This window comes from Levilactobacillus bambusae (assembly GCF_003124125.1).
GTDB lineage: Bacteria > Bacillota > Bacilli > Lactobacillales > Lactobacillaceae > Levilactobacillus > Levilactobacillus bambusae.
Genome location: NZ_QCXQ01000006.1, coordinates 1 through 57,230, shown reverse-complemented (window position 1 = coordinate 57,230; position 57,230 = coordinate 1). Strand labels below are relative to the sequence as shown.

Below are 57,230 nucleotides of genomic sequence, written 5' to 3'. Positions count from 1 at the left end.
GTTCATGTTCGTGATAATTTGTGAATGTTTCCAATATTGTTATTGTAGCATATTCCTACCTCTTGTGAAAGCCATTGCAAAAGCTTTTTATCAAAAATTCGGTAAACCGCCGAGATATGCTAGAATGGGAATCAAACAGTAAACTAGGAGGTCAAAACCGTGATTCTTTTACAAGTCCAACAGGTCACCCGCCGATTTGGCGCTGAAACCCTCTTTTCTGAGGTGAATCTTGATATTCCAGAACACGGCCGAGTTGCCCTTGTCGGCCGGAATGGCGCCGGTAAATCTACCCTACTTAAAATTATTAATGCCGAGGAAACCCCTGACGAGGGGGAAGTAACCACTAAACGGGGGCTAACCATTGGCTACCAGGCTCAGGATACCGGCTTAAACTCCGACAAAACCGTTTGGAATGAGATGCTGAGTGTATTTGATCGACTCCGGGTAATGGAGGGTCGGATTCACGATTTGGAAGCCGAAATGAGCCAGCCGGAGATCATCGCCGACTCGGAACGTTACGAACAAATTTTAACGACTTACGACCAGCTTCAGCATGACTTTGCGGCTCAAAACGGCTTTGGCTACCAAGCTGAAATCCGTTCGGTTCTTCATGGGTTCGGGTTTGATGATCATTTTTACGATCAGCCCATTAACACCCTCTCCGGCGGACAAAAGACCCAGCTGGCGCTCGCTAAGCTCCTGTTAGAACGACCCGACCTGTTAATCCTAGATGAACCCACTAACCACCTGGACGTTGAAACCCTGACGTGGTTAGAGGGCTACCTTCAAAACTATTCAGGCGCCCTCCTCATCGTTTCCCATGACCGGTACTTTCTTGACCACGTTGCCAACGAAATTTATGATCTATCTCACGGCACCCTCGACCACTATAAAGGGAATTATTCCGCCTTCATGGACGAAAAAGCGGCTAAACTTCGGCGTGAATGGAAGGAATACGATAAGCAGCAGGCCAAAATTTCTCAGCTTGAGGACTTCGTTAATAAAAACATCGTCCGGGCATCCACCACTAAACGGGCGCAATCCCGGCGTAAACAGCTCGAAAAAATGGATCGCATTGAAAAGCCAGATGGTGAAGATAAGGTGGCGCGATTCCGATTCTCGCCGACCCGCCAAAGCGGAAATAACGTCTTAGACGTCCAAGAGGTGGGGGTCGGCTATGATCAAACCCTTCTCAGCTACCCCATTAACTTTACCGTTAAAAAACGCCAGGCCATTGCCATCGTGGGTCCCAACGGCGTCGGTAAATCAACTCTGTTGAAGTCGATACTGGGCATGGTACCCCTCCTACGCGGCCGGGTATTATTTGGAACGGGCGTTGATACCGGGTACTACGACCAAGAGCAGGCCACCCTTCATCCCAAGAAAACCGTCTTAGATGAACTATGGGACGATCATCCCACAACGCCTGAGGGTGATATTCGATCCATTTTAGGCAGTTTTTTATTCACGGGTGATGACGTTCAAAAACCCGTTCATAATTTAAGCGGGGGTGAAAAGGCCCGCTTACTATTAACCAAACTGTCTATGCAGCACGATAATTTCTTATTACTGGATGAACCCACTAACCACTTAGACATTGATAGTCGAGAAGTTCTGGAGAATGCGTTAAACGAGTTTGACGGCACCCTGCTTTTCATTTCTCATGACCGGTACTTTATTAATCAGGTTGCGACCGCCGTCATTGAAATCAGTCCCGATGGCAGTACCCCCTACCTTGGTAATTACGACTACTACGTGGATAAAAAAGAGGAACAGGCCGAGTTAGCCGCCCAAGCTGAAGCCGATAACGAACAACCCGATTCAGCAAGTGCCGCCTCCTCTAGCTCACAACAAACCTACCAACAAACTAAGGATCTCCAACGGGCTAAACGCAAATTAGGCCGGGAAGTTGACGCACTCGAAACCCAATTAACCGATCTAGAAGCCCAGCGGACCGACTTAGAGACCCAAATGGCTCAACCGGCGATTTACAATGATCCCCAAAAGTCATTGGCCATGCAAACCCAACTCACCGAGATTAGTCATCAAATCGAAGTCACCGAAGAAGAGTGGACCACTAAGAGTTTAGCACTGGAAGACTTCGCCTAAGGTTAATGCTAACGTCAATCAATTATTCCACCACTAAAATAACGGTTCCCAAATCCNNGGATTTGGGAACCGTTATTTTTTCTGGGGGTCATTCGGAAAGTTGAGATCCTACTCAGCTGCATCTTCAGCCCAGTTAAACTCTAAGCTTGGTTCTGCGTTTAACGACGCATCCCCGAAATCACCGTGTTGGTAACGCACGTATCCCGCGGCACCAATCATTGCCCCGTTATCACCACACAACTTTAAGGGGGCCAACACAAGATCAGTCGATTGGAACTGAGCCATCATCTGTGTGAGTCGGTCACGCAACCCTCGGTTAGCCGCAACCCCCCCGGCTAAAATTAATTGCTTTACGGGATACTTCTTCAGGGCGCGGCTAGTCTTGTCGACCAAGACGTCAACCACAGCCGCCTGAAAACTGGCTGCTAAATCGGCCTGATTTAAGGATTCACCGATTTGATCGGCATGGTGGACCGTATTAATGAAGGCACTCTTCAACCCACTAAAACTAAAATCAAAGTTAGCCTCATTGTCCATGGCCCGCGGAAAATGGAATGTATCCTGTCCGGTGTGCGCTAACTGATCAACGGGTCCGCCAGCAGGATAAGAAATGCCCATTACCCGACCAATCTTGTCGTACGCTTCCCCAGCCGCATCATCCCGGGTTTCCCCAATAATTTCAAACTGGTTTTCCGCCGGCATGTAGACGAGTTCCGTATGACCACCCGAAACCAGCAGCGCCATGGCGGGAAATTCAATGGGCTGAACAAACCGGGCCGCGTAAATATGCCCCATCATATGGTTGACGGGAATCAACGGTAGGTGGTGAACGTACGCCAATGTTTTCGCAGCCGACACTCCCACTAAGAGGGCACCGACAAGTCCCGGTCCATAGGTTACCGCAACCGCATCTAAATCGTCATACGTCACGTTCGCTTCCGCCAAGGCCGCCTCAAAGCAGCGTGTAACGACCTCAATATGGTGCCGGCTAGCCACCTCGGGAACCACCCCGCCAAATCGCTGATGACTCTTAATTTGGGTGGCGACGACATTAGATAAAATGGTATCGCCGTTTTCAATGACCGCAACACTTGTTTCATCGCAGCTTGATTCAAAGGATAAAATTAAATTTCGTTTTTCTAACATGTTCTTCCCCTCAACTAGCGGGCAGCCTCAGAGGCAGGAGCATCAGGATTAGGCTCGTCGAGGGTCAGCACCATATCCACTGCGTCCTCGTGGTCACCAAAGTAATACCCCTTTTTAATGCCCACCTTTTCAAATCCCAGTGACTCATACAGATCTTGAGCCCGTTGATTGCTAACCCGAACCTCCAAGCTAACCGTCTTATAGTTTAATTGCCTAGCTTTTTTAATCATGACCCCCATCAGAAAGTGACCGAGCCCCCGATTTTGGTAGTCTGGTACCACCGCAATATTTGTAATGTGTGCATCGGTCGCATGCAGATCAAACGAGCACCCAATAAACGCCAGTAAGCGATCATGCCGGCGTAAAACCAAGTACAGTCGGTCATTTTCACGTCGAAGTTCACTGGCGAAGGCGCGCTCATTCCAAGGCGTTTGTCCCGCGTAAACGGCCCGTTCAATCCCTAGCATTTCGGGAATATCCGTAAACATTGCTTTCGCTAGGAAGTAATCAACGTCGCGAATTCGAACGTCATGGTTTTTAATATCAACTGCGTCTGCCCGGGCATTTTCCCGGGGGCTGCCGAATACTTTATGGTACCACTCGTTAAATTTTTTCCACATAGGTTCCTGTTTCCTCTTCTGGATGTTTTTCCCGCCATTCCGCTTCGGCTTGGGTTAGCCGCAAGTAACGCGGAACAAAGTTATCAACGTCCGTAATTGGTGTTCCTTGTGTTCCTAACAGTCCCAGTACTCCGGCGCGGGGCAAGTTTACTGCCGGGGTTCCAAAAACAACTTGGGACCAAGCAGCCTCTAGTTCGGTCTTAAAGTTCTCGGCATCGCCAATCGCGTAGATCGGTTCGTTATAGGCAGCCGCCAACTGAGCAAAATCGGCAATGGCGGTGTGGGCATCCTCCACCTCTGGGACCGGAATTCCATTATGAATCCGGTAGAGTCCCGCAAAAACGTTCTGGTTTCGCGCATCAAACATGGGAGCAACTAGCGCTCCCTCTAACGTCACGTTACCCGCTAAATTTGCTAGGCTCGAAATTCCCACTAACTCGGTGTTCATGGTTGCCGCCCACGTCTTAGCGGTGGTTGCACCAATGCGCAATCCCGTATAGGAACCTGGACCCGAGGCAACGACTACCCGATCAATCTGATCCGGAGTAAATCCAACTAGGTCCATTAATCGCTCAATCTCAGGCAGTAAATCCTGGGCATGTTTGCGTCTAGCCGTCAGCGTTGTTTCGGCCAAAATATGATGATCCTCTAAAATCGCCACGGAGAGTGGTCGATTGGATGTTTCAATCGCTAAAACTTTCATGATCTGGTGTGTAATCCCCTCGTTTAAAAATCTCTTTTATCATAACGCAAATTGATCAGTTTCGCTGAGAATTTCTAGTTAGCCGTTAACCGCCATTCGATATCGGCGATTGCACTTGTTTGGTCACCTAATTGGATGTCATGGACCGTCTTCAAATGATGATCAGCGTTGACGGGGGTTCCGACCCGACTCGTAATCACATGCCCGTACTGAACCTCATTTTCAAACCGAATATTAACGGTAACGGGTTCATGCGCCTTTAAAAATTCAGCCGGTAAAACATCCGTCATCCAATCAAAGTAGTGGGCATTGTTCACGTGTCCGTTATGATCAATGTCATTGTAACGAACCCGGTAGTCCTTTTGTTCAATGGATTCATCGGCCGTCAGTTTTTCTGGCCGGGGCAGCCGCGGAATTTGTCTGACTAGTTCTGAATGATAAGGCGCCAAAATATCAGCCGGGATGGGAACGATTTTGCGAGTCGCATAACTCATGGTGACCCAAATTGACGTTGCGTGGGCACACTCGTTGCCAGCCTCGTCCACCAGCCAAAACTCCCGTAACGCAAAGTATTTATTATAGGAAGTGCCCCGCGTCTTAATGGTCATCAGCTCTCCCACCCGGGGCATCCGTGGAATATCAATGTGGTACTGAGTAACTACCCAACCAACCCCATAAGAGGTAACAACGTCTTCACCCACACCAATATGGGCTGATTGATCCTCCGACGCTAAAATCATCATATTAATTAAGGATGTTAACGATGCGTGGCCCGTTACGTCCCCTTCGTAGTAAACAATTCGGTGTTGCTCACCGAAAGTATCTGCCATTAGTGTGATTCCTCCTCATCCAGTTGATGATAAATTCGATAAACGGTTTGCTTTTTTTCTCCCCGCTGGTTAGCAGCCTCTTTAATGGCGGCGTTGGGTTTCATTCCCGTGGCAATTAACCGATCAACCTGTTCTGGAATTGATTCGGCTAAGGTTTGGCTTAGCGCTTCCTCACGCTTTTGATCGGGGTCGGCGCCACTCACTAGGAGCACAAATTCACCGCGGACCCGATTTTCCTTTGCCCAGTCCGCTAACTCAGCTAGTGTTCCCCGCAAGAATTCTTCAAACTTCTTAGTAAGTTCCCGACAAAGAACCGCTTGTCTTTCCGGTCCGAGTTCACCCGCTAGATTGGCGAGGGTTTTCCCAAGTCGGTGGGGCGCTTCATAAAAAATCAGTGTTTCTTCCCGGTCGCTTAAGGCCGCAATTTCTGCTCGCTGATCCTTTGGTTTTCGGTCCAAAAAGCCGTAGAAGTAAAACGGTTGGGGACTCAGGCCTGAAGCAATTAGCGCGGTTAATCCAGCGTTTGCTCCGGGTAAGGGAACGACGGCAATATTAGCTTCAATACAAGCCACCACAAGCTCATGTCCGGGATCACTGATTGAGGGCATCCCTGCGTCACTGACCTGGGCAATTTGAGTGCCCTGCTTCAGGAGTTCCACCAGCTCCGGAATTCGTTCAGCCGTGTTGTGCTCATGAAAGCTGATCTGTTTCGTCTTAATTTCAAAATGGTTCAATAGTTTCTGGGTGTTCCGGGTATCTTCAGCCGCAATCAAATCAACGGCCTTCAACGTCTTAACGGCCCGAAAGGTCATGTCATCAAGATTTCCAATCGGGGTTGGTACCAAGTAGAGGGTCCCCAGATTTGATTGGTCAACGAAGCTTGAGGTTTGTCTCAATTTTGAACGTCCTCCTCTTCCTTCTTATTTGGGCCAAAAATGGCTTGAATACAAAATAGGCAGGAATCATCCTTGTCCCTGGGTTGACCAAAATAATCCTTGCAGACATGAAATCCCTCTGCGTATAACTTATCCAAATTTTGGCGGGACTTTGACAGCTTAGGTTCATCACCGGAAGCCGCTGCTTCGTCCTCCGATTCCTTTTGGCTGCGTAAAATATCCCGAAGATACTGATTTTGAACTTCGAGTTCAACGTTTTCCTGAAGTAATGCTGTCATTCCCTCTTCTAACGTTTGATAGGCGGCAAGCATCTGCTCCGTTTGTTCCCGCAGCTGATTAAACTGATCGTAAATTTCTCGCTTATCCAAGGTTGCACCCCATTCTTTAAGAAAACGTTCTTAAAATGTTTAACGTCAATGCTTCAAACACGTTTTGAAAGTTGAGGTTCATTCGAAGCTGATGTCGTGTTTGAAGGGTTAGTTCCGTTGCCTTAATCAATTCATTAGTGGATAATTTTTCCGCCGCCGACTGAATTGCCGAACCCAGTTCCGGAAAGCTTAATTCTTCCGGGGCAAGCTGCAATTCTTGGCTCCGTAAAGTATCATGCCAAATTTGCACGGCAATTTGCAAAAGCCACTGCTGCTGTAATTTGTTACCAGCTAACGGTAAAATGTCCATTTGCACCTGCGGAAACGCCCGCGGATCACGGTTAACTAAGGCAGAATACCACTTTTGAATTTGGTGCTGGGCCTGACCCAACCAATCGTCAACTAGCAGGGTCTGAGCCACATCTGGACTCGTAGTTAGCGTGGCGGCAAGCCGCTGCTGACTTTGCGGCACCCCCGCTTGGCCTAACCGATCCAATACTAGTTGAAGGGACTTAGCGGTAAATTCCACAATCTGAGTCCGTGACTGAATGGTCGGTAATATGAGATCCCGGTTTGTCGTTAGCAAAAGGGCTACGCTGTTGCCCACCGGTTCTTCAATAAACTTGAGCAGCGTATTAGCGGCACTCACCGTCATTTTTTCGGCGTCGTCAATAATAAAGACCTTTTGATCACCCTCGACCGCACTCTTGGAAAATTCGGCCTTTAAATACCGAACTTGATCAACCTTGATGCTATTTCCATCCGGGGCAATGTGGACCACGTCCGGGTGCGATCCACTTAGGATCCGCTGACATTCTGGGCAACGGCCACAGGGTAACTCATCCGGCTGAACATTTTCGCAAAACAGCCGCATCGCGATCGTAACCGCAACTTCGTCCCGTCCCGTACCAGTCTGCCCACTAAATAAGTACGCATGGGCAAGGTCCTTTTGCGTCACCAATTGCATAAAATGGGTGGTTAAAGTTGGTTGCAGCGCTTGTGCGATTTGAATTGGTGACTGTTCCATTAGGTCCTCCTAAAATTGCATAAACTGGTCCACCGGTAAGACAAAGACCGTTGCCCCACCCACTTGAACTTCAACGGGATAGCTGCTGCCATGTTCAGAGCCATCTAAGTTTAGGCTGGGGTTCATAAACTGCTGCCGGGCATGGGACGTTTCCTTAATGATCGTCATTGCCTCGTCAATTCGTTTCTCTTCAATCCCGATTAAAAAGGTCGTGTTTCCCGCCTTCAAGAAGCCCCCAGTCGTTGATAACCGGGTCGCATGGATATTAGCATCAATAAACTCATTACTTAACCGGTTGGCGTCTTTATCCTGCACAATCGCAATAATCATTTTCATTAGTTGGTTCCTCCATTACTTAAAGTAGCTTGAAGCACTGTTTTTAATTATCGTTAGCGTTTCCTGTTCGACCTGTTCCAGTGGAGCCGTCGCATCAATCACTTTAATTCTCTTAGGATCTCCCGCAACTAGCTTGAGGTAGGCATCATGGACCCGTTCGTGAAACGCAGCCTGCTCAAGGTCAAGGCGATCCTGAGCCTGACTCGGTCGATTCTTCGCAATTCGAGCCAGCCCAACTTCCACGGGTACTTCAAAGTAGAGGGTTAAATCTGGCATGAGGCCTTCCGTAGCAAATTGGTTCATGTCATAGACTGCCCGTTCACCAATTTCCCGTCCTGCGCCTTGATACACCACCGAACTATCAATGTAACGGTCACACAACACCAACTTATTAGCCGCTAAGGCGGGTAAAATGGTCTCGCTTAAATGCTGACGCCGAGCCGCTGCGTACAGCAAAGCCTCCGTTCGAACGTCCATTGCGGTGTTATTCTTGTCTAAGATAATCTGCCGAATGGCCTCAGAAATCGGGTTGCCGCCAGGCTCACGGGTCACAACCAACTGGTCACCCAGTTCGACCTGTAGCTGTTGTGAAACGGCCTTCATCACGGACGTTTTTCCCGCCCCATCCGGTCCCTCGAATGTTATAAATTTACCCGGCATATTTTAAAATCTCCCATATTTATTAATACGCTTATTGTACTTGATTAAAAATGGCTTGTCTATTTGCCTTCCACATTAAGATCGTCGCCGACACCGCTTAAAAACGGTAAAAGGCCCCCACAAATGGAGATTTCCACTTTGTGAAGGCCAATTCAGGTTAACTACTATAAACGGAGGATTGAATATGATCGCCGTGTGCGTGGCGTCGACGCGCCTCACGGTATAGGTAAAGATACTTATCCCGCTGCAACAACGTTTGGGCTAAAATTTGTGCATCGTGATCAGCAATTGCATTTTCGGTCTGCTTTGCTTGATCCCATTCCATTTTAACGTTATCAATTGCGTCGATTAACATATCGTCGTATTCTCGGCGCAGCTTTGCTTCTCGATTTCTGCCAAACATCATCCAACCCCCTTAATCTTAATTCACTAACTTAAATTTCCGTTCGACCTTCAACGGCCTTAAATAACGTCATTGAGTCCGCGTACTCAATATCGGCTCCCACTGAAAGCCCGTGGGCCAACCGAGTGACCCGAATTCCCGCTGGTTTAATCAGCCGTGAGAGATACATCGCCGTTGATTCACCCTCGGGAGTTGCGTTCGTCGCCACAATGACTTCCTTAACGGCTTCATTCGTTTGCAGCCGGGTGAGCAGACTCGAGATATTAATATCCTCCGGGCCCTTCCCCTCAATGGGCGATAGGACACCATGTAGAACGTGGTATAAACCGTGATACTCCCGCATTTTTTCCATGACCATCACATCTTTCGGCTGTTCAACCACCAAAATCTGCGTCTGATCCCGGGTTTTGTCACTACAAATCGAGCAGGGATCACTTTCGGTAATATTGCCGCATACCGAACAAAAATGAAGGTCCCGTTTGGATGCAACCAGGGACTTAGCAAAGTTAGTCACATCGACTTGGTCCATATCAATCGTATAAAAAGCCAGCCGGGTGGCCGTTTTTTGCCCAATTCCAGGAAGCTTCATGTAGCTTTCAATCAATTGTGCAATGGGTTCTGGATATTGCATGCATGTTTCCTTTCCCTTAGCTTAAAGGCCAGGGATGTTCATCCCCGCCGTATACTTGCCAAGCGTTTGCTGGGTTTGATCTGAGATTTGTTTCATTGCGTCGTTAACGGCCGCTGTAATCAGGTCCCCTAACATATCGGGATCATCCGGATCAATGACTTCAGGCTTCATTTGAATGTCCTTCATGGTCCGATCACCAGTAAAGGTCACAACGACCATGTCGTCCGGAGCCTTCCCCGTGAACTCGGTTGCGTCAAGCGCAGCCTGGTCCTGTTGCATTTGTTGCTGCATCTGACGCATTTGTTTCATCATATTTCCCATTCCTGGCATGGTAAATCATCCCTTCAAGTTTCCGTTTAATATTATGGTTATCGTAAACTGTCTGTTTCTATTTTATACTGATTTACCCCGCGAATAAAGTAATCTAATCTGGTTTTACGTTAACGATGTCCGAGCCAAATAGCTCCTCGGCCTTAGTGACCGTCGGATTATCTGCTTCACTTTCCGCTGGGGCAATCGGATCTGCCGCTGATTCTTCGTGGTGGGTTAACTCTGACTTATGCTGAGTTAAGTAGTCCGAACGGATACTTGGCCAATCCTCCTTCGGAACGAAAACCACCGCTAATGATTTGCCAAGCACCCGGTTTAACCCATTTTCTAAGGCGTCCACCAAATCTTGATCGCTCGTTGCCTTCTGGTATAAAAACGAGTAATCAAACGCAACAATGATCCCCGTTGCACTTGCCGCAACCGGATTGGAAACGTGCATGACCGCCCGTTGGGTCACCTCTAACGTGGTCATCAGGTCCCGCCAAACTTCCTGAACTTCCGAAAGGCTCTGGCGGGTGGCCTCACCAAGAACCGGATATACCTTAGCGAGGTTCACCGGTTGCTGCTTCGTGCTTGCTGGTTTCCGGGCTGATTTAGGTTTTTCCGTGGTTGTAGGAGTCGGTTTAGCGGACTGCTGCAACTGGTTTAACGCCGTCTTCAACTCCTGAATTTCACGCTGCAAGTTCGTCACAACTTCTGAACTGGCTGCGGCAGCGGCTGGAGTAACTGCACTGCTACTAGCCGGAATTCCCCGACCAATTTCTGCTAACTTGATGGTTAAAATTTCCAGATAAACGTCGGGGTGCGTCGTCATCCGCATTTGCCGTTGAATATCGTCTAGCTCGTTAATCATTTGGTAAAGAACCTCTGAATCAACTTGCTTTGCAAAATCGGCAAAGTGGTCGCTTAAACTTCCTAGTTCAGCCGCCTGAACTAACTCCGGCGCCTGTTTATAGAGCAAGAGGTCTCGGGCATAACCCACCAGATCCTCGATGAATCGACCGGCATCCTTGCCTTCATCCATCATGCGCTGCAGGGTAACCAGGGCCTCTTTAGTCGACCCCGCAACAACTTGTTCGGTATAGGTCGTTAACAGTTCCCGGGTAACACTCCCCGTCACGAGTAGTGCATTTTCTAACGTGACTTCATTATCCCCAAACGAGAGGGTCTGATCTAAGATACTTAACGCATCCCGCATCCCCCCCTCTGCCGCCTTAGCAACCACCTTTAGTGCTCGTTCGTCATAGTCGACCTTTTTTTCGTCCAGGATGTATACCATTCGGTCATAACTATCCTGGGGTTGAATCCGCCGAAAATCAAAGCGCTGTGTCCGTGAGATAATGGTTGCCGGGATTTTCTGGGGTTCCGTCGTGGCGAGAATAAAGATCACGTTGGCCGGTGGTTCCTCAAGGGTCTTTAACAGGGCATTAAAAGCGCCCGTTGATAGCATGTGGACTTCATCAATAATGTAAACCTTAAAATCTGCCTCAGTGGGCGCGTACTTCACTTTATCACGGATATCCCGAATTTCTTCGACCCCGTTATTAGAAGCGGCATCGATCTCTAAGACGTCAGGGCACGTACCAGCCGTAATTGACACACAGGTTTCGCATTCATTACAAGGCTCGCCATCCTTAGCAAACCGGCAGTTTACCGCCTTAGCAAATATCTTGGCCATTGACGTTTTCCCAGTTCCCCGGGGGCCCGCAAATAAATAGGCGTGGCTGGTCTGATGGGTCACGATCGCATTTTTTAAGGTCTGCGTAATTACCTGCTGCCCAATCACTTCATCAAATCGCTGTGGGCGCCAAACTCGGTACAAAGCTTGATAACTCATGATGTCCGTCCTTTCACTGGTTCTTATGCCGCCGTTAATTTAAATTTCCGTACCCTTTACGGAAAAAATCCCAGTCGCGATGACTGGGATCTTCAATATCATATCAACTTGGAACACAAAGCGAGGCAAACTTAGTGCTGCTTCCTTCCGGACCTGACACGATTCGTAAGTCCGCCCTTGTTCCAAGGCCTTACGGCAACTAATACTATATCATGAGTCACCCATCATGTACAGTAATCTCCCAATTATTTTTTATTCGCCTGTCGCGCTGCTTTGCGCCGTTTCCGAGCCGCTTTAAAGAATGTCTTCATTTCCTGTGCGGCTTCATCGGCAAGGAGTCCCTGATGAACTTGAACCTGATGGTTAAACCGGTCATCGTTAAGTAACTGATACAAACTATCAACCGTTCCGGCCTTAACATCTGGCGCCCCATAAAATAGTTCGGGCAACCGCGAATTTAAAATGGCCCCGCTACACATCGGGCATGGTTCAATGGTCACGTAGATTTGACAATCCACTAGCCGCCAGCTCTTTAACGTGGCGTTGGCCTCCCTAATCGCAATCATTTCAGCGTGGTCCGTCGCATCTTCACTATGCTCGCGCAGGTTATGGCCCCGCCCAATAATTTGATCGTGATGAACCACGACTGCTCCAATGGGGACCTCACCGATAATTGCAGCCTGCTTAGCTTCATCCAGTGCAGCCGCCATAAAGAAGCGCTGCCGATCCGTAAACATCAGTTATCCTCCTTGACGCTTTGCAGGATATAGTATCCCTTATCCTTATGAATTGTCTCGCAGTTACCAAAGGTTGCCTTCATTGTTTTTTTAGCGGAAGGGGCCCCCTGCTTTTTTTGTAAAACCACGGTGAGAGTTCCGCCGGGGACCAAATGGTCATAGGCGCCCGTTAGCATTCCACTCACCACCGATTTTCCTGCACGGACCGGTGGATTGGTCACAATTGCGGCGTACTTACCGCTAATCTGCGCGTACTGATCTGACTCAAACACGCGGGTATTTTCTAAGTGGTTGTTTTGCGCGTTTTGTTGGGCAAGCGATAGTGCTAGCTCATTCACATCCACCATATCCACCTGACGATCCGGCCAGTGACTGGCAATAGTTAACCCAATGGGACCGTAGCCCGTTCCCAGGTCTAAAATTGCTCCCGCCGGTAAATCATTGAAGTTTAGGGCGTCTAGCAGCACCCGTGACCCATAGTCTACCCGTTTTTTAGAAAACACTCCGTTGTCTGTCGTAAACAACAGGTTATGGCCCAATAAATTGAATGACCATTGAATTTCATCGTGTTGGACATCCGGATTTTGTGTATAATAGTGATTAGTCATATTTGTCCCTACTTTCGTTAGGTTCATCATACCCGATTTAGGGTTTAATTGTCATTATAAAAAATTTAAAAGCTTCTAAACCGATACCATATTTAGTGTTTCGCTGATTATCAGCCACTAAATATGGTGTTTTTCGTTTGATATTTTATGATTCCGTGTGTACACTTAAGGCATTAAAAATGATAGCGAAAAGGTGATTGATATGGAGAAAGTAATTGTTTATTCCAAGTACAACTGTATGCAATGTAAGATGACAAAACGTTACTTAGACGAACACAACGTGGCGTTTGAGGAACGAAACGTCAATGATCATCCAGAGTACCTTGATCACTTGAAGAACCAAGGATTTCAGTCGTTACCCGTGATTGAATCCGTTGATCTTCCGCCCTTTTCTGGTTTTCGACCAGCAGAACTGGCCAAACTGGCTGGCTAAGTCACAGGGGCAGCAAAGCGAGCCCGGGCGGTAACTGCCGTCTGCGGCTTTTATTTATAAATTTAAAAAACCACATTCTATCGTTTAGAAAGGTGCGCCCGTTATGAGTTTAACAGATTTAGATTTAAGTCAGGTAACCTACTACGACCTTAACAATCAGATTAACATCCCGGTAAACGGCCAGATTCCCCTACATAAGGATCAGGAGGCGTTGGCTGCTTTTTTTAAGGAAAACGTTCAGCCAAACACCATGCAGTTTGATAGCTTGAAGGACCGGTTCAACTACCTATTAGAGGGAAACTACGTTGATGCCCAAATGATTGATCACTACTCATTCAGCTTTATTGAACGGCTTTACGACGTGGTGGCAAAGGAACACTTCCAGTTCAAGACCTTCATGGCAGCGTACAAGTTTTACGCCCAATACGCCATGAAGACCAATGACGGAGCCTACTACTTAGAAGGCTACAACGATCGGGTAGTCATGAACGCCCTCTTTTATGCCAATGGTAACGAGCAATTAGCCCTCGATCTAGCGGATGAAATGATTCACCAGCGCTACCAACCCGCTACCCCTAGCTTTCTAAACGCCGGCCGGGCCCGGCGGGGAGAACTTGTTTCGTGTTTTCTCATTCAATCGACGGACGACATGAACAGTATTGGCCGGACCATCAACTCAGCGCTGCAGCTTTCAAAAATTGGCGGTGGGGTTGGGATCAACCTCACTAACCTGCGTGAATCAGGGGCGCCAATTAAGGGCATCGAGGGAGCAGCGTCAGGGGTAGTTCCCGTTATGAAGCTCCTCGAGGACAGTTTTTCTTACTCTAACCAGCTAGGGCAGCGTCAAGGTGCCGGCGTTGTATACATTAGCGTCTTTCACCCCGATATCGAGGCCTTCTTAGCCGCAAAAAAGGAAAATGCCGACGAGAAAATCCGGTTAAAAACCCTCTCCCTGGGGATTACGGTGCCCGATAAATTCTATGAACTCGTTCAAAACAACGATGATATGTACCTGTTCAGTCCCTACGACGTCGAACGTGAGTATGGCAAACCCTTTGCCTACGTCGACCTTACGGCTGAATATGACCACATGGTTGCAAACGATCGGATCCACAAGTCTAAGGTCCGGGCTCGGAACCTGGAACAACAGATTTCACGACTTCAGCAGGAATCGGGTTACCCCTACATCATCAATATCGATACCGCCAACCGGGCAAACCCCATTGATGGTCAAATTGTCATGAGTAACCTCTGCTCTGAAATTATGCAGGTCCAAACGCCGTCCGTGATCGACGATGACCAGCAGTATACTACCCTGGGCCGCGATGTCTCCTGTAACTTAGGGTCAACGAACATCGTTAATCTGATGGCCTCCCCAGATTTTGGTCACTCCATTGAAACCATGGTTCGGGCCTTAACCTACGTCACGGATACCTCAAACATCCAGACCGTTCCGTCCGTCGCTAACGGCAATCAATTAGCCCATGCCATCGGATTAGGGGCCATGGGCCTTCACGCCTTCTTCGCAAAGAACCAAATGCACTACGGTTCAAAGGACTCGATCGAATTTACCAGTACCTACTTTATGCTCTTAAACTACTGGACGTTAAGGGCCTCAAACGAAATTGCGCGGGAACGACACGAAACGTTCTACCATTTCGATAAGAGCCGGTACGCTGATGGCTCCTACTTTGACCGATACGTCAACCAAAGCTGGCAGCCCAAGCGGACTAAGGTCCAGCAACTCTTTTCCGGTATCTTCATTCCCTCCCCAGCGGACTGGGCCCAGCTAAAAGCCGCCGTTATGAAAGATGGGCTTTACCACCAGAACCGATTGGCGGTGGCCCCAAACGGTTCCATTTCATACATTAACGACACCACCGCAAGTCTTCACCCCATCATTAACCGGGTTGAGGAGCGCCAGGAACAAAAAATTGGTAAGATTTATTATCCGGCTCCTTACCTCTCTAACGAAACGCTCCCCTACTACGAATCGGCTTATGATACTGATATGCGTCACGTCATTGACGTTTATGCAGCCGCCCAGGTCCATGTCGATCAGGGAATGAGCCTCACCCTATTTATGCGCTCCACGGTGCCCGCAGGAATGTACGAATGGAAAACGGATCGAACGGATAAGATGACCACCCGAGACCTCAATATTTTGCGAACTTACGCCTACAAGCAAGGGATCAAATCACTCTATTACGTTCGGACCTTTACCGATAACGATGATGAGATCGGTGTCAACCAGTGTGAAAGCTGCTCAATCTAACGATTTAGCAAAAAATTGCGGATTTGTTTTCGATAATCCTACACATTAAATAACCGAAGTTTTATAATTAAGCAAGAACTTGAAATAAGGAGAGCAACGAATGGAGAATTATGAGGCAATTAACTGGAATGCCATCTCTGATCAGATTGATAAAGCAACTTGGGAAAAGTTGACCGAACAATTCTGGTTGGATACTCGGATTCCACTTTCAGAAGATTTGGAAGATTGGCATAGTTTAGACACCGATCACCAATGGGTAGTTGGCCACGTTTTTGGTGGTCTAACCCTTTTAGATACGTTGCAATCCCAGGACGGAATGGCCGCCTTACGTTTAGATGTCAAGACGCAGCAGGAAACCGCTGTGTTAAACAACATCCAATTTATGGAATCCGTTCACGCCAAAAGCTACTCCTCAATCTTTTCAACCCTTAATACCCCGGATCAAATTGATGAAATTTTTGAATGGAGTGACACCGAAGAATACCTCCAGAATAAGACTAAGCGGATTTACACGCTGTATCACGACAACGAAAGTCCCCTTAAAAAGAAAATTTCAAGTGTGTTCTTAGAAACCTTCCTGTTCTACTCTGGGTTTTACACCCCGCTTTGGTACCTAGGCCACAATAAGCTCGTGAACACAGCTGAAATTATCAAGTTAATCTTACGTGATGAATCCGTCCACGGAACATACATTGGCTACAAGTTCCAACTCGCCTTCAACCAGTTAAGCGAAAAGGACCAACAGGAACTTCACGACTGGATGTACGATTTTCTATACCAGCTCTATGAAAACGAAGAAAAATACACCCATATCCTTTATGATCAAGTTGGTTGGACCAACGACGTTTTAATCTTTATTCGCTATAACGCTAATAAGGCTCTGATGAACCTAGGCCAAGATCCCCTCTTTCCGGATACTGCCGCAGACGTGAACCCCATCGTTATGAACGGAATTTCAACGTCGACTGCCAACCATGATTTCTTTTCCCAAGTTGGTAACGGCTACCTCTTAGGTGATGCGGAATCAATGGACGATGACGATTACAACATTGGGGCCGCCCCACTCTACCCCGAAGATAAGTAAGCCAACAAAAAAGGTTTCACACTTCAACTTAGTTGTTGAGGCGTGAAACCTTTTAATTTGGTGTCGATTCACCAGCTTCAGATTGTTGCTTGGTCACCGTGCCAGACCGATCGCGGTTCATTCCCATGAAACCAACCGTAAAGATCCAGATAGCAATGGTTGCGATCCAAAAAAGTGTGTTGTAGGAAGTTGCATCCACGATTAAGGCCCCGACTAACGGGCCAAACGCCCGCCCCGCTGAAGTGGCCGCAGACAACATCCCCTGATACCGTCCCTTAGAGGACTCGCTCGTGTACAGATCCACAAAGGTTGTGGTTGCTGGCAGTGAAATCACTTCTCCCAGCGTTAGCAGGACCATCGCCAGAATAAACCAGAAGTAACTTGTTGCGTAATGTAACGTGACAAACGAAGAACCAATCAAGAAAAAACCAACGTATAAGCGGCCGTTCAAGTGGCGTAACAACCAACTATCAAAGAAGGTCATAATGGGTTGCAACAGGACAATCAAGATGGCGTTAATCGTCCAAAGAAAACTGTAATCCTTGACGGCTAACCCTTCTTCTGTCATAAAGGTTGCAATCGTACTTTGCCATTGTTCATAGAAGATCCAGATCACAATTAAAACGGCAAACAAGGCAAATACCCGGTGTAATTGGCTCGGCCGGGCGTGGGAATCCGTCGCAAGCGCCTCTTTTTCACCTGTTTCAGCTGGTTTTTCATGGCCTCCGTAAACGAGGGCTGCCATAATAACAAACGCCGCTAAGAGGACAAACGCCACCGTAAAGACAACTTTAATTCCCATATCGAGCAAAAAGCCCACGATTAAAGTCCCAATAACTAACCCCAAGTTATTCGTAAAGTACAGAATGTTAAACACGAGGCTGGTTCGCTGCGTTCGAACGGTTGTTGCAAAGGAGTTAATGGCCGTTACCACAATTCCATTTCCCAACCCAGATAAAACCAGCCAGACCGGGTAGGCCGGCCAGCCGTGAAAAAAGATTAAGAATCCCGTGGCAACGGCGGTTAAAATCCCGCCAAACATAATTGTTGCGTACCGGTTCCACCGATCAAAGGCAAAGCCGCCGAGATAATTTCCAACGATCATAATTCCAGAGTACATTAACAGGACCACGCCGGCGAGTGTTAAGCTCTTATGCAGATAATTATGCATATATAACGTTGTGAGCGGCCAAATAAAACTAATCCCCGTATTAATTAATAATGATCCCAAGTAAAGCCAAATTGGTCGAATTGACGTTGGCTGCGTTGTCTTTCCCATCTTTAATTCCCTCCTAAATTTCAATTCAAGTTTGCGTTAAGCAAACCTATCCTGTCCATTCACAAGGAAGTTATTTTAATTTCAATATACCGTTAGTGCTAAATGAGAGAAACGATCCCCCGAGAGATCGGCTAATATGCCTAGTCCCCGTAAGCTTTGATCAACGATTAAACTAAAAACTTCCTTTAACTGACCTATTTCACCAGGTTCCCCCAAGTGGATCACTCCCTCTTTTTTTATTTTATTGCCACAAATTGTTATTCTAACTGATTTTTTCGTTCTTGGCTAGGAAAATTATGGGTTTTCAATGAAAACTCGCAAAATCAACTAAATTATGGTTCTGAAACCTAATCGACTTCGCTCAAACCAAATAGAGACAACAGCCCTTTAAGTAAATTGGGGCGTTGTCCCTATTGATCGTGAGCTAGTTTGGGTGGGTCCTACCGCCGATTAGTTCGGCGACGTGCCAGGACCGGAATAAATCCGTCAGCTACCCGTTGAAAAATTGTTTTTCGTTGGGCTTTTCCCGCTGGTTCATTTACCACCATTAGGATTTGCAGGGTGGTAAAGACCAAGGACCGATTTTTTCGAAAGGCCGTATACTTTGAAACCCACTTTGTGACGTATTTTTCTTTATAGGCTCGTAAGCCCTGAAAGCTGTAAAGTTTATAGCCATACTCGTAGAGGAGGTGGGCCATTTTCTCCGGTAGAAAGCTAAACCGGGAATCCCCAACGTTAGCCAAAGGTGACATTCCCAGGTCGAAGTATTGGTAACCTTGGTCCCGGCAGTATTCAAACAGCTTGACGAATAGCCCGTCCATAATTCCAGACGGTGCATCCTGACTCGACCGCATTAAATCAATGCTTGTGACAACGTGGTTTCCCGTGGGCATCAAGTTGGCAAAGGCGATAATTTTACCGTCCTTATCCTTCATAACTGCAATTGGAGCTTCATTAAGGTACTGTTCATCAAAGAACCCGAGTGAAAAGCCCTTCTCAACTTCGTCCCCCAGCCATTCATCAGAAACTTCCTTTAATTCAGCCATCACGGCGGCGCTAAAGGGTTGCTGCATCACTTCAAAGGTATAGCCTTCACGATTGAACTTATTTACTAGCGCCCGTTCGCCCCGGTGCGGTTTACCTTCCAGGGTGAACGATTTCAGCTCAACATGCCCGTCTTCCCCCGCCTTCATAAAATCAAACCCCATCTCGTGGAGGGCCATGGTCAGTTTCTCGTTAATTTCATAAAAGACCAGCGTATAATCCGCATCATCCGCATCGTTCATGAACTGCTTCAGTGCGGGTTGAACCTTTGCCATGTTCCCTACTGGTTCGCCCATCACGATCAGCTTGTCCGCCTTGGGTTTAAACAGAAAGAAGAGTTGATCCTCACCGTCTTCGGTGTAGTAATAGACCTCTTTGTCCCGGGTAAAGGCAAGGTGGCTGATTTCATTTCCGCCAAACTGGTCAATCACCCGTTTTACCCGGTCCCCGTCAAACGGTTGATTGAGGAAGGGAACGGGGGTTGCCGCAAAGTAGCCGAGGATTAATAGCACAATCAGAACCGCTAAAAATAGACCGATGAGCCCCATTAACCAAACCTGTTGGGACGGAAATAGCCAAGCCTGCGGAAGTAGATGTTTGTGGTGGGGCAAGACTGACTGGGACGTATACATTCCGATGACGGCGTAACCAATAAAGGTGCCAGCAAAGACTAGTCCATCAGCAATTCGGCCCCCCCACGTATACACAAAGTGCGTTCGGTAGAAGGTCTTTCTGGACCACCACAAACAAAGCAGGACGAACATGAGTAAAACGGCAACGCTCAGGGGGAAGTTCTCCCGCCAGAGCGTGAGCCCAATCGCAATAACGAGTACAATGGCGGTTGGCCAATATGCTCGTTTTACCCGGGCATGAACCCCGCGGGCAAGGCCAATTAGCATAAAGGCAACGACGATATTCGTTAACTGGTTGATAAAGAAAAACATGTACGGGGCAAACTGAAGAAAAATTCGGTTTGAAAGTACCACGTTGGGGATGGTAGCAAACAACAGGAGCATGATCCCAGAAAAGTACATGAACACCGTCAAGAAGCCATGGGCGCAGTTTTGGAAAATTTGTTTAGGGAGGCCATCAAAAAACTGGTTAACCCGACTGCCTAAGTAGTGGACGAATAGTGTAACCCCCAGAATAAAGGGCACTAAGTAGTAAAAAATCCGGTATAACAATAACCAAACTGCTGCGGTCGCCGGAGAAACCCCAATATAACCCAGACCTAAAATCATAAAGACATCAAACGAGCCTAGGCCCCCGGGCATAAGAGAAACCACCCCAACGACGGACGCGACCACAAATAGTGGAACCACCGCCGCTAAGTGGATGGGTAGATTGAGGGCAAACCCAATGTAAAGGAAGAATAGCAGACAGGCTAGCCATTCGCCAACGGAGACTGAAATTAACCGAACTTCACGACGCAGCGTTAAATCCTTAAAGAAATCGCCGTGGTTAAACCGCGTAACGAGAAAAATTCCCGGAAAGTACAGGGCCCCGCCGACCAGCCAAAACCAGTAGTGTTCGTATACGGTGCCAATATGAAACCCGAACGTCATGATCAGGGCGACCCAACATAAAAATGAGAGGCCCGCAATTAAAAAGAGCGCAATCTTCGAGATCGCGTAAATCACCTGCTTTTTAGAGGCCTCCCGGTTGTAGAAACTGGCACGCAAAGTCGCCCCTAAGAAGCCGCCAAACCCCATTAGATTAGTAAATGTATTCGTAATCCAACTGGTTTTCATTATGTATCCCTTAGAGTAGTGTCCGGGTAAAAATCGAACGATCCCCAAGTCATAGCCAAACATCGGAAAAACCGCCAAAATCCCAAGAATTAACATGATCCCCAGCTGCAATGGACTTTGGGAATTCAAGACCGCCTGAGCTTGCTGACCGTTAATTTCATGACTGACCTTCACCACCTGTTGAATCACAAAAATTAAAACGGACAGCATAAAAATGAGTTTAATTAACGTTGCATACTTGGTATAAAAATTATCTAGTCGTTGCCAAAGCTTCTTCATGAGTTGCCCTCCAAGATTCGTGCTAAATCTATTATTGCAGGAATTCTTAAATCTCACAACCAAACCGCTTCAAAATCGCCAACTATGCTAAAATAAGACCATTCTGTATTCAAGAAGGTGGACGTGGTGTTACACACCATTATTCAAGTTAGTTTTTTCTTGATCTGGGGCGCTAGTCTGTTTCTCTCGCTGTATCAAATTCAGCCCCGAATCTGGTGGCGGTTAGTCACCCTTCACCGGCGAAAACGGATTCGCTACGAGGACCGCCGTCCGTTTAACCGTTACTTCCGTTTTTTAACGGTGAGCCAGTGGCAGCAGGTCCCTCATTTTTGGGCCCTAACCTTTTTAAACCTTGATATCCTGCTCCAGCTCTTTCACGTTAACGTCGTTGGCGTTCGAGACGTTGTCTTTTCCATCTCTGAGTTCCTCTTCTTATACGGTTTTTACACGATTCTACAGCTCTTCTTGCATAAACCAATGTCCTGGAAGGTTGCCGAGTACCTCTACCTGCTTTACTTGACGTTTGGTTTCTACGTCGTCAACTACCAAAATTTTCTGAGCCTCTACTCCGAAACCAGCATTGTCTTTGAAATGCTGAGCGGCATTGTCCTAATTTTAGTTTCCAGTTTTTACCTCCTAAAACTATTAGCCTACGTGGTAAAGGGAAACTTTGCCCATACCATTCAAATCATCGCAGAGTTTTCCGGCAACATTTACTATCATGGCGTGATTACCGGGACGGCACTTCTGGGCGCAACCGCAGGACAGGCCGGGGTTAACCAATTTTTAACCTCCCTTCATACCCCCTACGTCTTAGATCAACTGACCGCTTTAGCCTATTACGGACTTAATGATTTTTTTGAGGATTTAGTCGTCCCCCAGAGCGTCTTTACCCATTTCAACGCCACCATTCTCTACATTCACATGATTAGTCTCCTCTTTGGGGCATGCTATACCTGCATTATCCTGGCCAACCTCATTAGCGTTGACGATTAATGATCAATAAAAAAGTGCGTTATCACACCGAAATGTGATAACGCACTTTTAAGTGTCGGCCTTAATTACTTAAGGGTTACGACACCGCCAGCTTCTTCGATCTTAGCCTTTAAGTCGTTGGCTTCGTCTTCAGTAAGACCTTCCTTGATAACAGATGGTGTGTTATCAACGAGGTTCTTAGAATCCTTCAAACCTAAACCAGTAGCTTCACGAACTGCCTTGATGACCTTAACCTTAGCATCGCCTGCTTCAGTTAATTCAACATCAAATGAGTCCTTAGCACCAGCAGCATCGCCGCCAGCGGCACCAGCAACTGCAACTGGGGCAGAAGCTGAAACGTCAAATTCTTCTTCGATTGCCTTAACTAAGTCGTTAAGGTCAGAAATGGAAGCTTCCTTAAGGGAAGCAATGATAGCATCTTTATCAAAAGCCATGTTCTTTTTCCTCCAAAATGTTGGGTATAGTTGTATTTATTGAATGGTTAACTTAGGCAGCGTCGCCGTCGTTACCATCAGCTTCTTTTTCTGCAACTGCTTTAACAGCGTAAGCAACGTTACGGATAGGTGCTTGAAGAAGGTTAGCAATAGTAGCCAACAATTCTTCACGACTTGGTAACGTAGCGTACATGTTGATTTCTTCGAGAGAAGCGACCTTCTTTTCGACGAATCCACCCTTTAAGGATAAAGCATCAACAGAATCAGCAAACTTCTTTAAGATCTTTGCTGGGGCAATTGCATCTTCGTTAGAAAAGGCAACGGCAGTAGGTCCAACAAAGGTATCCTTCAAATCGCTGTAACCAGCTTTTTCAGCGGCACGCAACATGATCTTGTTCTTGATAACAGAGAAAGTTACACCGGCTTCACGTAATTGCTTACGTAAGTCATTGGCTTGTTCAACTGTTAAACCACGGTAATCAACAATAATTGCCGTTTGAGCGTTTTCTAAACGTTCAGCAACAACATCAACTTCGGCAGCCTTCTTAGCAATAGCTGTTTCACTCACGATTTTCACCTCCTAATGATTAGTGGTCAGGATTTAAAAAAATCCCTATGTCCACCAGACATAGAGAGTCAAAAGTCATCTTCATAACTTCTTCCTCGGCAGGAAATTAAGGCTAACGCCACCTGAGTCTACGGCAGAACAATTAAATTAACTTAATTAGTATAACGTGGCTAACTAAGCGTGTCAATTGGTAATAGGGATTTTTCTAGGAATTGGCCTAAGCTTCCTGCATGGAATCAAGACTAACGGTCACACTAGGACCCATCGTTGATTCAATTGTCACGTGTTGGACATAAGTCCCACGAACGGCAGCTGGACGGTTACGAACAATCGTATCCGCAATGGTCTTCAAGTTACCAACTAAAGCGTCAGTATCAAACGAAACCTTACCAACAGGGACAGCAACGTTTCCGTCACGGTCGGTCCGGTAAGTCACTTGACCATTCTTAGCGTCTGAAACAGCTTTAGCAACATCCATTGTCACTGTTCCAGTCTTAGGGTTAGGCATTAAGCCCTTAGGTCCAAGAACCCGGCCTAAACGTCCCACTTGTGCCATCATATCTGGAGTGGCAATGGCAACGTCAAAGTCTAACCAGCCATCCTGAATTCGTTCAGCTAAGTCGGTATCACCAACAACGTCGGCACCGGCTTCTTGAGCAGCCTTTGCTTGTTCACCCTTGGCGAAAACAATAACTGTTTGGTCGTTACCCGTACCGTTTGGTAAAACAACGGCACCACGTAACTGTTGGTCAGCTTGCTTCGTGTCAACGTTCAAGTTGAAGGAGACTTCAACCGTTGCGTCAAACTTAGCAAAATTAATTTGTTTAACTAAATCTACGGCGTCGCTGATAGCGTAAACCTTTGTCTTATCGATTTGCTTCAGTGCGTCTTGGTACTTCTTACCTCTTTTACGAGCCATGTTGTGTTTTCCTCCTTGCAAATGTGGTTATAACGGTCTAACCTCCCACTGACACCGCCGTTTTTACGGGGTGCCCGACCGTACAGAACTGGGATTTAGTCTTTAACTGTGAAGCCCATGCTCCGTGCAGTACCTTCGATCATGCGCATTGCTGCTTCAACGTCAGCGGCGTTTAGATCTTGCATTTTGGTTTCAGCGATTTCCTTAACCTGATCCTTGGTTACTTCTGCAACCTTGTTCGTGTTAGGTTCACCGGAACCATGTTCCACGCCAGCAGCCTTCTTTAACAGAACTGCAGCGGGTGGAGTCTTAGTAATGAAGTCGAATGAACGATCTTCGTATACTGAGATAACAACTGGGATAAGCATACCGGCCTGATCTGCAGTCCGAGCATTGAAATCCTTAGTGAAAGCATTGATGTTAATCCCTGCTTGACCTAAAGCTGGTCCAACTGGTGGAGCTGGGGTTGCTTTGGCTGCGGGAATTTGTAGCTTCACAACATTTACTACTTTTTTAGCCACGAGACATACCTCCTTAAGTCCGTGTGTGGTAATAGGAGAATCAAATTTTTCTCCTCCCACGTGATGCGTAACGCATACTAGAACATGTTACCATAGGAAACCCACTGGGACAAGTCCCTTTTAGGGATAATCCTTAGTCCGTAATGGGATCGACCTGATCAAAACTAAGTTCAGCCGCCGTTTCACGTCCAAACATGTCGATGTTAACCTTCAGTTTACCGTTCTTATTATCAATGGCCGTAATTTTACCTTCAAGATCCGTAAAGGCCCCGTCAATAATCTTAACCGTTTCACCAACTTCAACATCCAAGTTAGCGTGCCGGGCCTGACCACCCATCCCCAATTCCTTAAAGATCCGGTCAATTTCGTCCGGCATCAACGGGGTTGGCTTAGAACCTTGACCATGGGAACCGATAAATCCGGTAACCCCCGGAGTATTCCGGACAATGTACCAAGCCCGGTCGCTCATTACCATTTCAACGAGAACGTATCCTGGAAAAATCTTTTCCATGACGGTCTTATCCTTACCGTTCTTTTTCTCCTGCTTTTCTTCTTCTGGGACAATGATGCGGTAAATATTATCCTGCATTCCCATGGATTCGATCCGGGATTCCAGGTTGGTCTTAACACTATTCTCATACCCTGAGTACGTGTGTAAAACGTACCAGCGTTTTTCTTCTGATTCAACCATGATTGGCGCACTCCTTTTTTAAAAAAAGACAAAATAAAAAAACTCCGTCCACACGAAGTTTTTCTCTGTCATCAATATAGCATATTTTAACTGGTTTGAAAACCACTATCCAATAATCCATTGTAAGAAAGCTTGAACGGCCCAATCGACAATTGCAAAGAAGATCGCAAACAGAATGGACGTTATGACAACGACTTCGGTATCAACCGCCGTCTGGTGTGCATCAGGCCATGACACCTGTCTCATTTCTTGTCCAACTGACTTAAAGAAACGTAATAATCGCATATCAGAAACCCCTCCTATTCGCTAAAACTCCTACCGTGTTTCACGGTGAATGGTTTTCTTACCACATTGTTTACAAAACTTTTTTAATTCGAGTCGCTCGGTATGAGCCTGATTGGTGGAAACCGTATAGTTTCTAGTTCCGCATACGGAACAGGCTAGCGCCACTTTGACTTGAGCCATCGTCACCACTCCCGTCATTAACTTGGGTTTAAACAATCGACACTTAGTCTATCATGATTTTAACCCTCCGTCAATTCAGGCTGACCGTTGGCCTAAAAGTGTTTCTAACTTTCGTCGACACCGCCCAATTCCCGATAAAACTTGGGCCTCCGTGCAGTCTAACTGCCGGGCGGTCTCCCGTCGCGTTTGGCGGTGAAGGTAGGCCAACAGGATCTTGAACTCGAACCGGGACAGCGACTGAACGTAATCAACCAGTGATTCACGCAGCCCCACGTACTTTTCCAGTTCGGCCCACTCCGGATCCGTCAGTAAATCTGCCGTTCTGGCCGGATTAGCATCCAACGGAATGGTCTCCAGCCGCGGAATGCGTTTTTGCGCGTGTTCTCGCCGGATAAGGTCAATCACACGGTGGGTCAGAGCCACCTTATACAACCAACCGAGTGCCGGTGACTTTTTGCCGTCAAACTGTTGAATGACCCGGTACATGACGATTCGGGCCTCCTGTTGCCAATCGTCCCACGTGTAGCCGACCAAAAAATGCGTCTGCAACAGTCGTCTCAATACCGGCTCATATCGATCGCATAACGTCTGCAAAGCAAGTGAATCCTTCGCCTGGCAAAAAAAGATGAGTTCATTATCCGTTAGTTCCCCGTAAGTTATCATACCTTCCCCTCCCACTTCCAATACTATCAGTATAGAAAGGGGTAGGAAACGAAGGAAGCGAACGCCCGTTTAATCTTTTTCACTGAGGTGCCGGGAATCCGGGTGCTTGCCAAGCGCCAAGTTGTCCCGGAATTTTTCCAGGGCAAGTAACTGATGTTCATTCCAAGGATTTTTTCGAACCAGCCCCTGGTCAATGTATTCCCGGGCGGAACGCGAAACCTCGTTTTTAGCCCGTTGAATGTCATTCCATAGTTCTCGGGCGGAAATCCGAAGGGCTCCCTCGGAAAAGATTGTCCACTGCTCCGCCTGGTCGCTGGTGGCAACCGTGACTTGAGTGAGCCGACTCTGTTTTTCCTTCGCTAGGGCCTCAATATAGCTATCTGCCGTTTGATCCCGCTTAGTCCACACAATTTCCAAGTTATAGCGACGTTCATTTTTCATCGTACCGGGCGCGTACATCGCATCAAAGACGACCACAATGTTCATATCCCGGACCTTACGGTAGTCGGCCAGCATATGAATTAATTCATCGCGGGCATCAGGCAACCGGTCCGCCGTCTTCAGCTGGTTCAAGACGGGCCAGTTGCCGATCATGTTATAGGCGTCAACGATCATGATTTCCTGTTTCATTATCGGCCTGACCCCCTTTCTTTACAGCGGATGCCTGGAATTAAAGCCTTGGTACATTAACAATCCCGCTGCAACGCTGGCGTTTAAGCTTTGGACGGTTCCCACCATTGGGATGGTGAGCGTTTCATCCACGGACTGTTTTAACAACCGGGAGATCCCCTTGCCTTCGTTGCCAATGACTAACCCGACTGGTCCCTTGGCATCCCAGCGACGATAATCCGTTCCATTCATATCAGTCCCAAAAATCCAAAGTCCCCGATCCTTTAATTCTGCTACCGCATTCGAAAGGTTCGTTACTTTGGCAACCGGGACGGTTTCAATGGCCCCCGTTGATGTCTTAGCGACCGTTGACGTTAAACCAACGGACCGGTGCTTAGGGATAATCACGCCGTGAACCCCGCTGGCATCCGCCGTCCGTAAGATCGACCCTAAGTTATGGGGATCTTCAATTTCATCTAAAATCAGGAAGAACGGCGGCTCACCGGCATCTTCCGCCCGTTTGAACAAATCATCAAGAGTGGCGTACTGAAAGGCCGCTACGGCCAGAACAACACCCTGGTGGTTTTGGTGCGAGGCCATCGTATCCAGCTTGGTCTTTGGAACCTCAGAGATCACCAGGTGCCGCTTTCGGGCCATCCCCCGAATCTCATCTAAACTGTCGTTTTTTAACCCGGACTGTAGAAAGACCTTGTTAATTTCCTGCTCACTCTTAAGGGCCGCTACGGCAGGGTGGCGGCCAATAACGAAATCGCCGGCCGCCTGACTAGACCGGGCGACATCCTTTTCATCAGTCTCCCGGTACTTCTCATTTCGCTTCTTTGGCATGTTTTGTCCTCCCTGCATCGACTTGATCAATACACCACTGGGCAAGCTCATCCAACCGATCCTGCTGCTTTGATAGGAAGAGGAAGCCAAATAGGGCTTCAAACCCCGTTGAAATCCGGTAGGTAATAACGTCCGTATTTTTAGCGTGGGTGTAACTCTTTGCGTTGCGCCCCCGTTTGAACCAATTCCATTCGTCCTCTGATAACAAATCATCTGATTTCATCAGTTCAATTAAGGCCGCCTGAGCCTTCGCAGAAACGTACCGTGTGGCCTCGTGCTGTAACCGATTAGCTTTAACAATTCCCTCGTTAATGAGGTGGGCCCGAACGTAAACTTCGTAGGCGCCATCGCCCATATAGGCCAGTGCAATTCCATTTAATTGACGGTAATCCGCCTGTTTCTTCGTCATTTAGTCACCCTTCTCCAGCGGGTCCCCTGAGGGGTATCCTCTAGAATGATTCCTTGATTTTTAAGTTGTTCCCGAATTTCATCACTACGTTCATAATTTCGGCTCTGCCGGGCGTCAATCCGTTCTTGAATTAAAGCCTCAATGGTGTCATCGTTAATTTCCGTTTCAGCCTTCAACTCAATTCCGAAGATCAGTAATAGTTGGCTGAGCGTCTTTAAAATAAACTGAAGGGTGTCATAAAAAACGACGGGCCGTTCAGCATAGATGTTGCCTAACCGGGCAAGTTCATAAACCTGAGTGATGCCGTTTTGGACGTTAAAGTCATCGTCCATGGCATCCGTGAAATCAGCCATCACTTGGCGAACTTCCTGATCCGTTTTCGGATCTGAACCAGTTTCCGCATCCGATAAGCGGTACGACACATTGTTCACCGCCGTCTTCAGCTTAGCTAGGTTGCGGCTGGCATCTTCCAGGTTATCCTGCGTGTACTGAACGGGACGGCGGTACTGGGTGGTCGACAGGAAGAAGCGCAGGACTTGTGGATCTACCGTCTTGATAATCTCATGAACGGTCACAAAGTTTCCCAACGACTTACTCATCTTTTCGTTGTCATCGCCTACCGTCACAAACCCGTTATGCAGCCAGTAGTTGACAAACTTCTGACCGGTTTTAGCTTCGGACTGGGCAATTTCGTTTTCGTGGTGGGGAAACTCCAGGTCTTCGCCGCCACCGTGGATGTCGAAGGTATTACCGAGAAGTTCCGTGGACATCACGGAGCATTCAATATGCCACCCCGGCCGGCCCTGGCCCCATGGTGACTCCCAGCTAATTTCATCGGCCTTGGCTCCCTTCCACAGGGCAAAGTCAATCGGGTCTTCCTTGCGGGCAGTCTCTTCGTCCGCCGTATGCTGGGACGCACCAGCCTCTAACTCATCAATGTTTTGCCCGGAAAGTTCACCGTACGGCTTAAACTTTCGGGTCCGGTAGTAGACGTCACCCTCAACTTCATAGGCGTAACCCTTTTCGATGAGGTCCTGGATAAACGTGATAATTTCTGGAATGTGTTCGGTTGCCCTAGGATTCGTGGTGGCCGGTTTAATGTTTAAGGCAGCTGTATCTTCCTTAAAGGCCTGAATGTACTTGTTACCTAGTTCCATCACGGTAACGTGATCCTTCTTGGCTTGATTAATCATCTTATCATCAACGTCCGTAAAGTTAGAAACGTAGTTAACGGTGTATCCCTTATATTCCAAGTATCGGCGAATGGTATCAAACGCAACAGCGGAGCGACCATTTCCAATGTGAATGTAATTGTAGACCGTGGGCCCACAGACGTACATATTCACCAAATTGGGGGTCATTGATTTAAACGGTTCTTTTTCTCGGGTCATCGTATTAAAAACTTGAAGCATGTTTAAACTCCTTTCTGTTGCGACTTTAGTTACGTTCATTCTATCATAATTTGCGGCCAGCCAAAACGCAGTCGCCAACTTCACCACTGAATTTTAAAAAACATCGTTATCCCCTTTACGGGTAATAACGATGTTTCCTAATTTAAACGGTTATTTATATTGCGCTAACGTTTGGTTAATGTGTTTAACGGCCACGTCACGACCAATTAATTCAATGGATTCTGGCAAACCAGGGCCGTGCATTTCATGGGTTGTCGCAATTCGCAGCGGCATCCATAACTTCCGCCCCTTAATTCCCGTTTCCTGTTGGACCGCCTTAATTGCCCCTAAAATTTCAATGGCATCAAAGACGTCTAGCTTTTGAATTCGATCCGCAAAGTCCTTCAATACTACTGGAGCGGTATCGTTATTGATTTCATCCCAGGCTTCACCGGTCACTTCATCCGGTTCATCAAAGAAGACACTGGCCATCTCGTTAATTTGACCCATGTAGCTCATCTGATCCTTATAAAGCATAATCAATTGACGGGCCCATTCTAACGTCTTGGCGTCGGGGTTAGCGGGCATGTTGCCCGCTTCAATCAGCTGTTGCAAAGCCAAGTGGGTAATGACACTTCCATCCGCCTTTTTAACGTACCGGTTGTTCAACCATTCCAATTTGTCTTGGTCAAAGGTTGCGGGCGACTTACTCAGGCGAGTTTCATCGTACATCTTGATGAATTCCTTCTTGGTAAAGATTTCCTCTTCACCCACAGGACTCCAACCCAATAAGACGATAAAGTTAAACATTGCGTCCGGTAGGTAGCCGAGGCTCCGGTACTGTTCGATAAATTGGAGAACCGTTTCATCCCGCTTAGACAGCTTTTTACCCGTATCCTTGCTAATAATTAAGGACATGTGGCCGAACTGTGGGGCTTCCCACCCTAAGGCATCGTAAATCATTAATTGCTTAGGGGTGTTAGCTACGTGGTCATCCCCCCGAAAAACGTGCGAGATTTCCATTAAGTGATCATCAACGACAACGGCAAAGTTATAAGTTGGCATGCCGTCCCGCTTAGCGATCACCCAGTCACCACCGATGGAGTCGGAGTTAAAGGCCACGTGACCCTTAACAATGTCGTCCCATTCGTAGACCTTATCCTTAGGGACCCGGAACCGAATAACGGGTTTGAGGCCCTTCGCTTTGGCATCCGCAATGGCTTGGTTTCTTTCATCCTCGCTCATGCCAGCGTATTCGTATTCGTAATGGGGCATTTCTTTTCGAGCCTTTTGGGCTTCACGATCCGCTGCCAGTTCTTCTTCAGTCTTGTAGGATTCGTATGCCAGACCCTGATCCATTAACTGCTGAATGTATTGTTCGTAGAGCTCCCGGCGTTCTGACTGCCGGTACGGGCCAAAGTCGCCGCCGACGTCTGGACCTTCATCCCAGTCAAGGCCAAGCCACTTGAGGTTTTCAAGCTGGCTACGTTCCCCATCTTCAACGTTCCGTTTTGTATCTGTATCTTCAATTCGGATAATAAACTTACCCTTATTATGACGAGCAAACAGGTAGTTAAAAATTGCTGTCCGCGCGTTTCCAATGTGCAGATGCCCGGTTGGACTTGGAGCATATCGAACACGAATTTTATTGTTAGCCAAAGCAATTGCGCCTCTTTCTAAATAGTTAATTCTTAATTCCATCTCTTTAAAGATAACGTTACTAGTGTACAATGCCACTCTAAAAAAAGAAAGGCTGTCAACAGACAATTCGTTAAATTTGTCTGTTAATAGCCTGGTTAACCCTTATTTTTTCTTTTTATCGTGGTGTTCAATCGTTTTAGAGGCGTGCGCCGGTTTGGCAAAGATCATTCGCCCGGCATCCGTTTGAATGGAACTTGTCACGATGACGTCGAGCCACTGATTAATGTAGAACTTTCCGTCTTCAACGACGACCATCGTGCCATCATCGAGGTAAGCCACCCCCTGCTGACGTTCAGTCCCGTTTTTAACCACCATCACGTGAAGGTTCTCACCCGGAATAGCCCGCGCCTTTAACGCACTGGCGAGTTCATTAATGTTCAGCACCTCAACCTGCTGGAACTGAATGACCTTATTCAAATTATAGTCGTTCGTCATAATGACCCCGTTCACCTTTTTAGCTAGGGCAATCAGTTTGTCATCTACCTCGCTGATTTCAGGAAAGTCGCCCGCGTAGGCCTCGACGGGAACGATGTTTTCACTCTGCAGCTTATTCAAAACGTCCAAGCCCCGGCGTCCGCGCACCCGTTTTACACTGTCGCTTGCGTCCGCAATATACTGAAGTTCGTGGAGCACAAAATCAGGGACTAACAGGGTCCCTTCCAAAAAGCCGGTCTTAGCAATGTCATAAATTCGACCATCAATCAAAATGTTAGTATCTAAAATTTTGTAGTGGTGGTAGTTATCATCTAAGGGCCGGTCCGTTATCTCGGGTTCAACGCTGGCTTCAGCCCCCGGTTCCTTCTTGGTTCGAAACCGAAAGGCCTTCCGCCATTCATCCCGCCTTGTCGTTCCCAGCCGAAACCCAAAGTACCCAAAACTGAGCATGAGAATCATGGGGAGCACCGTATTCAGCAACACTGACGGCAGCCGGAAGAAAAAGAGGGAGATCAAGTAAGCTAGGACCAATCCGATGATGGTCGAAATTGACCCGAAGAAGAGGTACGTTGGGCTTTGTCGTGCGAGAAAGGTCTCGATTCGATCCATTACGCCGCTTAATTTATTCGCAAACATTGAGGCCAGTAACAGAAAAATAATCAGTCCGATCACAATATTGACAATCGTATTATTCAAAATACCGTGAGGAACGTGGAATAATAGCCAAACATCGGGCATGTAAGCCAGCCCTACTGCGGCACCAACGAGTGCGAATAAAAAGGTTAAAACTGTATTAGTTGTGTGACGATCTGCCATGTCGATACACCTCCTTTCTTGTCCATTACCTAGTCTAGCGCTTTATGCAATGCTTCACCAATAGTTGATACCCCAATGACGTCAATTCCTTTTGGGGCCGTTAGATCTTGAAGGTTGTTTTTCGGGATAAAAATCCGGCTAAACCCTAATTTTTGGGCTTCACTGACCCGCTGATCAATCCGACTCACCCGCCGAATTTCACCCGTCAATCCTACTTCACCAACAAAACAATCCCCGGTTTGGGTCCCGTGATCCCGGTAGCTGGAGGCCAAGCTGATGGCAATAGCCAAATCAACTGCCGGTTCCGTAAGTTTGACCCCGCCAGCGGCCTTTAAATAGGCGTCTTGGTTTTGCAGCATTAAATTGGCCCGTTTTTCCAGCACCGCAATAAGCAGCGACATCCGACTGCGTTCTACCCCGCTGGCGGTCCGCTGGGCATTTCCAAACACACTGGGGGTGACGAGCGCCTGAATTTCAACCAGAATGGGCCGGGTACCCTCCATGGAAACCGCAATCGCCGAGCCGTTCGCATCCGGCAACCGTTCTTCAAGGAAGATTTCCGATGGGTTATCCACTTCGTAGAGCCCACCATCCCGCATTTCAAAAATTCCCAGTTCATTAGTTGATCCAAACCGGTTCTTCACCGCCCGCAAGATCCGGTATTCATGGTGGAGGTCCCCCTCAAAGTACAAGACGGTATCCACCATATGTTCCAGAATTTTGGGACCAGCGATCGCCCCGCCCTTAGTGACGTGGCCGACCAGGAAAATAGTAATGCCCTCCGACTTAGCAATCTGCATCAATTCTGCCGTGACTTCCCGAATTTGTGAAGCGGACCCAACCGCAGCGTCAATTCCTGTCGCCTGCATTGTTTGAACCGAATCAATGACCACAAAATCAGGTTTAAGCTCCTCAATCTCGCTTCGAATAGTTCCTAAGTCCGTCTCGGGATAAAGGTACAAACTGTCCCCGTGCACCTTCAATCGGTCGGCTCGCATCTTAATTTGTGAAGCACTTTCTTCACCAGACACGTAAAGGACCGTTCCATTCTCCTGGGCTAACTGACCGGAAACCTGCAATAGCAAGGTGGACTTTCCAATCCCAGGGTCCCCGCCAATTAAAATGAGTGATCCGCGAACGATTCCGCCCCCCAGTACCCGGTTTAATTCGCGGAGCCCGGTTTCAGTTCTCGGTTCCTGTTCAAACTTGACGTCCCCAATTTTTTGGGGTTTACCGCCCTCACTCCGAATGCCAACCCGGGCGGCCCGGTCCGTGGCCTTCGGTTTTGACTGTACGGTTTCTTCAACTAATGTATTCCATTCACCGCAGTTCGGACACCGCCCTAAGTAACGTGGCGACGAGTAGCCGCAGTTTTGACAAACATACTGTGTTTTAACTTTTGCCAATGAGTAACCTCCCAAACTGTTTCTAACTGATACTCAATACGCCTTATTTTAGCATAGCCGGGCCCGTTTCCTTAGTGACTTATCAGGCCTTTAGGACTTCTTATCGGATGACCCAAATCCGCCGCTGCGAACGGCTTGCGGCATCCTTTCGGCATCTGCACTAAGGTAAGGCATGAAGATTCCCTGGCCAATTCGCGTGCCCTTTTTAATGACCCGGTCCGTGAGGCCAAAGTTCATCAATTGGATGAAAATCTCACCCTCATTAGCTGCATTATTATAATAGTCGGCGTCGATTACTCCGATGCCGTTTGGCAGCACTAGGCTATGCTTAAGCGGCCCACTTGACCGATTGACTAACAGCAGCACCTCATCCGGCTGCATGTAAGCCTTTATCCCCGTTGAAACGAGGCGGGGTTTCAAATCCGCCTGAGCACTTTTAAGTTTGTCGCCGTCAAGTGGTTTCTGGTGGCGAATCAGGTGCAGCGCCCGTAAAAAGCCTAACTTCCAAATTGATGGGACCACAGTATCGGTCGCACACTCAAAGTCATACCCAGCCGCCTGCTTCGTACTCCGGTAGGGTAAGGTTAATTGTTGATCCGCATACTTAGAAACGACTTCGAATCCCCGTTTTTTCATCCTATTCACTCCTTAAGATTATCCAGCTGTTTTTCTGCTAAGGCCTATCATATCATATTCCCCTTCCACGGTTGACAAGCCTGAATTAATCCCTCACACTAAAGGGGATAGTGATAAAAGCGAGGGATAATTTATGACAATTATAGAGGATCACAACCGGGATTATATCACCACCGAGACGGGGGACCTGGCCGCGGAAATCACCTACATCCCCCTGTCAGATCGGGTTTGGGTGATTGAACACACCTTTGTGCGTCCCGGCCAGTCCCTTGATCTGTCAGACCGGTTGATTAACCACCTGGTTTTGCAAGCTAACCAGCACCATATCCAGCTTAAGGTGTTGGATCCCTACACCAAGCGGTTCTTAGCCAAGCACCCAGAGTCGCCGGTCGATCTTTGGTCCCCCGCTGCCCTCACTAAGAGTGGAAAAGAAGGAGTAAGCAAATGAATCAAGATCAGTTAAAGGAACAAGTCGGCCGTGAAGCCGTTAAATTTGTTGAAGATGGAATGTACCTCGGCCTTGGAACGGGAAGTACCGTTCGTTACATGGTGGACGCCCTTGGTGAGCGGGTTGCAAATGAACACCTGAACCTCGTCTGCGTGGCAACCTCCGAAAGAACGGCCCAGCAGGCAGCTGAACTAGGGATTACCGTTCGAAACCTAGATGACGTTGACCATTTAGATCTCACCATCGACGGTGCCGATGAAATTGATGACAACTTCCAGGGTATTAAGGGTGGCGGTGCAGCTCACCTCTGGGAAAAAATCGTTGCCATCAACTCCACTAAGAACATGTGGATTGTTGACGAAAGCAAGATGGTCCATAAGTTAGGTCAGTTCCCCCTGCCCTTAGAGGTCATTCCGTTCGGTTCCACCCACGTTTTGAAAAAGTTAACCGACATGGGCTTACACCCAACCTTCCGGATGACTGAAACCGGCCACGTGATGACCGATTCCGAAAACTACGTCATCGACCTGCACCTTAACGAAATTGATCACCCCCATGAGTTAGCAGCTCAACTTGATGGCATTGTTGGTGTCGTTGAGCATGGCCTCTTCTTGGACATGGTCAACACCGTTATTGTCGGTCGGTCAGACGGACCCGAAGTTTTACGTGCCCGTGATTAATTAACCCATCCGACTAAAGGTTGAGTGACTCAAGCCTACTTGAGTCACTTGACCTTTTTAGGTTCAAGCACCCATTTTATATTTATGAGAAAATTATCATTTTCTTATCACAAATCTTTTAAAATAGCGTACAATAAACCTTCAAAGGGAGCGTGATGATATTGAGTAACGCAATTAATCAGGATCAAATTGCATCTTACCAACAAAACCTAACGAACAAGCCACAGTCAAAGGTCCTTGAACGGGCAGTTACCCACCAGGGCATTTTAGCAACGAGCGCTGACTTCTCCTCCGAAGCGAACATGGACCCCGTTTTTTCAATTGACCTCGATACGGGAAAGGTCGCCAACCAAAAGCAAAGTGGCCGCTGCTGGATGTTTGCCGCCTTAAACACCATGCGGCACCACATGGCCAACCTGTTTGATCTTAAGGACTTTGAACTATCCCAAAACTACGAATACTTCTGGGATAAGTTTGAAAAATCAAATTACTTCTACGAAAACGTCATTAAAACGGCTAACCTCCCGTTGACCGATCGTAAGGTCAACTTTTTGATGACCACTCCACAACAGGACGGTGGTCAATGGGATATGCTCTGCGCAATTGTTGCCAAGTACGGTGTCGTGCCGGCCTCAGTCATGCCCGAGACCTACAATAGCAATAAATCCAGCGAGTTAAATGATCTATTAAACCGCAAGTTGCGTAAGGACGCGACTGCCCTCCGCGAATTAGTGAGCCAGGGTTCCTCTGACACCGATCTTTCGGCCGCCAAGGATCAAATGTTAAACGAAATTTACCGTCTGCTCGCCTATACCCTCGGAGAACCCGTTACCGAATTTGACTTTGAGTACCGGGACGCCGATAAAAATTACCACCTCGACCAAAACTTAACCCCGCAAAGCTTCTACCAAAAATACATCGGCTGGGATCTGAGCGAATACGTTTCAATTATTAACGCGCCAACTGCTGACAAACCATACAACCATACTTATACGGTTGAAATGCTTGGTAACGTCGTTGGGGGACGTGAAGTTAAGCACCTCAACCTCGCAATTTCAGACTTCAAAAAGGCAGCCATTGCGCAACTCAAGGCGGGTGAATCCGTCTGGTTTGGCTGTGACGTTGGTAAGGAATCCGAACGACAAAAGGGAATTATGGACCTCGATTACTACAACCCAGATGACCTGTTTGACATCGATTTTTCACTTAGCAAAGCCCAACAGCTGGACTACGGCCAAAGCCTGATGACCCACGCAATGGTTTTAACCGGGGTTGATCTGATCGATGATCAGCCGACTAAGTGGAAGGTTGAAAACAGTTGGGGTGAAAAGGTCGGAACCAAAGGCTTTTTCGTCATGAGTGACGCCTGGTTGGATCAATACTGTTACCAAATTGTGGTTAACAAAAAATTCCTTCCCGAAGACATTCGTAAAATTCAGGAAACTGAACAACCAACTGTCTTAGCACCATGGGATCCAATGGGCGCCTTGGCCTAAATCACCACCTAGAAGTAAATCCGTTAAATCTAAGGCCACCCACGAAATTGCGCTTGAAATTTAGCTCGTTAAAAAGGATCACGACCAATTCGATATGCCCATCGAATTAGTCGTGATCCTTTTTTAACGCCTAGTTAAGTGTACTTTGTTCGTGAATTTCCTTATAGGTATCAATCGCCGTTTGTTCGGTCGACCAGACAGGATCCATAATCCGTTTTTCAAAGTAATTCGACATCAACACGACTGCATCTTTCCCATCGGGTGAAATTGCAACCGTAGATTCATAATAGTTACCGACCCCGTGGGAATAGTACCCGGAGTTATCCTTCATCCGATAAAGGCCGCCCGCATAGTTAATGTCAGTTCCAACTCCATGCAAGTTGTTTGCGGCATCCTGAGAAACAATCTGGTTAGTAACCACTGCCCGTTCGGCTTGGTATAGATCACCATCGGACATGTAAGCATTTCCCGTGCCAAGTAAACTATCCAGGGTCGCTGGTGACTCCGTATTAGGATTCTGGTAGTCCCGGATTAAAGGTCCCCCATAGCCCTTAGTTCCCGTTTTCTGTTCATTATCGAGTTCCATAAAACCAGAGTAATGGAGCTTTAACGGGTTAATTAAGGTGTTGTAATACAACTTATAGTACGACTGATGGGTAACCTTAGTCAGAATTCCCGACAAAATTAAATAGTTGATGGGAGCATACGACCACTGCCCAATTCGCTTAGTATCAACCGTGGCGTTCTTAACCCCGTAGTTCACCATTTGATCCTCGGTGAGGGCCTTAGATGAACTCACCGTTCCAGTAATTCCAGAATGCATGTCCAGCATTTGCCTTAGGGTGACCTGATCCGAATTTTTTAGTTGAGGGTAATACTTATTCAACTTGTCATCCAGCGACAAAAGCCCCTTCTGTTCCGCCTTCATCACTAAAATCGCCGTCAAGGACTTCTGGACTGAGTTGATTTGATATAACGACTTTGCCGTATTTTTACGTTTTAAGCCGTAGTCAGCGTAGCCGTAACCCTTTTGGAAAACTACTTTATTGTTCTTTACCACCAAGGCGGTACCCACAAAATGTTTTCGGTTGAGGGCCCGGTTAAGTTTGGCCGTCATATTAGGTGCTGACTTCCCCGTCACCTCATCGTTATACTTGCTTTTTGTCTTCTTCAGCTTAGCCTGGCTATTCTTGGCTAGCACCTCAAGTTTATCGTCGGTGGACTGATTGACCTTGACCTGTTCGGCCTGTTCCTTAATGGCCGATTTCGTTTGTTGAACCGGTGACTGGTGGGACTGGGTAGAACATCCCGCTACTCCTAAAATACTAAGCGCCATAATTCCCACGCCCACTAGTCCCCGCCAATGCATTCGTCCTTTTTTTTCTTTCACCGTCCTGATCCCCAATTCATTCTGGATTTTACTACTAGCTTGATTATACAATGAAATTTTTTCGAACCGAAACATTTGCTTTCATTCTTAACGCTTTATTGAATTTTAGTTTTCTTGACAACGGTTAAGTGTTCATCAAAGGTATAGCAGATTGGTACTCCATTTGCCACCTCGACCTGGCTGATGTTGGCGTCACTTACCCCGTCTAAGAACTTAATTAAAGCTCGAAGTGTACTCCCATGCGCCACTATCAGTTGATTATGACCATCCAATAACCGGGGTGCCACGCAATCGGTCCAGTACGGCATCAACCGGTCATAAGCCATTTCCAGGCTTTCCCCTCGCGGTTCAATATGCGGACCAAACGAATCATACCGCCGATCCTGCCTCAAACACGTTAAAAGCGGTGGCACCGTTTTAAAGCTTCGGCGCCATTCTTGCACTTGGGCTTCCCCCACCTGTTGTTTAACGGCCGCTTTATTCTGCCCCCGGAGTGCACCATAGTGGCGCTCATTTAACCGCCACGACTTAGTCTGCGGCAGCCAATCCTGGTGGCATTCGCCTAATACAATATCCGCTGTTTTTATGGCCCGCTGCAGCATCGACGTATGAACGTGGGTAAATTGGAGGTTGGTTTGAGCAATTTTTTTGCCGGCCTGATGAGCTTGATAAACTCCCCGGTCCGTTAGGGGGACGTCACTCCAACCCGTAAAAATATTATCTCGGTTGGCTTCACTTTCTCCGTGCCGTAAAATCACTAGATTGACCATGCTGAACCACCCCGTTCCGTTTAATTGCATTTATCATACCACTATTTAATCCCATCGAAACAAAAATGGAGATCGTGGCTCACCCCAATTAAGATTAATCGAAGTTTGCAACGATCTCCTTTGCGGGCCCGAAAAATCCCAACCTGAGACACTAATTATGCACCTGATTTTTCCCGTGCTTTATCTGGCGAGATTGTAACCCGGATGACGGAATGGTTATGGATTTGGCTTCTCGCGTCGCCAATTGTGACTCCTTGGTTTTAACCCGGTTCCCCATGAAGGTAATGATCGAACCAAGTACTATAATCACGATTCCCACCGTTGTTGTTAAACTGATTTTCTCCCCAAGAACCGCCATCGCTAATACGGGAGCTAACGCCGGTTTAATAAAGAAAACCAGTGAGGCTGCTGAAACACCCGCAGTTTCCATGGCCAAGAAGTAAAAGGCAAATCCGCCCCCGGTAACGCAGACCCCGATAAAAAATAGCAGCCAAAAATAGTGCAGGGACACGTTTTTTAAGACGGGAATATTGGCAAACTCACGCAGGCCGCTTACAGTCGACATCCAGTTAGCGATACTTGATACATGCGTCAGTAATACCAATAAAAATAATTCAATGGTGCCCGCAATGAAGGTATAACACGTCATAACTGTACCACTTAGATGGCGTTTCAAGGAACCGTACCGGGACACAATACTGTAAAAGCCAAAGGTCAGTGCGGACAAAACCGCTAGCATCATCCCAAACAGGTTCGTTAGGTGGGCCGGATTAACAATGACCACCAGACCAACTATGGAAACCACGACAGCAATCAGGTTGGCCCGTCCCAGCCGCTCATGTAGCATTAAGTACGAAAAGATGAGCGCAAACACTGGGTTACAGCTAAATAGAACGGCCACCGTTGACGCTTCATCGTTCATAATCGCCAGTTCGTAGAGGGTCATACTGACGATGACGCAAACAAAACCCGTGATGAAAAAGAGTCCCCAGTCCGCTAAGGTTAATCTTCGAGAACCGCTTTTTAGTGCCTGACGGGCAATTGGCAGCAGAACTATGCCCCCAATGCAAAATCGAATTAAATTGAGCTGAATAGGATTAAACGCCCCGTTAGCCATCTTTAAGGCAATTTCCATTGAGCTAAACATAATCGTTGACAATATAATGTAAATAATCGTTTTTTTCAAAACTTCACTTTCAGCTCCCTAGTAAAAATTAGTTAATCAAATATAATATTTTTATTATAGCACAATTTTTTTTACTAAAAACCTAGGCGGCATCGACCAATGAATTTTTCATTTTGCTTAAATTCCTGATGAACAGATTTACTGGCTTTTGAAATTATGTTCTAATTAAATAATTAAGGCAATTTAGCCAACCCATTGATAACTCATCGTTTGATGAGACGTTAGTCATGAGTTTATTTATTCAAGCACTGAGAACCTAGAGGATAGAGGAATTTTATGCGTAATAATAACAAGAACGACCCCAAACAACCAGCCAGAGATTTCCAACCGGTGTACGAAAGTCGAAGTGCACGGCACGCCCAGCCACATTCACACGAAAAACAATCGGACACCACCTACGTTCATCCCCACCGCCCAATGGTTTGGACGGTGGTCTTGATGCTATTAGTGCTTAGCTTTGGTGGATTATCGTACGCCTATTCGTCTTATAAATCCGCAAAAAACACGTTTTCCACTACCTATCAGGGAACCGGTTCCACATCGCGGAACGTGTCCGCCGTCATTAAAAGTGGCAAGCCTTTCAATATCTTACTACTAGGTACCGATGGGGGCGCCCTAGGACGAGGGAAAAACTTTGTAACCCGGACGGATACCATTATCGTTGCCACCATTAATCCCCAAAAGGAAAAGGTTACCCTAACTAGTATCCCACGGGACACCCGGGTCCTGATTGCAGGAACCGACAACGACTACGAAAAAATTAATGCCGCCTACCCGATTGCGGGCGCATCCGGCACCATGAAGACCGTTCAAAACCTATTGAAGGTTCCCATTGATTACTTCGTGCTTATCAATATGGGTGGGCTTGAAAAAATGGTCAATTCCGTAGATGGAATCGACGTTAACCCCCTCCTAACCTTTAAATACGAAGATGTCAACGTCAAAAAGGGTCAAAAAACCCATCTAAACGGTCAGCAAGCGTTAAACTATTCTCGGATGCGGGATGAAGATCCCCTTGGGGACTATGGTCGGCAAAAACGGCAACGACAGGTCATTAAGCAGCTCGCTCTTAAGGCCATTAATATTTCCTCAATTACCCGGCTTCAAACCATCCTGAAGTCCCTCGATGGTAACCTCAAAACGGATATGTCCTTTAACGATATGATTTCGATTCGGACTAAGTATGGCGATGCCAGCCATCACATGCAATCCCAAACGTTGCAGGGCTCTGAATCCTACATTAATGGGAGCTCCTACCAAATTGCGACCATCAAGGAACTTCAACGAGTTTCTAATTCCATCCGTGGCGACCTAGACTTAGATGATAAAACCATTACGAGCCAGTATGGTGACGATTCTTCCGCCTCATCATCCACGGGAGAATCGGATACGACCAGTGGTCAGTATCAATCCGGTTCCACCACGAACCAACCAGCAACGGGCACCTATTCACCAAATCAGAACACCCAGCAGTCAACGACCGGCGCTTATTAAGGTCCTCTAAACCCAGTAAAAAAGCAGCCTAACCCCTACCGATTGACATTAAAAGTCAATCGAATCAGGTTAGACTGCTTTTTGGTTGTGGTCGTGATTCGAATTCCGTACCGGCTTGCTTAAAAGGCCGCCTTAGTACCTGTCTGCTACCGTTGGTATAACTCCACCATTGCCTGCGGGGTTTTAAAAATTTCATCGGCCAGCATTAAGGGGTTTACCGCTTGGCCGTTCCAAGCAGCCAAGCCAAACTGAACCTTTGCGGCATGGGCTGCCTGCAGATCATACGCAGTATCACCAACGTAAATCGTTTGCTTCCGATCCGCCCCTAACCGTTCGATAGCCACGTTGATGGGGTCCGGAGCGGGTTTTCCCCGTTTAGCATCTTCAGCCACAATGCATTCGCTAAAGTATTGATCTAAACCAATCGCCTGAACGTCCCGTTCGAAGTCAACGCGCGGCTTAGAAGTCATGATGGCCAAGCTAGCCCCCGCCTTTTTCAATACCGTGAGCGCATCCGTCACTCCATCATACAGCGAGACACGATCTTGATACCGCTTGGTCTGGTCGTTCCATTCGACTAGGACATCGTCTAGATCCGTCACCCCCAATTGTTTCAGTGCATCCCGACTCGTAATTCCAAACGTCTTAGCAATGTCCTCATAGGTCAAATCCATTCCCCGTTCATCTAAAACATCCTTTAACGCTTGCATATACATGTATTCGGTATCCATTAACGTTCCGTCAACATCAAAAATAAAGTTATTCATGATTTCAACACCTTTGGGTTTTTCTTTAGCGTAAGGGAGTTAGCGTAAAAGTGCAAGCCCGGAAAATAAAAAACGACTGCCTTCTCAGGCAAGTCGTCTAATCAATTACACTTCTTCAATTTTATTAACTTTAGTAGCCGGTCTTTCATCCGCTAGCTGTGGTTCAACCACAACATCACGATCCGCCACGATATCGACCTCACGCTGTAAATTATTTAACTGGTGGACGGCGCTCACCCAAGACGGAATTAAAATTAATAGCGACCCCAGCCAAGCTAAGGGTTCTGCTGAGACCGCTCCCGCATACCCAAACAGTTTAACCATCACAAGTGCTGCAAAAATCCGCATGAGGAGTTCGGCAATTCCTGCCAGAGTTGGTAACACCCGGCGGCCTAACCCCTGCAAACTATAGCGAATAATGAACAACGTGGAAAGCAGCAAGTAGGTTCCGCCAATGATATTAAAGTACGTCTGTGATAACGACAGAACGGCCGGGTCAGAGTGGCCGATAAACAACCGAACCATTGCCTGGCCAAAAATAATTTCCAGTCCACCGCCCACCACGCTAAAAATTCCGGATAGAATCAGTGTCTGTTTGACCCCCGCCATAATTCGGCTATACTTGCCGGCCCCAAAATTTTGGGCAGCGTACGTGGCCAGGGTAATGCCAAATGACATCATCGGCAAGGTCATCACCTGATCAATCTTACTAGCTGCGGTTGATGACGCCACCGAGTTAGTGCCTAACGTATTGAGGGCGGCCTGCATGGCCATACTGCCGATGGCAATAATGGATGATTGAAATCCCATTGGCAGGCCAGTTGAAAAGTGCAGCCACATATCCTGCTTTTCCGGGACAAAATCCCGCCACCGAACGTGCAGCATTGGAACCCGGCGAATAATGTAGATCACGCAGAGTAGTGCCGCAACCACTTGTGAAATAACGGTGGCGTAACCCGCACCGGCTACCCCCATATGAAAGGTTAAGATGAATAGTAACTCCAGACCGATATTGACAATGGAACCGATAATTAAGAAAAACAGTGGTGTTTTCGAGTCCCCTAACGCCCGAATCGCATTGCTCATGAGGTTAAACGCCATCGAAGTGAAAATTCCACCGAAAATAATGCTAATAAAGGTCCGAGCATCCTGATAAATGGCCGCTGGAGTCTGCATGAGCCGAAGAATGGGATCCACAAAGGTCAGGGCCAAGATAGTCAGAACAATCGTGGTTACGACGGAAATCGTAATGCTCGTCGCAAAGGACCGTCGAACGGCCTTTGCATCCCGCGCCCCAAAGTGCTGCGCCGTAATAATGGCTAATCCAGCGGTAACTCCCTGGGCAAACCCGATAATGAGGTAGTTAATGGATCCCGTTGATCCCACCGCCGCAAGTGCGTTGACCCCCAGCGTCTGGCCAACAATTATCGTATCCGAAACGTTATATAACTGCTGAAATAGATTCCCAATTAAGAGTGGAATCGTAAATAAAAAAATGAGTTTGAGGGGATTTCCCCGGGTTAAATCTTGCACGTGTTCTCCCTTCCCTTTAAAAGATCCTGGACAGTAAAAATTGAGTTCCGGTCAACTTAACCGAAACTCAGCCGCCAATAGTTCCGGTAATCAAGCCCTCATTATCGGCGTTTTCATTTTGCTTTCATAAAGACGTGATTTGTATGTTAACACGGTGACTTCCAAATCACAAGACCAAATTCAGTCGTAAAAAACAGGGTAGCTAGTTAAACTAGCTACCCTGAATCATTTTGAATATCAAGTGCGGCCAAGAAGATTCGAACTTCCACCCGCATAATGCGGACAAGATCCTTAATCTTGCGCGTCTGCCAATTCCGCCATGGCCGCGTTAACTGACAAGAATTAGTATAGCAAACGGCTCCGGGTTTCGCAACCCCTTTTTTAATTTTTATTCATTAATCGTGGTTGCCCCATCCCGATCGATGGTTAACCGTCGAATACTTCCCGGTAAGTCAAGCATATTAATCTTTTGCCGCAGCTGCGTCAGCTGTGGTTCAGTGCCCAATGTAATAACGGTGGGCCCATTTCCGCTCAGGTAAGTTCCATAAATATTCAATTCATGGGCCTTTTCGCGAATCATATCCAATTCCGGAACCAAATCCGCTAACGCCTTTTCGTGAAAGTTATCCCGTTCGATCATTCGGCTTGCAATCGCCCACTGTCCAGTTTCCAGGGCCGCCACCAGCATATTCGCAGCCCCGCTCGTTTCAACGGCTTCCTCAAAGGGCAGCGTCTTAGGGGTGGCCTCATCCTTGGCCTTCTGATCTACCCCCTGAGCTCGAATAAAAGCCAACGCTTGAATCTCATCTGGAAATGGTAATTTGACCGCGTGGGCATCCGTGCCATCAAAATCTGATACTACCGCACTGCCAAGTAGCGCTGCCCCGGCGTTATCAGCGTGGCCCTCTAGTTTAGCTGCTAAATCCATTTGTTCCTGCAGGGTATAGTCGTGTTCAGTCAAGGCATTGGCAACCTTAATTCCAGCAATAATTGCCGACATGGAACTGCCTAATCCCCGGTAAATGGGAATATCAGACATAATGGTCAGTTGATGGGGCACTAAATTCTGGTTGATTCTTAGGGCGGTCTGAACAATTAAGTTATGTTCATCGGTTGGAATACCGTCCCCTAAGGCATGGTTAACGTGCCAAGTTTCCGTGACTTCCTCGATAATCACCGTCAAATACAGGTGAAGAGCTAGCCCAATCGATCCATAACCAGGGCCAAAATTTGCTGAGGTTGCGGGTACCCGGATAATAATTTTTCCCATTATCGTCTTCTCCTTACTAACTTCTAAATTCATTCTTTTCTTGGCTCTACCGTAAAGAATTTATTGCAGGTTGTCAAAGACTACGAAGCTGCCTTTGAATCTAACCGTAACTGACCGTGGCACCGGCTGCAGACGTAGCGGGACGTATTAATGTGTCGTTTACGAAGGTAAGACTGACCACACCGTTGACAAACATACCGTAAGTGCGGTATCTGACTGTCAGTGTCCTTGGGCTTGGGAGCGTATCGGCTGCCCCCAACCCGCTTTAATAACCGTTTGAATTCGGGGGTATTATGTTTACCCGAATAACCGGCCAAATGAAGGTGATAGTGACACAGTTCATGCTTAATCACCCCAACTAAGGTCGCCTGGTCGAAGTCCGTCAGCATTTTAGGGTTCAAATCAATGTGGTGGTCATTCAAATGATAACGCCCGCCCGTTGTTCTTAAGCGCCCATTCCACAGTGCCCGATGCTTAAACGGCCGGTGAAAGTAATCAATTGAAACTTGTTCAACCAACAGCTGCAGTTGTTCTTCTGTCATGTAATCCCTTCCCTACTACTTGGGTTCTACCATGGAAAGCTGAATTCGGTGGCGGTCTTCATCCACACTTTGAACCCACACAGTGACAATATCACCAATCGCAACGACACTTGCAGGGTCCGAAATGAAGTGGTCCGTTAGCTGAGAAATGTGGACTAACCCATCCTGCTTGACCCCAATATCCACAAAGGCCCCAAAGTCAACAACGTTGCGGACCGTCCCTTGTAACATCATACCAGGCTTTAAATCGGCCATCGTTAGGACATCCTGCCGAAGCAGTGGTGCCGGCATCGTGTCACGGACATCCCGCCCGGGACGTGATAGTCCATCAATAATATCTTTGAGGGTCGCTTCACCAACGTGAAGCTGTTCGGCCGTCTGCTGAATCGGTAACTGATCTAATCGGGCGGCTAGCTTAGTTGACCCCACGGCAGTTTCATCTTCGTTGACGACTGCAAGAACTTGCCGCGCCACACCATAACTTTCGGGGTGAATGTCCGTATTATCAAGTACCTCGTCCCCGTTTAAAATTCGTAAAAACCCAACTGACTGTTCGTAAGCCTTAGGTCCTAGGCGCGGAACCGATTTTAATGCCGCCCGATCGAGATAGCTCCCGTGTTCATTCCGATACCCCACAATATTACGGGCCGTAGATTTCGTTAAGCCCGAAATATGAGTCAGCAGCTCAGGGCTTGCCGTATTAACATTAACCCCAACTTGATTGACCACGGTTTCGACCACCCGATCTAACCGGGCATCGAGTTCCTTTTCGGGTACGTCATGCTGATACTGTCCCACCCCAACGGATTTAGGGTCAATTTTGATCAGCTCCGTTAATGGGTCTTGCAACCGACGACCAATCGACACAGCGGAACGTTCTTCGGTATTAAAGTCCGGGAACTCATCCCGGGCTACCTGACTGGCCGAATAGACGGACGCCCCTGACTCATTGACAATGACATAATAGACGGGCCGATCGATGGTGGCAATGACGTCGGCCACAAATTGTTCTGATTCTCGGCTAGCGGTTCCGTTTCCAATGGCAATGGTTTGAACGTGGTAATCTTCAATTAACTTTTTTAGCTGCTCGGGAGCGGCGGCCCGCTTAGCCTGAGAGGCGGGTTTGTGCGGATAAATCACCATTTTCGTCATAAATTTACCGTTCTGATCCATAATGGCCAGTTTACAGCCCGTTCGGTAAGCGGGATCAAACCCCATGACGACCTGGCCCTTCATCGGGGCCTGCATCAAGAGGTGAAACAGGTTTTCGCCAAATACTGTAATGGCGTGTTCATCCGCCTGGTCAGTCAACTCATGCCGAAGATCCCGCTCAATCGCAGGACCAATAAACCGCTTGTAAGCATCTTCATACGCTGCTTCAATCAATGGGACAGCCGGTCCTGTTTTATGTCCGATCAGCCGGAAGTGGCCGTACTGAATAATTGACGCTGGATCAATATCGATAGTCACCGAAAGAATTCCGGCCTTTTCCCCCCGGTTAATTGCAAGAATCCGATACGAAGGGATTTGTTTCACGGCTTGAGTAAACGAATAATACATTTCGTAAACGCCTTGTTCATCCTTCTCTTCCCCACCGCGTTTAACCTTGGCCACTAACTGGCCCTGTTTGGTCGTATACTGCCGTATCCAATCCCGAAACGTTGCCACCTTACCGATTTGTTCTGCTAAAATTTCATGGGCTCCCGCAAAAACATCCTCAATGGTCGTGATATCCTTTTCAGGGTTCAAAAACCGGGCCGCCTCGGTGTTAAGATCCGACTTAGGAAACTTTAATAACCAGTTAGCAAACGGCAGTAATCCCGCCTCTTCCGCAATGGTTGCCTTCGTCCGCCGTTTTTGTTTGTACGGCAAATACAAATCTTCAACCGCTTGAATGACCTCTGCTTGCTGAAGCTGCTTAGTTAACGTCGGAGTCAGCTTTCCCTGCTCCGTAATCGCCTTTAAAACTTCAGCCTTCCGCTTTTCCAACTTCGTTAACCGCGTTGCCTCATCCTCAATTTCACGAATCGCCACTTCATCCAACGATCCCGTCCGTTCCTTCCGGTAACGGGCAATGAAGGGCACGGTATTCCCATCCTCTAATAACTGTAACACCGCTGAAATCTGGCGTTCCTGATAGGCCGGTAACGACCGGTTAACCGACTGAACCATGTGCTTTTCCATTGACTTAATGCCACATCCCGTCCAAAAATTGTTAGGTCTATTATACCATGTTCCCTACCCGTCACTGATAGATTCGTGAAACCGGCGGCCCCTGACGAAAAAAGGTCGAACCAATAAAATAGACTAGCTAGCCCAATTGATCCAACATGATCAACCGTGGCTAACTAGCCCGTTTAAGTTACATTGCCGTCATCATAATCCGCTGGGTATTCGCATTGACTCTCTGCATAGCCGCATCTTGTGCTTGTTCAGCGGCATCAAAAGCCGCTTTATCAACCGTCTGTTCCGTTGGGTTTAAACTATTTACCATCGCCTGGCAGGCTTCTGTGTAGTCTCTGTAAGCTGCAACTAATTGCTTATGCTTGCCGAGTACCCGAACGGGAGCCTGAGCCCCGGCTAACCGATTTAAATCGCCTTCGTAAACGTCCGTACCGTCCTGAAAGGTCGTCTTAATTGCTTCATACTCCGAGGTACTAATATCATGTTCCGTACCAGTATCCAAAGCATTCCGTAGTTTTTGAAAATCGCCGTTCATTTTTGTCGCGGTGTCTTCGGTTGATTTCAAAACCTGTGAGAGGACGTTTAAGTATTGTGCACCATTTGTTTGAGTCATTTTTTCACCTATTTCCAAAAATTATCGTAGACGTTAATCGTTAAATGCCGCTTGTGGGCTGTTTTACGGTACCAATTTTCAATCGTTTCCGCCGCTTTGTCGCTAACGGGCTTACCCTCAAGGTAATCATCGATGTCGTGATAGCTAACCCCAAGGGCTTGTTCATCGGGTAACGCAGGACGATCCTCCTCTAAGTCCGCCGTAGGGACCTTTTCGTAAAGGTCCTTCGGAGCATCCAGCACCTGAAGCATTGCCCGGCCCTGACGTTTATCCAACCGCCATAGCGGGGCAATGTCAGCGGCCCCATCACCGTACTTCGTATAAAACCCGGTAACGGCTTCGGCGGCGTGATCCGTTCCAATGACGACCCCTTTGCATTCGCCGGCAATCGCGTACTGGGCAATCATCCGTTGGCGGGCTTTGATGTTTCCCTTGTTAAAGTCACTGACCGTTGGCCCAGTCACCTCCACCGCCATAACCATTGCATCCGTTGCTGGTTTGATGTTGACCGTTGCAATTTGATCGGCCGCCATGAACTCAATGGCCCTTTCAGCATCCGCTTCGTCTGCTTGTTCCCCGTATGGGAGTCGGACGGCAATAAATTGATAATCCTCAATCCCAGTTTCAGACCTTAACTCCGTAACGGCCATTTCAGCTAGCTTACCTGCTAAGGTTGAGTCCTGGCCCCCCGAAATTCCAAGGACAAGGCTTCTTAATCCCGAATTTTTAGTGAGGTACGCCTTCATAAAATCAATGCTGCGCCTGATTTCCTCTTCCGGGTTAATCGTTGGTTGGACCTTTAACGCCCCAATAATTTGTTTTTGCATTTCACGCATGAGACAGCCTCCATTTGGTTTCAAGTCATTCCTAATGATCATAGCACTTTTTTACCTAAAAACGGGTAGGCATTTTTAACAAGACACTGGTATGATAAAGTAAACCCTTGTAACCAACAGAAAGGAACCGTAAAAATGCCTCAGTCATTTCCTACCATTACCATTTTAAACGTTCCCTTTATTAAAGCCACTCAAAATGACTTTGTTCAGGTATTAGAGGAACGGGTTAACCACCATCAGAATACCTTTGTGGTAACGGCTAACCCTGAAATTGTGATGTACGCCCAGGCTCACCCCGATTACCAGCGCCGGTTGCACACCGCTGACTACATTACTCCGGACGGAATTGGAATCATCAAGGGGGCAGAAATCCTAAACACGCCCCTAAAAGACCGAATTACGGGTTACGATACCATGCTTGACCTTCTTACTTGGGGCAGCCAGACGCATAAACGGGTGTACTTTGTCGGGGCTAAACCCTTTGTGATTGCCAAACTGAAGTCGGTCTTAGCCGACCAGTATCCCGGGTTAGAAATTGCGGGGCTTCAAGACGGCTACTTTACCGACGAGGCGAGCGTGGCCACCCAAATCCACGATGCCAACCCCGACATGGTTTTTGTGGCCCTCGGATTTCCTAAACAGGAACAATTTATCATGGATCACCGGCACGAAGCGGCTGCACTATGGATGGGGGTCGGCGGCAGCTTTGACGTTCTGGTGGGCGCCGTCAAACGAGCCCCAAAGTTCTGGCAAAATCACCACCTGGAATGGCTCTATCGTATGCTAAAAGAACCCAAGCGGATCAAACGTGATCTCGTGCTACCCCAGTATTTAATGGCCGTTAAGAAGGAACACCGAAGCAAGAAATAAAACCAGTCCCACACAGAGAGACTTCTCTGGTTGGGACTGGTTTTATTTTAGTATCAAATTTTCATTGTCCGGATTTATCCCCGCTACTTTTCGAGGTAAAATTCAAATCGTTCCCCAACGTACTGGGTCCGAACGTATTCAAAGGGCCGTCCGTCTTGCAGGTAGGTCAACTGACGCAGCCGAAGAATCGCATCGCCACGTTTGATGTGGAGATAATCCGCAATTCGTTCGGAGGCTGACATGGCTGAAACGGTTTGTTGGGCCTTCCCTGGAACTAATTTTTTCTTTTCTTCCAGGGCGTGGTACAGCGAACTCGTTACTTCCGCCTTGCTTAGTCCCTCCACTAGGTTAGCCGGAACGGTCGCCACCTCATAACAAATCGGAACGTCGTCACCGTAACGAACCCGTTCCATCCGCAGCACCTGTTCGTTTTCCTTTAGCCCTAACTTCTCGAGCTCACTAAGGGAGGGTGCCATCACGTGGTAAGAAATTGTTGTACTGGAAGGCTTTTTCCCCTGAGCCAGCATAACATCCGTAAAACTGGTGACCCCAGACATCTTTTCTTGAACCTTCTGGTTGGCAACGTAAGTCCCCGACCCCACTAGCCGTTCAAGAATTCCTTCATCCACTAAGGTTTGAATGGCCTGACGGAGGGTCATCCGACTCACACCAAACCGATGTGCCAATTCCCGTTCTGAAGGAATTCGATCGCCAATTGCCCACTTACCGGCTTCAATTGAGCGCTTAATATCATTATGAATTTGAATGTAAATCGGTGAACCCATGTTATTCAACCCTTTCCACAGCTAGACTAATCTTTTTGTGTGTTGTCAAATTCGCGACCTAAACTAAAGGTCGTTTCTAAATCTAAATGATCTGAGAAGACGTTTAAATCCGCATCCTTGCCGGGTAGGAGGTAACCCTTATGCGTTAACCCAAATTCGTTAGCCTGGTTCACGGAGCTCATCCAAACCGCCTCTTCAATGCTGCAACCCGTAAAGTCCATCACGTTTTTAAAGGCGTCGACAAACGTTAAAACCGAGCCGGCTAAGTTACCGGTCTCTAATCGTGCTTGCTTATCCTTCACGATAACCTTTTGGCCGCCTAATTCACTAACGCCCTCTGGCATTCCCTTGGCCCGCATGGAATCCGTCACCAGCTCAAGTCGGTGGGGACCCTTTTGATCGTAGGCCAGCTTAATCATATCGGGTACGATATGGAAGCCGTCACAAATGATTTCAGCGTACATATTCTCTTCCAGCATCGCATGACCCGTTACCCCCGGTTCCCGGTGGTGCAGCCCCCGTTGCGCATTATAGAGGTGGGTAACGTGCGTCGCCTTACTTTGTAGCAGTTGAGCCCGCGTTGCATTTGAATGACCCACTGATGGCACAATATCATGTTGAAGACAGTAACTTTCAAAGGCCTGGGAACCAGGATCTTCTGGCGCATAGGTAATTAACCGAACCCGGTTACCCGATAACGTATTCCACCGATCAAGGAGTGCAACGTCAGGATCCTTAATGTATTGTTCCGGCTGGGCCCCCTTAAAAATCGAAGCAATAAAGGGACCCTCTAAGTGAACACCTTGAATCACGGGATTCTTTTCTGCGGCATCGCGAATCCCCGTCATCGCGTGGTCAATGGCCTCATTAGATTGAGTCATGGTTGTGGGGAAGATACTCGTCGTCCCCTCATGAATGGCTTGATCCACCATGGTATCAATTTGTTCAGCATCCCCATCCATGCTATCAAACCCATACCCACCGTGGGTATGAACGTCAATGAAGCCGGGCACGATAATTTTACCCGGGGTATACCGGATTTCATCATCGGCTTGTGCCTGATAATCCTTCATTGGCCCCACCGCCTCAATCGTTTCGCCAAATCGAAGATATCCGTCTTTAATGACTTCTTCACCGGTGTAAACCGTCACATGCTTATAAACAATACTCATTGATCCCACTCCTTCGTGTTTTCTATCCTGATCTACCCCCATTATAATCGGTATAGACCATCAAAACAAGTGGTCATCCTAATCTTTATCCTCAGGTTCCGTCCCTACTGTCGCATCGATTCCCTTAACAACGGCAGTCGGCAGGCCATACTCCTGCATGGCTAAAATTCCCTTGACGGTCCGACCACCTGGAGAGGAAACCTGGTCAATGAGATCAAACGGAATTTTATGGGACATTAGCATCATCTTAGCGGATCCTAAGGTAGCCATTGCCGCAATTCTAGTAGCCTGCTCCTTATTAAATCCGTACTTCACACCCGCTCGGCTCATACTATCAATAAAGAGATCGATAAACGCTGGCGATGACCCAGCTAAAGCCGAAAAAACGTCAAATTGGTCTTCGGGTACCTTAGTCGTTTCTCCAAGCGCATTAAAGACCCCGATGGACCGAATTAAATCGTCGCCCTTCAGGTTATCATTATAGGCAATCGCGGTCATTCCGGAACCGACCTCAACGTTAATGTTGGGTAACGTCCGAAGAATTGGGAAATCATAACCCACAATGCTTTCCATATCATCCAGGGTAATTCCCGCCACAATCGAAATGAGAATCTTTTTGCCATCGTGTAGTTCTTCGGTTACCTCACGTAAAACATCCCGGGTCAGCTCCGGAACGACGGCCACGACGACTAGATCCGATAACTCCGTGACTTCCCGGTTACTTTTGGCTGCGGTAAGCCCGTTTGCCTTAGCATATGGTTCGTAGTTTTCTGTGTGGGCGCTATGTATGACAATATCTGCCGGCATAAATGTTTTGGCGTTAAGCAGTCCCTGAATAATCGCTTTCGCCATAGCACCGACTCCAATGAACCCAATTTTCATTTTGGTTCCTCCCGACTTTATCACTCATCAATGACATCAATCCATCGATTGAATTAACTTCACTATTATTAAACTGACTCTAACGAACTTTGACCCGCTTGTCAATTTTGAACAAATAAAAAACCAGTCACGCACCGTGACTGGTTCTTAGTTGGGCTAGCTGGATTCGAACCAGCGCATCACGAGACCAAAACCCGTTGCCTTACCGCTTGGCTATAGCCCAATAATAAAAATGGAGGGGAGTGGATTCGAACCACCGAACCCGAAGGAGCGGATTTACAGTCCGCCGCGTTTAGCCAGACTTCGCTACCCCTCCGAAAATGAATCGCCGTAACGAATCAACTATATTATCATATCGAACATTACGTCATTCGTCAAGAAAAAAATAAAAAAGCAATCACAATTATGATTACTTTTACTCAATTGGGCTAGCTGGATTCGAACCAGCGCATCACGAGACCAAAACCCGTTGCCTTACCGCTTGGCTATAGCCCAATAATAAATGGAGGGGAGTGGATTCGAACCACCGAACCCGAAGGAGCGGATTTACAGTCCGCCGCGTTTAGCCAGACTTCGCTACCCCTCCGAAAATGAATCGCCGTAACGAATCAACTTCATAATAATACATAAAAATTCAAATTTCGTCAACCCTTTTAATTGATTTTTTATCGAGGTCAATTATTTTCAAACGGTTTTGCCACTCTGTCATAAAATCTGGCTGTTGCCATTCATGCAACCGTGACGTTCCGTAACCTAATGCCTGATCATAAAATGTCGTTTGATCAATCTTAAGCGGCTCAGGATGAATATGCATATGCCCGAATAAAACCACAGAAGTGCCATACCGTCTAAGCAGAACCCCCATCCTCGGACTGCCCATCAACGCGTTCGCCATGTTCCAAAAGCGATTGTCAGACGTATACCGAATATAGTGGTCATCCGGGACAAAGTGAGTGACAAACAGCACGCGCTTGTGCGCTAACTGAGCCAAGTTTAAGTCACCTTCAACCTGCTGCAATACAATGGCCATCCTTTCGGGATCGGTCATTGGCTGTTCAATCGATGAATCAATCCAGAACGCCCGTTTCCACTGGGCAAAATCACGACCCACCAGATTACTGGCAAACCCATAGTCATACCACCCATTATTCCCAATAATCCGCCAGTCAGTCCCGGGAATATCAATCCACCGATGATGCAGATAAAGGTCACTCAACGGGCTTTCTAATTGTTCATATGAAACATCATGAACCATCTCATGGTTTCCCGCGATAAAGTAAACCTTAGCATCTGGGAGAGCTGCTTGCAATCGTTCCATATAGGTAATAGTTTTTTCAAAGCTATTATAGGTATCGCCACCATTTATGACGTACTGAACACCCTGGGCGGCCAAAAAATCAGCCCGCTGGTTCAACGTTTCTTCGGGACTGATCCCATTAACGTCAAAGTGTAAATCACTCATTAATGCAACCTTCATGATGACCCTCCTCTACAACAAAAGCTCCCCTAGCCTAACACTAGGAGAGCTTCATTATAAACTAATTGAGTTAGTTAACGCCATCCATAAGACGTTTAACTGGTTTAACTAAGGCAAATAGAATGATTCCGACAACAACGGAAACAATTCCGACCCAACCAAAGTAATTCGCTTCATTACCTGGGGTATAAAATTTAACGATTTGGGCGTTCACCGCTTGTCCAGCGGAGTCGGCTAGGAACCACATACTCATCATTTGGGATCTAAAAGCTCGGGGAGCTAGTTTAGTCGTTACAGACAGCCCAATTGGTGAAATTAACATTTCCCCAATTTCAACGAGTGCCCAACTACCAACAAGCCAAAGGGGACTAACCTTAGTTCCTGCACCGAACAAAGTAACTGGAACGACCATCAAGAAGAAGGAGGCTCCGGCAAATAACATCCCCGTGGCAAACTTAGCCGGTGAGCTTGGCTGCTTACGGCCTAAGCGTGCCCATAACGCAGCAAACAGCGGCGTGTAAATTAAGATGAACAGTGGGTTCAACGATTGATACCAGGCCGGCTGAATGTGCAGGAAGCCAAGGTTGTTGTTAACCTGGTCAGCAGCGAATAACGCTAACACTGAAGACCCCTGTTCTTCAATTGCCCAGAAAACAGCTGCGGCAATAAACAGGACAACGTAGGCCCAAACCCGTGATCGTTCAGTTGGCGTAACCTTCTTACTCGTTAAGAAGATTGTAAAGTAAACCACTGGGGTTAGAATGGCAATCGCACTTAACAGTGAAATAAAGTTCGTAATGTTTAAAGCACCCATGACAGCCATTAAAGCTAGAACCAGGATTAACCCAATTCCACCCACAGTAACTTCAATCATTAACTTACGAAAATCACCTGGTTCTAAGGGATCGGTCGGGTACAGACTATCTTTACTCAAGTACTTCCGGCTTCCGCGGTAGTATTGGATTAACCCAAAGAACATTCCAATTGCGGCAAGGGAGAACCCTAAGTGGAAGTTATAACTCATCCCTAACCAACCAACTAAGTAAGGTGCAATTAATGAACCTAAGTTAATCCCAAAAACAAAGATCGTAAACCCAGAGTCACGCCGGGGATCTCCAGGCTGATAAAGGCCCCCCACCATTTCAGAAACGTTAGGTTTCAATAACCCCGTTCCTAAAACAATCAGTAGAATGGATATAAACAGCGTCAGACTACCAGCAGGAATTGAAAGGGCAATGTGCCCGAACATAATAAGTATTCCACCGTAGAAAACAGTTCGTCGGGCTCCCCAGATTCTATCACTCATGTAACCGCCTAGAACAGAGGAGAGATACACCATCGAACCGTAGATCGACATAACAGACATGGCCGTGGACTGGCTAAATCCTAATCCACCCTTGGATACGGAGTAGTACATGTAATACAGTAAGATCGCACGCATCCCGTAGTAACTGAAACGTTCCCACATTTCAGTAAAGAACAGCGTTGATAAACCTCTAGGCTGTCCGAAAAAGGCATGGTCCATGTCTTTTTTATTCGTTTGGTTTTGCAAAAAAATACCTCCAGACTTGTCTCTCTTTAATTACAAGTGAAGCTCTCGTATTCACTTTTGTTGGTTGAGTTTTAGTTACGCTCATCAACTTCTAATTAAAACATAGTAGTAATTATACTGCATGCTTTTCATCAATGCAATAATCTGGAAAAATAAAATGAACGTATAATGACAAAATTTTAAGATCTTTCTTATTTTTAAATAGTCCTTCTCATACATTCACCATAATACAAAAAAGGCCCGGTTCCATAAGAACCAGACCATTTAGATGCCGGCAGAGGACCTCGAATCCCCGACCTTCGGTTTACGATACCGACGCTCTGCCAACTGAGCTATGCCGGCAAATACACCTATATAGGTGAGACAACACAACTCCGACAGGCGGACTCGA

General features: G+C 47.3%; 58 protein-coding genes, 6 tRNA genes, 1 other RNA gene and 1 other annotated feature. Of the genes, 10 read left to right on the top strand and 55 right to left on the bottom strand.

All coding sequences use genetic code 11. The features are described from left to right. The first annotated feature begins 159 nt into the window (after positions 1–159). Complete coding sequence (locus tag DCM90_RS08070; RefSeq protein WP_109250858.1) at positions 160–2,109, top strand: ABC-F family ATP-binding cassette domain-containing protein; 1,950 nt, start codon at positions 160–162, stop codon at positions 2,107–2,109. A 108-nt stretch (positions 2,110–2,217) separates the two neighbouring features. Here DCM90_RS08070 and tsaD read toward each other — a convergent pair whose 3' ends face one another. The 16 genes from tsaD to DCM90_RS07990 form a co-directional block, all read right to left on the bottom strand. After that, positions 2,218–3,255, bottom strand: a complete 1,038-nt coding sequence (gene tsaD, locus DCM90_RS08065; RefSeq protein WP_109250857.1) for a tRNA (adenosine(37)-N6)-threonylcarbamoyltransferase complex transferase subunit TsaD — start codon at positions 3,253–3,255, stop codon at positions 2,218–2,220. A 14-nt stretch (positions 3,256–3,269) separates the two neighbouring features. Continuing rightward, positions 3,270–3,875 (bottom strand): ribosomal protein S18-alanine N-acetyltransferase, encoded by a 606-nt coding sequence (rimI, locus tag DCM90_RS08060; protein ID WP_109250856.1) that lies wholly within the window; start codon positions 3,873–3,875, stop codon positions 3,270–3,272. Continuing rightward, complete coding sequence (gene tsaB, locus DCM90_RS08055; protein WP_109250855.1) at positions 3,859–4,578, bottom strand: tRNA (adenosine(37)-N6)-threonylcarbamoyltransferase complex dimerization subunit type 1 TsaB; 720 nt, start codon at positions 4,576–4,578, stop codon at positions 3,859–3,861. The genes rimI and tsaB overlap by 17 nt, the downstream gene beginning before the upstream one ends. A 74-nt stretch (positions 4,579–4,652) precedes the next feature. After that, positions 4,653–5,408: an acyl-[acyl-carrier-protein] thioesterase gene (locus DCM90_RS08050; RefSeq protein WP_109250854.1), complete on the bottom strand. Its 756-nt coding sequence runs from the start codon at positions 5,406–5,408 to the stop codon at positions 4,653–4,655. After that, positions 5,408–6,304 carry a 16S rRNA (cytidine(1402)-2'-O)-methyltransferase gene (gene rsmI, locus DCM90_RS08045; protein WP_225366006.1) on the bottom strand — a complete coding sequence of 299 codons (897 nt, stop codon included), beginning with the start codon at positions 6,302–6,304 and terminating at the stop codon, positions 5,408–5,410. The genes DCM90_RS08050 and rsmI overlap by 1 nt, the downstream gene beginning before the upstream one ends. Further along, positions 6,301–6,672 (bottom strand): DNA replication initiation control protein YabA, encoded by a 372-nt coding sequence (locus DCM90_RS08040; RefSeq protein ID WP_109250853.1) that lies wholly within the window; start codon positions 6,670–6,672, stop codon positions 6,301–6,303. Before DCM90_RS08040 ends, rsmI begins: the two co-directional genes overlap by 4 nt. Before the next feature lie 16 nt (positions 6,673–6,688). Then, positions 6,689–7,699, bottom strand: coding sequence for a DNA polymerase III subunit delta' (holB, locus tag DCM90_RS08035; RefSeq protein WP_109250852.1), 1,011 nt, complete (start codon positions 7,697–7,699; stop codon positions 6,689–6,691). 9 nt (positions 7,700–7,708) lie between these two features. After that, positions 7,709–8,035, bottom strand: a complete 327-nt coding sequence (gene darA, locus DCM90_RS08030) for a cyclic di-AMP receptor DarA (RefSeq protein ID WP_109250851.1) — start codon at positions 8,033–8,035, stop codon at positions 7,709–7,711. Between the two features lie 15 nt (positions 8,036–8,050). Continuing rightward, positions 8,051–8,695, bottom strand: coding sequence for a dTMP kinase (gene tmk, locus DCM90_RS08025; RefSeq protein ID WP_109250850.1), 645 nt, complete (start codon positions 8,693–8,695; stop codon positions 8,051–8,053). Positions 8,696–8,852: 157 nt separating this feature from the next. After that, positions 8,853–9,098 carry a YaaL family protein gene (locus DCM90_RS08020; protein ID WP_109250849.1) on the bottom strand — a complete coding sequence of 82 codons (246 nt, stop codon included), beginning with the start codon at positions 9,096–9,098 and terminating at the stop codon, positions 8,853–8,855. Positions 9,099–9,129: 31 nt separating this feature from the next. Beyond that, positions 9,130–9,729, bottom strand: coding sequence for a recombination mediator RecR (recR, locus tag DCM90_RS08015; RefSeq protein ID WP_109250848.1), 600 nt, complete (start codon positions 9,727–9,729; stop codon positions 9,130–9,132). Positions 9,730–9,750: 21 nt separating this feature from the next. Next, a complete protein-coding gene (locus DCM90_RS08010; protein WP_109250847.1) occupies positions 9,751–10,059 on the bottom strand; it encodes a YbaB/EbfC family nucleoid-associated protein in 309 nt (102 codons plus the stop codon). Positions 10,060–10,153: 94 nt separating this feature from the next. Then, positions 10,154–11,896: a DNA polymerase III subunit gamma/tau gene (gene dnaX / locus DCM90_RS08005; protein WP_109250846.1), complete on the bottom strand. Its 1,743-nt coding sequence runs from the start codon at positions 11,894–11,896 to the stop codon at positions 10,154–10,156. Positions 11,897–11,990: 94 nt separating this feature from the next. Next, positions 11,991–12,090, bottom strand: an RNA gene (gene ffs, locus DCM90_RS08000) — signal recognition particle sRNA small type. 51 nt (positions 12,091–12,141) lie between these two features. Further along, the gene (gene tadA / locus DCM90_RS07995; RefSeq protein WP_109250845.1) at positions 12,142–12,633 is read right to left on the bottom strand and encodes a tRNA adenosine(34) deaminase TadA; all 492 of its coding nucleotides are present in this window, start codon (positions 12,631–12,633) and stop codon (positions 12,142–12,144) included. Continuing rightward, a complete protein-coding gene (locus DCM90_RS07990) occupies positions 12,633–13,241 on the bottom strand; it encodes a class I SAM-dependent methyltransferase (protein WP_109250844.1) in 609 nt (202 codons plus the stop codon). Before DCM90_RS07990 ends, tadA begins: the two co-directional genes overlap by 1 nt. Positions 13,242–13,443: 202 nt before the next feature. Here DCM90_RS07990 and nrdH point away from each other — a divergent pair, with 202 nt between their 5' ends. The 3 genes from nrdH (at position 13,444) to nrdF (ending at position 17,033) form a co-directional block, all read left to right on the top strand. After that, entirely contained in the window at positions 13,444–13,674 is a 231-nt protein-coding gene (nrdH, locus tag DCM90_RS07985) for a glutaredoxin-like protein NrdH (protein ID WP_109250843.1), read from the top strand. A 103-nt stretch (positions 13,675–13,777) separates the two neighbouring features. After that, the gene (nrdE, locus tag DCM90_RS07980; RefSeq protein ID WP_109250842.1) at positions 13,778–15,949 is read left to right on the top strand and encodes a class 1b ribonucleoside-diphosphate reductase subunit alpha; all 2,172 of its coding nucleotides are present in this window, start codon (positions 13,778–13,780) and stop codon (positions 15,947–15,949) included. Positions 15,950–16,049: 100 nt separating this feature from the next. Next, positions 16,050–17,033: a class 1b ribonucleoside-diphosphate reductase subunit beta gene (gene nrdF / locus DCM90_RS07975; RefSeq protein ID WP_109250841.1), complete on the top strand. Its 984-nt coding sequence runs from the start codon at positions 16,050–16,052 to the stop codon at positions 17,031–17,033. 52 nt (positions 17,034–17,085) lie between these two features. Here nrdF and DCM90_RS07970 read toward each other — a convergent pair whose 3' ends face one another. Next, positions 17,086–18,312 (bottom strand): MDR family MFS transporter, encoded by a 1,227-nt coding sequence (locus DCM90_RS07970; RefSeq protein WP_109250840.1) that lies wholly within the window; start codon positions 18,310–18,312, stop codon positions 17,086–17,088. 440 nt (positions 18,313–18,752) lie between these two features. Beyond that, a complete protein-coding gene (mprF, locus tag DCM90_RS07965) occupies positions 18,753–21,386 on the bottom strand; it encodes a bifunctional lysylphosphatidylglycerol flippase/synthetase MprF (RefSeq protein WP_109250839.1) in 2,634 nt (877 codons plus the stop codon). Between the two features lie 126 nt (positions 21,387–21,512). On the opposite strand from mprF, the gene DCM90_RS07960 reads away from it, so the two are divergent. Then, on the top strand, positions 21,513–22,382 hold the full coding sequence (locus DCM90_RS07960; RefSeq protein WP_109250838.1) for a hypothetical protein: 870 nt from the start codon (positions 21,513–21,515) through the stop codon (positions 22,380–22,382). A gap of 65 nt (positions 22,383–22,447) precedes the next feature. On the opposite strand, the gene rplL is transcribed toward DCM90_RS07960, so the two are convergent. From rplL to DCM90_RS07880, 16 genes are all read right to left on the bottom strand, one after another. Further along, a complete protein-coding gene (gene rplL / locus DCM90_RS07955) occupies positions 22,448–22,816 on the bottom strand; it encodes a 50S ribosomal protein L7/L12 (RefSeq protein ID WP_109250837.1) in 369 nt (122 codons plus the stop codon). Between the two features lie 52 nt (positions 22,817–22,868). Next, positions 22,869–23,384, bottom strand: a complete 516-nt coding sequence (gene rplJ, locus DCM90_RS07950; protein WP_109250836.1) for a 50S ribosomal protein L10 — start codon at positions 23,382–23,384, stop codon at positions 22,869–22,871. Between the two features lie 27 nt (positions 23,385–23,411). Further along, positions 23,412–23,536 (bottom strand) — a sequence feature (ribosomal protein L10 leader region). Positions 23,537–23,601: 65 nt separating this feature from the next. Then, a complete protein-coding gene (gene rplA / locus DCM90_RS07945) occupies positions 23,602–24,303 on the bottom strand; it encodes a 50S ribosomal protein L1 (protein ID WP_109250835.1) in 702 nt (233 codons plus the stop codon). Between the two features lie 95 nt (positions 24,304–24,398). Beyond that, positions 24,399–24,824, bottom strand: a complete 426-nt coding sequence (gene rplK, locus DCM90_RS07940; RefSeq protein WP_109250834.1) for a 50S ribosomal protein L11 — start codon at positions 24,822–24,824, stop codon at positions 24,399–24,401. A 133-nt stretch (positions 24,825–24,957) separates the two neighbouring features. Beyond that, on the bottom strand, positions 24,958–25,515 hold the full coding sequence (gene nusG, locus DCM90_RS07935; RefSeq protein ID WP_109250833.1) for a transcription termination/antitermination protein NusG: 558 nt from the start codon (positions 25,513–25,515) through the stop codon (positions 24,958–24,960). Between the two features lie 105 nt (positions 25,516–25,620). After that, positions 25,621–25,800: a preprotein translocase subunit SecE gene (gene secE, locus DCM90_RS07930; protein WP_109250832.1), complete on the bottom strand. Its 180-nt coding sequence runs from the start codon at positions 25,798–25,800 to the stop codon at positions 25,621–25,623. Positions 25,801–25,830: 30 nt separating this feature from the next. Then, positions 25,831–25,980: a 50S ribosomal protein L33 gene (rpmG, locus tag DCM90_RS07925; protein ID WP_109251082.1), complete on the bottom strand. Its 150-nt coding sequence runs from the start codon at positions 25,978–25,980 to the stop codon at positions 25,831–25,833. 75 nt (positions 25,981–26,055) lie between these two features. Next, positions 26,056–26,643: an RNA polymerase sigma factor gene (locus DCM90_RS07920; protein WP_109250831.1), complete on the bottom strand. Its 588-nt coding sequence runs from the start codon at positions 26,641–26,643 to the stop codon at positions 26,056–26,058. A 69-nt stretch (positions 26,644–26,712) separates the two neighbouring features. Continuing rightward, positions 26,713–27,273: an NYN domain-containing protein gene (locus DCM90_RS07915; RefSeq protein WP_109250830.1), complete on the bottom strand. Its 561-nt coding sequence runs from the start codon at positions 27,271–27,273 to the stop codon at positions 26,713–26,715. Between the two features lie 21 nt (positions 27,274–27,294). Further along, a complete protein-coding gene (gene rlmB, locus DCM90_RS07910) occupies positions 27,295–28,098 on the bottom strand; it encodes a 23S rRNA (guanosine(2251)-2'-O)-methyltransferase RlmB (RefSeq protein WP_109250829.1) in 804 nt (267 codons plus the stop codon). Further along, a complete protein-coding gene (locus DCM90_RS07905) occupies positions 28,079–28,507 on the bottom strand; it encodes a Mini-ribonuclease 3 (RefSeq protein WP_109250828.1) in 429 nt (142 codons plus the stop codon). Before DCM90_RS07905 ends, rlmB begins: the two co-directional genes overlap by 20 nt. Continuing rightward, complete coding sequence (cysS, locus tag DCM90_RS07900) at positions 28,504–29,919, bottom strand: cysteine--tRNA ligase (protein WP_109250827.1); 1,416 nt, start codon at positions 29,917–29,919, stop codon at positions 28,504–28,506. The genes DCM90_RS07905 and cysS overlap by 4 nt, the downstream gene beginning before the upstream one ends. 150 nt (positions 29,920–30,069) lie before the next feature. Beyond that, on the bottom strand, positions 30,070–31,557 hold the full coding sequence (gene gltX, locus DCM90_RS07895; RefSeq protein ID WP_109250826.1) for a glutamate--tRNA ligase: 1,488 nt from the start codon (positions 31,555–31,557) through the stop codon (positions 30,070–30,072). Positions 31,558–31,701: 144 nt separating this feature from the next. Beyond that, positions 31,702–32,850, bottom strand: coding sequence for a PIN/TRAM domain-containing protein (locus DCM90_RS07890; protein WP_109250825.1), 1,149 nt, complete (start codon positions 32,848–32,850; stop codon positions 31,702–31,704). Between the two features lie 29 nt (positions 32,851–32,879). After that, on the bottom strand, positions 32,880–34,256 hold the full coding sequence (gene radA / locus DCM90_RS07885) for a DNA repair protein RadA (RefSeq protein WP_109250824.1): 1,377 nt from the start codon (positions 34,254–34,256) through the stop codon (positions 32,880–32,882). Between the two features lie 90 nt (positions 34,257–34,346). Then, a complete protein-coding gene (locus tag DCM90_RS07880) occupies positions 34,347–34,892 on the bottom strand; it encodes a dCTP deaminase/dUTPase family protein (RefSeq protein ID WP_109250823.1) in 546 nt (181 codons plus the stop codon). 133 nt (positions 34,893–35,025) lie between these two features. Here DCM90_RS07880 and DCM90_RS07875 point away from each other — a divergent pair, with 133 nt between their 5' ends. The 3 genes from DCM90_RS07875 (at position 35,026) to DCM90_RS07865 (ending at position 37,516) form a co-directional block, all read left to right on the top strand. After that, the gene (locus DCM90_RS07875; RefSeq protein ID WP_109250822.1) at positions 35,026–35,340 is read left to right on the top strand and encodes a GNAT family N-acetyltransferase; all 315 of its coding nucleotides are present in this window, start codon (positions 35,026–35,028) and stop codon (positions 35,338–35,340) included. Further along, on the top strand, positions 35,337–36,020 hold the full coding sequence (rpiA, locus tag DCM90_RS07870) for a ribose-5-phosphate isomerase RpiA (RefSeq protein ID WP_109250821.1): 684 nt from the start codon (positions 35,337–35,339) through the stop codon (positions 36,018–36,020). The genes DCM90_RS07875 and rpiA overlap by 4 nt, the downstream gene beginning before the upstream one ends. A 161-nt stretch (positions 36,021–36,181) precedes the next feature. Next, positions 36,182–37,516: a C1 family peptidase gene (locus DCM90_RS07865; RefSeq protein WP_165815254.1), complete on the top strand. Its 1,335-nt coding sequence runs from the start codon at positions 36,182–36,184 to the stop codon at positions 37,514–37,516. Positions 37,517–37,646: 130 nt separating this feature from the next. On the opposite strand, the gene DCM90_RS07860 is transcribed toward DCM90_RS07865, so the two are convergent. The 3 genes from DCM90_RS07860 to DCM90_RS07850 form a co-directional block, all read right to left on the bottom strand. Further along, on the bottom strand, positions 37,647–38,906 hold the full coding sequence (locus tag DCM90_RS07860) for a serine hydrolase domain-containing protein (protein WP_165815253.1): 1,260 nt from the start codon (positions 38,904–38,906) through the stop codon (positions 37,647–37,649). Positions 38,907–39,001: 95 nt separating this feature from the next. Further along, positions 39,002–39,676, bottom strand: a complete 675-nt coding sequence (locus DCM90_RS07855) for a 2,3-bisphosphoglycerate-dependent phosphoglycerate mutase (protein WP_109251081.1) — start codon at positions 39,674–39,676, stop codon at positions 39,002–39,004. A gap of 151 nt (positions 39,677–39,827) precedes the next feature. Next, positions 39,828–40,862: a DMT family transporter gene (locus tag DCM90_RS07850; RefSeq protein WP_109250818.1), complete on the bottom strand. Its 1,035-nt coding sequence runs from the start codon at positions 40,860–40,862 to the stop codon at positions 39,828–39,830. Between the two features lie 276 nt (positions 40,863–41,138). On the opposite strand from DCM90_RS07850, the gene DCM90_RS07845 reads away from it, so the two are divergent. Then, positions 41,139–42,356: an LCP family protein gene (locus DCM90_RS07845; protein ID WP_109250817.1), complete on the top strand. Its 1,218-nt coding sequence runs from the start codon at positions 41,139–41,141 to the stop codon at positions 42,354–42,356. A 146-nt stretch (positions 42,357–42,502) separates the two neighbouring features. Here DCM90_RS07845 and DCM90_RS07840 read toward each other — a convergent pair whose 3' ends face one another. The 8 genes from DCM90_RS07840 to nadE all read right to left on the bottom strand — a co-directional run bounded on the left by DCM90_RS07840 (position 42,503) and on the right by nadE (position 50,101). Then, entirely contained in the window at positions 42,503–43,123 is a 621-nt protein-coding gene (locus tag DCM90_RS07840; RefSeq protein ID WP_109250816.1) for an HAD family hydrolase, read from the bottom strand. A 105-nt stretch (positions 43,124–43,228) separates the two neighbouring features. Beyond that, complete coding sequence (locus DCM90_RS07835) at positions 43,229–44,656, bottom strand: MATE family efflux transporter (protein WP_109250815.1); 1,428 nt, start codon at positions 44,654–44,656, stop codon at positions 43,229–43,231. A 242-nt stretch (positions 44,657–44,898) separates the two neighbouring features. Continuing rightward, a tRNA-Leu gene (locus DCM90_RS07830) sits at positions 44,899–44,983 on the bottom strand. Positions 44,984–45,044: 61 nt separating this feature from the next. Beyond that, entirely contained in the window at positions 45,045–45,926 is an 882-nt protein-coding gene (gene thrB / locus DCM90_RS07825) for a homoserine kinase (protein ID WP_109250814.1), read from the bottom strand. An 80-nt stretch (positions 45,927–46,006) separates the two neighbouring features. Beyond that, positions 46,007–46,468: a SprT family protein gene (locus tag DCM90_RS07820; RefSeq protein WP_109250813.1), complete on the bottom strand. Its 462-nt coding sequence runs from the start codon at positions 46,466–46,468 to the stop codon at positions 46,007–46,009. A gap of 15 nt (positions 46,469–46,483) precedes the next feature. Continuing rightward, positions 46,484–48,652: a Tex family protein gene (locus DCM90_RS07815; protein ID WP_109250812.1), complete on the bottom strand. Its 2,169-nt coding sequence runs from the start codon at positions 48,650–48,652 to the stop codon at positions 46,484–46,486. Positions 48,653–48,830: 178 nt separating this feature from the next. Beyond that, the gene (locus tag DCM90_RS07810) at positions 48,831–49,265 is read right to left on the bottom strand and encodes a hypothetical protein (protein ID WP_109250811.1); all 435 of its coding nucleotides are present in this window, start codon (positions 49,263–49,265) and stop codon (positions 48,831–48,833) included. 8 nt (positions 49,266–49,273) lie between these two features. Beyond that, complete coding sequence (gene nadE / locus DCM90_RS07805) at positions 49,274–50,101, bottom strand: NAD(+) synthase (protein ID WP_109250810.1); 828 nt, start codon at positions 50,099–50,101, stop codon at positions 49,274–49,276. Positions 50,102–50,236: 135 nt separating this feature from the next. On the opposite strand from nadE, the gene DCM90_RS07800 reads away from it, so the two are divergent. Further along, positions 50,237–50,971 (top strand): WecB/TagA/CpsF family glycosyltransferase, encoded by a 735-nt coding sequence (locus DCM90_RS07800; protein WP_109250809.1) that lies wholly within the window; start codon positions 50,237–50,239, stop codon positions 50,969–50,971. Between the two features lie 83 nt (positions 50,972–51,054). Here DCM90_RS07800 and DCM90_RS07795 read toward each other — a convergent pair whose 3' ends face one another. From DCM90_RS07795 to DCM90_RS07750, 10 genes are all read right to left on the bottom strand, one after another. Then, positions 51,055–51,756: a GntR family transcriptional regulator gene (locus tag DCM90_RS07795; RefSeq protein WP_109250808.1), complete on the bottom strand. Its 702-nt coding sequence runs from the start codon at positions 51,754–51,756 to the stop codon at positions 51,055–51,057. Positions 51,757–51,782: 26 nt separating this feature from the next. Then, positions 51,783–52,928: an N-acetylglucosamine-6-phosphate deacetylase gene (nagA, locus tag DCM90_RS07790; RefSeq protein ID WP_109250807.1), complete on the bottom strand. Its 1,146-nt coding sequence runs from the start codon at positions 52,926–52,928 to the stop codon at positions 51,783–51,785. Positions 52,929–53,006: 78 nt separating this feature from the next. Next, positions 53,007–53,810, bottom strand: a complete 804-nt coding sequence (gene proC / locus DCM90_RS07785; protein WP_109250806.1) for a pyrroline-5-carboxylate reductase — start codon at positions 53,808–53,810, stop codon at positions 53,007–53,009. 151 nt (positions 53,811–53,961) lie between these two features. Next, a tRNA-Gln gene (locus tag DCM90_RS07780) sits at positions 53,962–54,033 on the bottom strand. Positions 54,034–54,043: 10 nt separating this feature from the next. Continuing rightward, positions 54,044–54,126, bottom strand: a tRNA-Tyr gene (locus DCM90_RS07775). Positions 54,127–54,233: 107 nt separating this feature from the next. Then, positions 54,234–54,305: transfer RNA gene (locus DCM90_RS07770), tRNA-Gln, on the bottom strand. Positions 54,306–54,313: 8 nt separating this feature from the next. Next, positions 54,314–54,396: transfer RNA gene (locus DCM90_RS07765), tRNA-Tyr, on the bottom strand. A 48-nt stretch (positions 54,397–54,444) separates the two neighbouring features. Beyond that, the gene (locus DCM90_RS07760; RefSeq protein ID WP_109250805.1) at positions 54,445–55,287 is read right to left on the bottom strand and encodes a metallophosphoesterase; all 843 of its coding nucleotides are present in this window, start codon (positions 55,285–55,287) and stop codon (positions 54,445–54,447) included. 70 nt (positions 55,288–55,357) lie between these two features. Beyond that, entirely contained in the window at positions 55,358–56,812 is a 1,455-nt protein-coding gene (locus DCM90_RS07755) for a peptide MFS transporter (RefSeq protein ID WP_109251080.1), read from the bottom strand. A 296-nt stretch (positions 56,813–57,108) separates the two neighbouring features. Continuing rightward, positions 57,109–57,181: transfer RNA gene (locus DCM90_RS07750), tRNA-Thr, on the bottom strand. Positions 57,182–57,230 lie beyond the last annotated feature (49 nt).

Excerpts from the sequence above, each read along its gene's own strand:
- tsaD (WP_109250857.1), bottom strand. The coding sequence starts at position 3,255 with ATGTTAGAAAAACGAAATTTAATTTTATCCTTTGAATCAAGCTGCGAT.
- rimI (WP_109250856.1), bottom strand. The coding sequence starts at position 3,875 with ATGTGGAAAAAATTTAACGAGTGGTACCATAAAGTATTCGGCAGCCCC.
- tsaB (WP_109250855.1), bottom strand. The coding sequence starts at position 4,578 with ATGAAAGTTTTAGCGATTGAAACATCCAATCGACCACTCTCCGTGGCG.
- DCM90_RS08050 (WP_109250854.1), bottom strand. The coding sequence starts at position 5,408 with ATGGCAGATACTTTCGGTGAGCAACACCGAATTGTTTACTACGAAGGG.
- holB (WP_109250852.1), bottom strand. The coding sequence starts at position 7,699 with ATGGAACAGTCACCAATTCAAATCGCACAAGCGCTGCAACCAACTTTA.
- darA (WP_109250851.1), bottom strand. The coding sequence starts at position 8,035 with ATGAAAATGATTATTGCGATTGTGCAGGATAAAGACGCCAACCGGTTA.
- tmk (WP_109250850.1), bottom strand. The coding sequence starts at position 8,695 with ATGCCGGGTAAATTTATAACATTCGAGGGACCGGATGGGGCGGGAAAA.
- DCM90_RS08020 (WP_109250849.1), bottom strand. The coding sequence starts at position 9,098 with ATGTTTGGCAGAAATCGAGAAGCAAAGCTGCGCCGAGAATACGACGAT.
- recR (WP_109250848.1), bottom strand. The coding sequence starts at position 9,729 with ATGCAATATCCAGAACCCATTGCACAATTGATTGAAAGCTACATGAAG.
- DCM90_RS08010 (WP_109250847.1), bottom strand. The coding sequence starts at position 10,059 with ATGCCAGGAATGGGAAATATGATGAAACAAATGCGTCAGATGCAGCAA.
- dnaX (WP_109250846.1), bottom strand. The coding sequence starts at position 11,896 with ATGAGTTATCAAGCTTTGTACCGAGTTTGGCGCCCACAGCGATTTGAT.
- tadA (WP_109250845.1), bottom strand. The coding sequence starts at position 12,633 with ATGTTTACGGATCGGCAGCGCTTCTTTATGGCGGCTGCACTGGATGAA.
- DCM90_RS07990 (WP_109250844.1), bottom strand. The coding sequence starts at position 13,241 with ATGACTAATCACTATTATACACAAAATCCGGATGTCCAACACGATGAA.
- nrdH (WP_109250843.1), top strand. The coding sequence starts at position 13,444 with ATGGAGAAAGTAATTGTTTATTCCAAGTACAACTGTATGCAATGTAAG.
- nrdE (WP_109250842.1), top strand. The coding sequence starts at position 13,778 with ATGAGTTTAACAGATTTAGATTTAAGTCAGGTAACCTACTACGACCTT.
- nrdF (WP_109250841.1), top strand. The coding sequence starts at position 16,050 with ATGGAGAATTATGAGGCAATTAACTGGAATGCCATCTCTGATCAGATT.
- DCM90_RS07970 (WP_109250840.1), bottom strand. The coding sequence starts at position 18,312 with ATGGGAAAGACAACGCAGCCAACGTCAATTCGACCAATTTGGCTTTAC.
- mprF (WP_109250839.1), bottom strand. The coding sequence starts at position 21,386 with ATGAAGAAGCTTTGGCAACGACTAGATAATTTTTATACCAAGTATGCA.
- rplL (WP_109250837.1), bottom strand. The coding sequence starts at position 22,816 with ATGGCTTTTGATAAAGATGCTATCATTGCTTCCCTTAAGGAAGCTTCC.
- rplA (WP_109250835.1), bottom strand. The coding sequence starts at position 24,303 with ATGGCTCGTAAAAGAGGTAAGAAGTACCAAGACGCACTGAAGCAAATC.
- nusG (WP_109250833.1), bottom strand. The coding sequence starts at position 25,515 with ATGGTTGAATCAGAAGAAAAACGCTGGTACGTTTTACACACGTACTCA.
- secE (WP_109250832.1), bottom strand. The coding sequence starts at position 25,800 with ATGCGATTATTACGTTTCTTTAAGTCAGTTGGACAAGAAATGAGACAG.
- rpmG (WP_109251082.1), bottom strand. The coding sequence starts at position 25,980 with ATGGCTCAAGTCAAAGTGGCGCTAGCCTGTTCCGTATGCGGAACTAGA.
- DCM90_RS07920 (WP_109250831.1), bottom strand. The coding sequence starts at position 26,643 with ATGATAACTTACGGGGAACTAACGGATAATGAACTCATCTTTTTTTGC.
- DCM90_RS07915 (WP_109250830.1), bottom strand. The coding sequence starts at position 27,273 with ATGAAACAGGAAATCATGATCGTTGACGCCTATAACATGATCGGCAAC.
- rlmB (WP_109250829.1), bottom strand. The coding sequence starts at position 28,098 with ATGCCAAAGAAGCGAAATGAGAAGTACCGGGAGACTGATGAAAAGGAT.
- DCM90_RS07905 (WP_109250828.1), bottom strand. The coding sequence starts at position 28,507 with ATGACGAAGAAACAGGCGGATTACCGTCAATTAAATGGAATTGCACTG.
- cysS (WP_109250827.1), bottom strand. The coding sequence starts at position 29,919 with ATGCTTCAAGTTTTTAATACGATGACCCGAGAAAAAGAACCGTTTAAA.
- DCM90_RS07890 (WP_109250825.1), bottom strand. The coding sequence starts at position 32,850 with ATGGCAGATCGTCACACAACTAATACAGTTTTAACCTTTTTATTCGCA.
- DCM90_RS07880 (WP_109250823.1), bottom strand. The coding sequence starts at position 34,892 with ATGAAAAAACGGGGATTCGAAGTCGTTTCTAAGTATGCGGATCAACAA.
- DCM90_RS07875 (WP_109250822.1), top strand. The coding sequence starts at position 35,026 with ATGACAATTATAGAGGATCACAACCGGGATTATATCACCACCGAGACG.
- rpiA (WP_109250821.1), top strand. The coding sequence starts at position 35,337 with ATGAATCAAGATCAGTTAAAGGAACAAGTCGGCCGTGAAGCCGTTAAA.
- DCM90_RS07855 (WP_109251081.1), bottom strand. The coding sequence starts at position 39,676 with ATGGTCAATCTAGTGATTTTACGGCACGGAGAAAGTGAAGCCAACCGA.
- DCM90_RS07845 (WP_109250817.1), top strand. The coding sequence starts at position 41,139 with ATGCGTAATAATAACAAGAACGACCCCAAACAACCAGCCAGAGATTTC.
- DCM90_RS07840 (WP_109250816.1), bottom strand. The coding sequence starts at position 43,123 with ATGAATAACTTTATTTTTGATGTTGACGGAACGTTAATGGATACCGAA.
- thrB (WP_109250814.1), bottom strand. The coding sequence starts at position 45,926 with ATGGGAAAAATTATTATCCGGGTACCCGCAACCTCAGCAAATTTTGGC.
- DCM90_RS07820 (WP_109250813.1), bottom strand. The coding sequence starts at position 46,468 with ATGACAGAAGAACAACTGCAGCTGTTGGTTGAACAAGTTTCAATTGAT.
- DCM90_RS07815 (WP_109250812.1), bottom strand. The coding sequence starts at position 48,652 with ATGGAAAAGCACATGGTTCAGTCGGTTAACCGGTCGTTACCGGCCTAT.
- DCM90_RS07810 (WP_109250811.1), bottom strand. The coding sequence starts at position 49,265 with ATGACTCAAACAAATGGTGCACAATACTTAAACGTCCTCTCACAGGTT.
- nadE (WP_109250810.1), bottom strand. The coding sequence starts at position 50,101 with ATGCGTGAAATGCAAAAACAAATTATTGGGGCGTTAAAGGTCCAACCA.
- DCM90_RS07800 (WP_109250809.1), top strand. The coding sequence starts at position 50,237 with ATGCCTCAGTCATTTCCTACCATTACCATTTTAAACGTTCCCTTTATT.
- DCM90_RS07795 (WP_109250808.1), bottom strand. The coding sequence starts at position 51,756 with ATGGGTTCACCGATTTACATTCAAATTCATAATGATATTAAGCGCTCA.
- nagA (WP_109250807.1), bottom strand. The coding sequence starts at position 52,928 with ATGAGTATTGTTTATAAGCATGTGACGGTTTACACCGGTGAAGAAGTC.
- proC (WP_109250806.1), bottom strand. The coding sequence starts at position 53,810 with ATGAAAATTGGGTTCATTGGAGTCGGTGCTATGGCGAAAGCGATTATT.
- DCM90_RS07760 (WP_109250805.1), bottom strand. The coding sequence starts at position 55,287 with ATGAAGGTTGCATTAATGAGTGATTTACACTTTGACGTTAATGGGATC.
- DCM90_RS07755 (WP_109251080.1), bottom strand. The coding sequence starts at position 56,812 with ATGGACCATGCCTTTTTCGGACAGCCTAGAGGTTTATCAACGCTGTTC.